We start from the raw sequence: 57,671 nt of genomic DNA on the forward strand, positions 1-57,671 counted from the left end.
GAATGGTCGTGCACCCGGCGCCGGGTCATCCATCCGGAACCCTTGTAAACGCGCTCATGGCCCACACCAAAGGTTTGTCGAGTATCGGCGGCACCGACCGTCCCGGCATAGTCCACCGTCTTGATAAAGACACCTCGGGTTTGATAATCGCCGCCAAGACGGACGCCGCCCATCAGGGTTTGTCAGAAGCGCTAAAAAAGCGGGAGATCAAAAAAACCTACCTGGCTTTGGTAAAAGGCGGATTTAGAGACGACGAGGGCGTTATCGGAGAACCTGTCGGCCGCCACGCGCGAGATCGCAAGCGAATGGCCACGGGGGGCGCTAAAGGCAGAGAAGCCTTTACGCGATGGCGGGTTAAGGAACGGTTCAAGCGCTACACGCTGCTCGAAGTCAGACCGGAAACGGGCAGAACACACCAAATACGGGTACACCTCGCCCATATCGGCCATCCTATCGTCGGCGATCCGGTGTATGGTCCGGACTCAACGGTTGCCGCCAAACTTGGCTTAAAGAGGCAGTTCCTGCACGCGGCCGGCCTTGAATTCATTCATCCGGTTACCGGACGGGAGATTTCCTTAACCGACGGTTTGCCGCCGGACTTACAGGCGGCGTTGCTCGCGGCTGAGAAATGAAAGCAAAAAAGCGGGGTGTTTAAGCCCCGCTTTTTTGTCTGGCAACGACTTAAGAACCTCCCCAGAAACTTAAGTCGCGCACGAGCGTCGCACTCTATCTCTTTTTGCGCTCCCTCTCGTCAAGAAATGCCTCAATTTCTTCCGTAACCTCAGTGCCGATCTTGTCCCACTTCTGCTTAACCGGGCATGAGGTCGGATCATTTTTGTCGGGGCAGTCGGCGCAGCTGGGCGGCAGATCGGCGTGGCCGTAATTCATGACGAAGAAGGCCAACTCCTGATCGGTCGCTTTGCTGAGGCAATCCAGGCAGATGATTATGGATTCGCCCTCGCTGCACGCGATCTGTTTGTACACGTAGCCGAACGGATAAAGCAGCGGCACGCGCCGCTTACACTTATGGCACCGCAAGTGCGCGTTCTTATTGGACATGACGACTTCCAGATAGAGTTTGTCGCCTATCTTCTTTACCAGGCGCGAATAGCTCTGGTAACGCCCGTCAGGGAAGTCGGGATCTTTGCTGTCCTTGATCTCGACCTGCCCCTTCAGAAACTGAAGTTTTAGTTCGACAAATTCTTCTTTCATTTCCTTGCCGCCTGTCCTAGATTTGCGCCACTTGCGACGTGTTATTACATATGTCGGTTTAATCTCTTCAGGGGTTTAGGGGTTTTTGTTAGGAGTGGAGAGTATGCAGGACAGATAGACGAGCATGCAGCTCGCGGCCTACCATCGTTAGTGCTTTGGGGTCAGGCCCTTTCTTCTTATGCGATAGGGCCTGACCCCATGTTTCATTTGTGAAAAATAATCTTCGAGCGAAACCCCCGAATTGCTCTTCGAGCGAGCGTAGCGAGTCGAGAAGCCCCAGACAATAGATTCGCCTGTCCGCATGCTCGATCTTATTACTGCCTCTCCCCGACGGGGAGAGGATTGAGGTGAGGGGGCCAAGCACGCAGACAGTTCTTTTGTAAAAAATAATCTTCGAGCGAGGAGCGCAAGCGAGGAGTCGAGAAGTTTAACTAGTGTCATTGTTATAATTCCCCTATGGACAAGCAAAATTCCGAGCAATCAAAAAAAGATTTGTTGAGGGCTTACAAGAAGGCGCGTAAGCCTGTCGCGCCGCCGGAAAAGGTGATTCCGGATAAGCGCGAGAAAGAAAAAGAGAAGCGCGACGAGGAGGAAATCAAAAATGCCTGAATCGCGCGCGCATATCTTTGTATCGGGACATGTGCAAGGCGTCTTCTTCAGGGCGGCCGCGGCTGAGACTGCGGACGGTTTAGATCTATGTGGATGGGTCAGAAACTTGTCTGACGGCCGCGTGGAAATCGTCGCGGAGGGCAACAAGGAAGCCGCCAGGCGATTGATTGACTGGTGCTACGAAGGCCCGCCGGCCGCCCAAGTCGCCGGAGTCGAAATCCAATGGGAAACCCCCACCGGCGAGTTTACGACCTTCGAACAAAAGCATACGTTCTAGATAGACGAGCAGGCAGCTCGCGGCCTACCATCGTTGTGTCTTGGGGTCAGGCCCTTTCTTCTTATGCGATAGGGCCTGACCCCATGTTTCAAGTCGCAACGCCTTCGCAAACAATGCTCTCCGCTCGGTCGTGATTTGTCCACATGCTCGATTATAATATTCTTCGACTGAACGAAGTGAATGGAGAAGGTGAGGGTGCCAGGTCGGAGGCCAATGCAACCGTGGACTGGTCCGCGGAACTAAATAAAAAAGGAAACCCTTGTTCGATGTTCCCGCCCACAATAATAGACTCGCGGATTATGGTGCTCGATCTTATTATTTTCCTCTCCCCGACTGTGAGAGGATTGAGGCGAGGGGCCACGAGCAGAAACAGAAACCACTCTGATTGATTTGTTGTTACGCTAACGTGTCGATGCCGTCGACACGTATTAACAACGTGTCGATAAAGTGCAGAATCATCGAGAAGTCCATAATACATATCCACAGGATGGACATGTAGAAATTTCGTGTCCAACCTAGGTTATGGGATGTACATGTCGACATACGGTGATTACTGCGAGTAACTCTCTGTTGACTGTGGGCAAACAGAGAGTTTATACTAACAGTAGAATCAATAGGGAAAAGAACGCCGTGAGGGTTAGTCCTTACGGGGTTCTTTTTCATTTAGGAGTCAATTACGCCCAATCCTTCCATGGCAAACACTTGTTCGATACGATACAATTATTTAAACGATTTCTTACGTAGTATCTATTTATATACAGATGTTATAATCACAGCAACTATCCGCGGGAATGTGGAAGGATGGCAAATACGTGGCGGCACCTCAGGCAATCATCGAACTCATTGAGCGATATGAGCAGAACCGGGAGCAATACCGCGCCGGTGTCTATAGCGAAGCGGAAATCCGTACTGAATTCATCGACCCTTTATTTGAAGCGCTTGGTTGGGATATTGCCAACAAGAAAGCCCGCGCCGAGCAATACAAAGATGTTGTGCGCGAAGCGTCTGTCGATGTCGAGGGAAAGGCCAAAAAGCCGGACTATGAATTCCGCATAGGCGGCACCCGGAAGTTCTACGTTGAGGCCAAGAAGCCCTCGATCAACTTGAAAGAAGACATGGGCGTCGCGTTCCAGATTAGGCGCTACGCCTGGTCAGCCAAACTTCCATTGGGAATAATCACAGACTTTGAAGAGTTCGCCGTCTACGATTGTCGTACAAAGCCTAACGTCACTGACAAAGCCGGCGTCGGCCGGCTCAACTATTACACCTATAAAGATTATGCAGACAAATGGGATGAGATAGCCGGCATATTTTCTCAGGATGCCATCCTAAAGGGCGCTTTCGATAAATACGCAATCTCTGACAAGAAGCGGGGGACGCAAACCGTTGACGAAGCGTTTCTAAAAGAAATCGAGTCTTGGCGTGAGGAACTGGCGAAGAACATCGCCATCCGTAACAAACACCTGACCGTCGAGCAACTTAATTATTCAGTTCAGCAAACCATTGATCGGATCATCTTTCTCCGCATCTGTGAGGATCGAGGCGTTGAAAGCTACGGGGACCTACAGAAAATAGCCTCAGGTAAAGAAGTATATAAGGCACTTCTGAAACACTTCTTATACGCAGACGAGCGATACAACTCCGGTTTATTCCACTTTAAAAAAGAGAAAGACATTGCTGAAGACCCGGATGATCTGACGCCGAGTCTGACCATCGACGACAAAACAATAAAAGAAATTATCAAACGGATTTACTATCCGAATTGTCCATATGAGTTCTCGGTCATATCGGCGGATATCCTCGGTCAGGTATACGAGCGATTCCTAGGTAAGGTGATTCGTCTCACCGAAGGTCATCAAGCTAAGGTCGAAGATAAACCTGAGGTTAAGAAAGCAGGCGGCGTTTATTATACCCCCACATATATCGTCGATTACATTGTAAAGAACACGGTTGGGAAGCTAGTTGAGGGAAAAACACCGAAGGATGTAGACAAGCTAAATATTCTTGATCCAGCGTGCGGCTCCGGATCTTTCCTTATCGGAGCTTATCAGTTCCTGCTCGACTGGTATCTTGAATATTACCGGAATCACGAACCAGCCAAACTACTTAAAGGAAAGTCACCGAAGCTATATGAATCCAGCAGCGGTTATCGGCTGACATTGCCGGAACGCCGGCGGATTCTGATTAATAACATTCACGGTGTCGATATCGACAGCCAAGCTGTCGAAGTCACTAAATTATCGTTGCTCCTTAAAGTACTAGAAGACGAGACTCAAAGAACACTATTTGATAAGCGCGTTCTGCCTGACCTCAGCGCAAACATCAAATGCGGGAATTCCTTGATTGGCACGGATTACTTCGCCGAGAAGCTTATCATCGAGCCGGAAGAATTGGCCCGAATAAACCCGATGGATTGGGAACAGGCGTTTCCAGAGGTATTCGGAACGCCAAAATACTCTTCGAGTGACCCCGACGGTTCTGCTCGTCGGGGGAATCGAGAAGCAGGCGGGTTTGACGCCGTTATTGGCAATCCGCCGTATGTTCGACAAGAAATCCTGGGAGATGCGTTCAAGGCATATGCGAAAGCGCATTTCAAAACATACGCTGGAACAGCGGACCTGTATACCTATTTCATTGAAAAGGGTGTGGGTCTACTAAAGAAAGGCGGACATTTCGGCATTATTGTCGCCAACAAGTGGATGCGCGCCAATTACGGCGAGCCGCTGCGGAAATGGCTTAAAGAACAGCATATCGAAGGCATCATCGACTTCGGCGATTTACCTGTTTTCCAGACCGCTACTACGTACCCGTGCATATTGACCATTGGCAAGGATGGCACAACAAGGACCTTCCAAGCAGCAAAGATAGATTCACTAGACTTCGATGATTTGGCTCTCTATGTAAAAGAGCGCGAATACACAGTCAATCAGACTTCGTTAGATGACAAGGGTTGGCCATTAGCCAACGAGGTTGTTCAGGCGCTTTTGGACAAACTAAAAAGCAAAGGCGTGCCGCTTGGCGAGTATGTGGGCGGAAAGATTTATCGTGGGTTTCTAACCGGCTTTAACGATGCATTTGTTGTTGATAAGGCAACTCGAGACCGATTGATTGACGAGGATCCGAAGAGTCACGATTTAGTTATGCCGTGGCTTCGTGGAAGAGATATTAAGCGATGGAAGGTTGATTATCCAGACCTATTCGTTCTATATATTCCCTGGGATCTAGACATCGGCACCTATCCCGCAGTAGAAGCGCACTTGAAGAGCTTTAGAAAAGAACTTGAGGATAGGCCGGAGGCCAAAGCTGGTAGATTTCCCTGGTTTGCCTTAAGCCGATACGCGTCTGAATATTTTGAGGATTTCAAAGAGCCAAAGATTGTTTACCCGAACATATGCAGGAAGCCAGAGTTTGCATTTGATAATAAGGGTGTCTTGGCTAACCAGAAATGTTACATAATACCCCTTGAAGACAAATATCTGTTAGGAGTACTGAACAGCAAGCTTAATAATTTCTTGTTTCAGCATATGTTACCGAAGCTTCGGGGTGGCTTCTATGAGCCTAGCTCAGTATTCTTTGTTCAGTTTCCCATAAAGGTTCCAGACGACTCAATTCAATCTGAAAAAAATATGAAGGCAGACATAATAAGGTTATCTGACAACATGCTTCGCCTGATGAATAAGATACCTCAGGCAAAAACACCGACAGAACGGGAATCGTTGCAGCGTCAAATCGACGCCACCGACCGCCAAATCAACCAGCTCGTTTATGAACTTTACGACCTTACCCCCGAAGAAATCAAGATCGTGGAGGGATCAATTATCTAGGAGTCAATATGCCAATATTTAGCAAAAGTAAAAACAGTCTGAAGCTAATACGCGAAAAAAAGATTGACCTGGAGCGCGATATTCAGAAGCTGACGGAAGCGAATCTTGAGGAAGTCTTTGGGCTTCAGTTTATCTGTGGGGCTACCAACAAAGAGTTTCAGCTTCAGAATTTGCGAGTAGACACTATTGCATATAACGCAGAGGCAAAATCTTTCGTCCTAATCGAGTATAAGCGCGATAAGAATTATAGTGTTATCGATCAGGGGTTTAGCTATTTGCAGTTACTTCTAAATAATCAAGCTGACTTTGTGTTAGAGCTAAATGAGCGAGCGGGCAGTAATCTCAAAAAGAGCGATATTGATTGGAGTCAATCAAGGGTGGTATTTATTGCACCATCATTTACTGCCTACCAACTTGGGGCGCTGGGATTCAATGATCTTCCGATTGAGCTTTGGGAAGTTAAAGTATATGAAAACAATACAATCCTATACAACCGGCTCGAAGTTTCGGGATCAACAGCTTCAATCAACAGCCTGTCGGGCAGAGTTCCAGCAATAAGGCAGGTTAGTGACCAGGTCAAAGTATATTCAGAAGATGACCTAATGGAAGGTGTGTCAGAAAAAGCAGTAGACCTTTATATAACATTAAAAGCACAAATACTTGCCCTAGGATCGGACGTCGCGCTTAAAGCAACAAAGAATTATATTAGTTTCAGCGCTAGTAGAAAATTTGTTGATATACATATTTATAAGAACAGACTGCGGTTGTATGTGACAATCGAGAAGCCAAACGACCCCTTAAAAATACTGAGGCCAGTTCCTGCGTCCTACAACTGGGGCGAAAATTTATATGACTTCAATGTTAGCGATGAGACCGAGATACCGGCGGCGATGCAACTAATTAGACAATCATATTTAGGGGCAGTGCCGACTCTTCCCGCCGGACTGTTTACCGTACCTAAATCCTGAACAAAAACCTGACTTAGCTGTCAATCGACCAGCTCGTTTATGAGCTTTACGGCCTAACCGCCGAAGAAATCAAGATTGTGGAGGAATTATGACAAAACCACTACCTGCGGAGATAGCTTCGTTAATTCATCATATTGAACTCAACAAAACAAACTGGTGGGAAAAAGTTATTCAACAATTCATAGTGGCGACGCTATGGGCAGCATCGGACCCACTTTCAACAGAGGAAATTCTAGTTTCGCTTCAAAAGGAGTTTAGTATTGAAATAGACAATATACGTATGGAGCGACAGCTTATTGGTCTTTTAAAAGAATCAAAAATCGTGCAGCTACCGGATGGAAAATACAAAATATCAGAAGATGGCCTAAGAGAATTGAATTTGGCAATAGAAGATAGCGAGAAGAATGAAGAAACTGTCAAATCATTATTCACTGATGCCGTAAAGAAATGCTGCCCAAAATTAGATCTGGAAGATACCTGGAGACATTTCTCAGAAGATATGCTTATACCTTTAGTTCAAGAAATGGGAGCCCATATCTATGACCTGATAGCAGACGTCGGCGCTGGTATTGAAGATAAAGTTGGGCGTTTGATGACGTTTCAAGGATTTCTAAATAGATTTGACGCAGAAACAAGACCTCAACTTAGAAACGCCATCATTTCATTCTTGGATCCAAAAAACTCTTCTATAAGAGTTTATTTGTTACGTTTGCTAAATGCATATTTCTTTCTAGAATCAACGAACCTAAAGTCTAGCGCGTTAGATGAACTTCAGCGACTTGAGACACAGTCGCCGAAGTTTATTTTATTCCTAGATACTAATTTTATTTTCTCTGCTCTTGGAATTCATGAGAATCCATCCAATGAAGCTGCTCGTTTGCTAATGGATTTAGTGTCTAAATTATCTGGCAAGGTAGATATCCAGCTACGAGTATTGCCACCAACTCTTGATGAAACACGTGGGGTGCTGACATCATATAGTGATTATCTTGGCGGACTAAGAATGACCGGGAGTCTTGCGAATGCAGCATCCTCAGGAAACCTTAGTGGGCTAGCTTTAAAGTATGTAGAAGAAGCAAAAAAAGCTAAAAGTGGCTTCGACGCTCAAAGCTATTTTAACCCTTACATTAAGGGGCTTCAAAAGATACTCTCCGACAAAGGAATCGAGTTATACAATGCAGATTTGAGCAAATACGGAACCGATCAAACCGTAGTTGATGACATCATGAGGGCTCTTGAAGAGCAAGACGAGAAAGGGACCCCCAGAAAGAAAACATATGAGCAATTTGCTCATGATTTCACATTATGGCATTTTGTGAAAGACATCCGACCGGCAAGAACGGAGTCACCAATAGATGCTGAGTTTTGGATAGTCACTGTAGACTATCGCTTTATTAACTACGATAAAAAACGTCAACTGAGTCAATCTGGAAACATGCCTATATGCCTTAGCCCAGTATCACTTATGCAGATGCTGCAATTCTGGATTCCAAGGACGCCTGAATTTGAGGAAGCAATTGTTAGTAGCCTGAGATTGCCGTTTCTGTTCCATGGTTTTGACACTGACGCAGAAAGAGCGACAATACGTATTTTGAAGACGTTGTCTAGATACGAGAACATCGATGGCCTATCTGAGACTACATTATCCGGAATACTAATGAATGAAGCTCTGCAAGGAAAAATGCTGAAGTCAGGAGATGACGAAGAGAAACAAGCACAACTAGTACATGCGGCTATTATAGATGAGAATAAAGCAGCGCAGAAAGCGCTTGAAATAGAAAAGCAAAAAGCAAAAAGTGTGGCTCTTAAAAGCGCTAAGAAAGATCAACAAATTAAGGATCTTATATCAGTGATCGAGGAGAAAGATCGTGCAATGCAGGTGACTTCATCTAATGCAACAGCTGGCGTAAGAGCAATAGAGAAGCTTGAGGAAGAAATTAAGACACTTGGAGATGAATTAGCTCGCGTAAGAGAGCAAGAAGCCATTAAGAACTTCATTGTCGCGTGGGTGTTTAAGGCAGTTCTGGGATCTGTTGTCCCCGCTTTGCTTGGAGCCTATATGGTGGTCATGCGGACACATAAATGGGCTTTCTTCTTACCTTCGTTGCTTAGCTTTGCATTTGTTATATCGATAGCGATAGTTAGCAAAGTGGAAAAATCAGGGTCTCGCGACGAAATTCTAAAAGACACAAGTCTCATGGCTTCGTTCAGAGAGAAGAAGAAAACAATATTTATTCCCTTAGTCGTTGGGACCATAGCAAGTATAGGTGCTTGGATAGTTATTGCTCTTTTTACGAAGGCTTCAAATGGATAAGACCCTGTCTCTTAAATAAGACCCTGTCTCTTAATAAAGCGGGTCATCGATTGAAAAGAGGTCAAGCAAGGCCGGCAAGACATAAAGCTCGCTCATAAGCTTTACGGATTAGCCGAAGAAATCAAGATTGAGGAAAATGCCATTGAGCGATATAGCAAAGCCTGAAGATGAAAGAGGACAGGCTCTCTGGTCACAGGCCATGGCTTTGTGGGTTCAGCCTGAAATTGAGCGGAGACAAAAGCAAGGACTAGTGGATAGACCTTTTGTTCTTAAAAAGTGGCAGGTTGTGTTTTTCCCCGACCGACTAAAGCCAGAAGTTAGACTAAACGATGAGACGAGGATTATTGCAACCTTTACGAAGAATGATACAGCATCATTCAAACAAGGGGACCAGATATTTTTATCTGATGTGGAAGATATTCTACCGGACACAATAAGACTGACCGACGACGAAATAGATGCCGGACACATCAGCGCCTTCCAGTTCAATAGATTGTGGTATTTGAAATTTGACGCAAGGTATAACAGGGGAAAGGTAAAAAGTCATCTCATAGCTGCACAGGAGTTTGTAGAGCTATCAAAGTATGCTCTTAAGAAAGGATTGTTTATTGCTTTTGCCGACAACTGTTTCTCGGCAGCTGAGCTTCTTGCGAAGGCAGAGTTGCTTCTTATACAACAGCCCAAAAAAGATAGCCATAAGGCAATTCAGATAGGTTATAACCGATACGTTAAACTTGGAAATGCGCCTGACAAGTTTCGCGATAGCCTTAATTCACTTAGCGGCTTTAGGATAGAAGGACGTTATCAAAAATCAACGCGGAAGCTTGACTTTGATAGAGCAAATGAAATTCTGGAGATTGTGATCGAAATGAAGAAACATGTAGAGACTAGGCTTTAAGTCAACCAGCTTGCTTATGAGCTTGCCCAAGAATGTTCCGCGTCATTGACAGATTAAGGGGTCACGTCTTGTATCTTAACATCGGGCGGTTGTGCGCCAAATAGACCAGCTCGTTTATGAGCTTTACGGATTAAATCCAGAAGAAATCAAGATTGTGAAAAAGGGGTAAGGTCGTGCTTTTTAACCTTTTTAGTTTTTGTTCCTGATCCACCATGCACGAGATTAGTTGGTAAAGTAAGTGGCGCGTCAGGTCCCTCGTCGGTCGCCTTCGCCGACCTCCTTAGGATGACTGTTCCTTGATTGGTTCCTGTCTTCTGATTCTCCGGTTCTCCGGTTAACCAGAGAACTCGTTGTAGACGGGGTAAGGTCGTGCTTTTTAACCTTTTTAGTTTCTGATTCACCAAGGACGATTTTTCCTGGATTTTGTTTCTGCTTTTGTTCTTGATTCACCATGCACGAGAATTAATCTTTGTTCATGTTTCTGACCTACAGGGCACGATTTTACCTGGAGAGTAAGCAGCGTCTCAGTTCCTGCGCTCGTATAAAACGCGAGCCCAGGATGACTGTTCTATGATAGGTTCGTGTTATCTCAGAGGTTGCCGCGTTGTACGCTCCCCGCAATGACGGAATCACCCGATTCAAGTTTAAGGTTTTGTTTTAAGAAATAAGTGCAATAATGGTTCTATTGCCAGCCGGAAGGGGGATGATTGTTGTGGAGCAAGAACAGGGAGGCACAAGCCAGGCAAAGAAGAAAGGCATCAATAAGTGGTGGATTATCGGTGGGATAGGTTGCGCCGCGGTCTTGCTGCTTGCTTGCGTCATCATTGTCGTTATTGCCTTCGTGATGGGCAGTGCCGTCATAAATACGACCAACAAAGCGGACCGCGCGGCCGCTATGTCCGTTTTGCGTAATTCGGCTATGGATGCGGAGCAATTCGCGGCCGAGAATGACGGCACTTTTGACGGTATGGCGGCGAGCGACCTGGCGGACATCGACTCCTCGATTAACTGGGTTGACGGTGATCCCGGAACCGGTAAGGTAGGCGTCATAGAGGCCGGACAGGACACATTTACATTCAAGTATAAAGATGACGCGGGAGCGGCGTATAAAGTCGTCCGAAAAAGCGATGGGACTTTTAAATATACTGACGACTCAGGAAATTCGTTATAGGGAAAATGTAAGGATGCCTCTTAAGACCTTTTGAGCAGGCGTCCGGTCATCTGGGGAGACGACCGGCATGAGGCGGCTTAAGAAGACATCCCTACTGTAGTGGTATGACAGCGAACACTTGTTCGCCTTTATTAAATTGTAAACCTGAACATATCAGAAGTCAATGAGTTATTCTTACTTCTCGATTCGCTACGCTCACTAGAAGAATAAAGCTATCGTACTTGTGATCCTCGTACTCTTCGTATTCTTTCAAACAAACAGACTAAGGTACCAGTTTAAGATGGTGTCGCCGGCAAAATATGTGATCAAGGCGGCGACGCAAAGGCAGGGCCCGAAGGCGAAATGCTCCTGCCATTTTAATTTCTTTGAGGCGATCATTATCGCTCCGTAAAAGGTGCCTATAATGGAAGCCAGGAAGAGCGTCAGAACGACCGGCGCCCCCAGGTAAACGCCGAGAACCGCGCCCAGCTTAACGTCGCCGAAACCCATGCCCTGTTTCTTGAAAACAAGCGGAGCCAACAAAAATATTATAAAAAGCAAACCGGCGCCAAGCGCCACGCCGACAAGCATGGTAAGCCAAGCTGACGGATCGCGGCCGGCGACGCCCAGCAGAACCGCGGCGATAACGAAGGCGGGATAGACGATCCTGTTGGGGATGATGTGGAAGTCGGCGTCGATATAGGAGACCGCGACCATAACGGCGGCAAAATACAGATAAGCGACTAACATTACTAGGTCCGGCCAACGGAGGATATCTGTGGTGCCCGAGTACTGCTTAAAGAAAACGGCCAAGAAAAGAAGGCCCGTTAGCAATTCAACTATAGGATATCTGGAGCTGATCTTGGCGCCGCAATCGCGGCAACGTCCTCGAAGAATCAGATAGCTTAACAACGGGATGTTGTCGTAACCTCGTATCGGCCGGCCGCATTCCGGGCAATGGCTGCGTCCTTTGGAAATCGACGCGCCCCTGGGCACGCGATAGATGACAACGTTTAAGAAACTGCCGATGACCAGACCTATCAGGAAGATATAAACGGCGAGAAGAACCTCAACGGTATTCATGGTGTCCAATATAGCATAAAAAAAGAGGGGCCCCTGAGGGCCCCTCTTTAATCGCAAGGCAAGTTATTCTTTGATTGTTACGTTCGCGGCTTGCTTGCCCTTGTCTCCGTCAACAATCTCGAACTCGACTGCCTGGCCCTCGGTTAGGCTTTTGTAGCCGTCCCCGCCGATAGCGGTGTAGTGGACGAAAACGTCCTCGCCGCCCTCACGCGCCAGAAAACCGTAGCCCTTCTTGTTGTCGAACCACTTTACTGTTCCGCTTTCCAAGACGTACCTCCGTTTCTTGCTCCCTACCGTATTGCTCGCTTGAAACGCTTTTTGAAAAGGGCTTCAAACGCGAACAAAAAAATCATACGGTATTAAAAGTGTCTAGTCAAGCAGATAGTCGCTGGTGATAAGGCGGGGCATCACGCGACAACCAGGATACTGCTAGAATAATGATATTGTTTCAAGCGAAAAGGGAGTCCGGATTTGCCGGAGAACAACAAACTAAAAGTTAAAGTCGCCAGGCAGGTCGGTTACTGTTACGGGGTTAAAAGGGCGCTGGATATGGCCAGGTCGGCTGCCGGACCAGGTTGTGAACCGATCAACACCCTAGGTCCGCTTATTCATAATCCGCAGGTCGTCGAATTGCTTAGGCGCGAGGGAGTCGGGGTGGCCGGCAGTCTGGAAGACATCGACTGCGGAACGGTTATTATCCGGTCACACGGCGTAGCGCCGGAAACGATTGAAGAAGCGCGCGCCAAAGGCGTGAATGTCCTGGACGCGACCTGCCCGTTCGTAAAAAAGGCTCAGCAGAAAGCGGCGGAATTAGCCGCGGCCGGATACTATGTGGTAATCCTGGGAGAGAAGGACCATCCGGAGGTTCTGGGGATCATGGGTCACGCCGGCGGTCGAGCTTTGGTTATCGAGCGGACGGAAGACCTGGCGTTGGTGCCGAAAAAGGAACGAAAAGTCGGCCTGGTGGTCCAGACGACACAGTCGGCCGAGAAGCTCCAAGAAATCGCCGGTATGCTGGCGTCAACCGTGGCCGAGCTCAAAGTATATAATACGATCTGCAATGCGACCTCGCGACGCCAGGAAGACGCTTTGATGTTAACGGATTCGGTTGACGTCATGCTGGTGCTCGGGGGCAAGAACAGCGCGAATACGTCGCGGCTGGCGGAGATGTGTAAGGAAACCGGCACTCCGACGTATCATGTGGAGACAGCCGAAGAGATCGATCCGGGATGGTTTAAACCGGGAGATAGTGTCGGCGTAACGACAGGCGCTTCGACTTCAACCGATATCCTTGAAGAAGTCGTAGCGGCGCTCGAGAAAATGCCTTAAGCGCGGGGCGGTAAAAATATAATGGCGCTTGTGGCAGTCGTAGGCCGGCCAAATGTCGGCAAATCAACCCTTATAAACCGGATTATCGGCCGGCGTGAAGCTATCGTCCAGGCTGAACCGGGCGTTACGCGCGACCGTAAATATCTGAAAGCCGATTGGAACGGGCGTACTTTCACTCTTGTCGATACCGGCGGACTGGAATTCGACGAAACCGCGGGCTTAACCAAGAAAATCAGAGATCAAGCCCTGTTCGCGATTCGCGAGGCGGACGCCATCCTATTCATAGTTGACGCCAAGGACGGCCTTTTGGGACAGGATGAAGACGTGGCCGATATCCTAAGGCGGACGGAGAAACCCGTCATTCTTGTCGTCAACAAATGGGACGATCCCGGGCAGCCGCCGCACGAGACGATATTCTATAAACTTGGCTTGGGCGATCCGTTCCCGGTCAGCGCGGCTCACGGTATTGGGATCGGCGATTTGCTGGACGTTGTCACATCTCTTCTGCCTGACGAAAAACCGGAAGATAAGCCGGCGGCGCGCCTGGCGATCGTCGGCCGGCCGAATGTTGGCAAGTCAAGCATCCTCAACCGCTTGCTGGAACAGGAGCGGGCGATTGTCAGCGAGATGGCCGGGACGACGCGCGACTCCATCGACTCGAAGATCGTCAAGGGCGGCAAGACGTATCTTGTCGTCGACACAGCCGGTTTGCGTAAGAAATCGAAGGTAACCGACGACGTGGAGTATTACAGTTCGCTCAGGGTGATCGAAGCGCTGGAGAGGTCCGAGGTCGCTCTTCTGGTAATAGATGCCGGCGAAGGCGTTACCGAGCAGGACCAGCATATAGCGGCGGACATCGCCAAAAGAGGCCGGGCCTGTATAATCCTCATTAATAAATGGGACCTGATAAAAGGCGAGTCGGCCGAGGAAGTCCTGAAAGACATGAAAGAGCGACTACACTTCGTCTCGTACGCGCCGGTCGTTACGGTCTCGGCCTTATCCGGCAGAAGCCTGGGCAAGATATTCGATCTGGTCGATGAGGTGATCGACGCCTATCGCGATCGCATTCCGACGTCGGATCTTAACAAATTCGTTGAGGACAACAAAAGGTCGCTCGAGGGCAGCGACCGGGGCAAAAGCTGGCGCGTCCTTTACGGCACACAGGCGACTATAGAGCCGCCGACGATCGTGTTCTTCTTAAGCGCGCGGCGGACGGCTGGCCTGGTCAGTAAAAGATTCAGGCGAACCGTCGAGAACCGCCTCCGGGAAAGTTTTGATTTTACCGGAAGTCCGATTAGATTACGTTTTAGAGCCAAGGAAAGAAAGACTAAATAGCTAAGGGCCGCGAGCTAAGAGCATGAGGATGATTAATTGGACGCAAGAGTCATATTAGAAACAATAGCCGTAGTGGGGGCAGCCTATTTTATAGGGGCGATTCCTTTCGGATACGTTATTGTGCGGATCGCCAAGGGAGTCGATATAAGAAAGTATGGCAGCGGCAGCACAGGCACCACAAACGTGTTAAGGACGGCCGGCAAACTGGCGGCGGCCTTGACCGTAGCCGGGGATTTCTTGAAAGGCGTTTTTGTGGTGGTCGCCGCGCGGTTGCTGAAGCTGCCGGACATATCAATCGTTCTGGCCGGTTTTGCCGTCGTCGGCGGGCACAACTGGCCGGTGTTTCTCAAGTTCAAGGGCGGCCGGGGCGTGGCCACGGGTTTCGGCGTCAGCCTTGGTTTGACGTGGCAGATATCGACCGCTTTATTCATATTTTGGGGAATATTGATCGCGGCTACGGGTTATGTGTCGCTAGCCAGTGTCATTATCATGATTATGTACCCGCTTATGGTAATCTACTTTCATGAGCCTTGGCCGGTCATCTTGTTCGCGATAGTCGGTGCCGGCATGGTTATTTTTACGCACAGGAAAAACGTGGTCCGGCTCTTCAAAGGCGAAGAGACGAAGATAGGGCATAAGGTGAAATTGGACAAATGAGGATAGCGGTAATAGGCGCGGGCAGCTGGGGCACGGCCACGGCCGGATTGCTGGCCAAGAAGGGCCACGATGTAAGGCTATGGGCGCTTGAGAAGGAAGTCGCCGCCGGGATAAACGAGAAACATCGCAACCCGATGTACCTGTCGGATATGCCCCTGCCTAAGGACCTTAACGCCACGAACGACATGGCCGAAGCCTTGGCGGACGCCGACGCGGCCGTTATGGTCGTAGTCTCACACGCCATGCGCGAGGTGATCGAGAAGGCAAAACCGCATATGGGGCGGGAGACGATAATCGTCAGCCAAACCAAAGGTGTCGAAAACGTCAGCTTCATGAGGATGACCGAGGTTATAGAAGACGTGCTCGGATCGGCCGCGCGCCGCCGCCTGGCGGTTTTATCGGGGCCGAACCACGCCGAGGAGGTCGGTAAGGAGGTTCCCAGCGCGACGGTGATCGCCGCCTATGACAGGGAGGTCGCAAAGACGCTTCAGGAAGCCTATATGACGCCGTATTTCCGCGTATACACTAATCCTGACCTTATAGGTGTGGAAATAGCAGGAGCGACCAAGAACGTCGTCGCCCTGGCAACCGGTATGTCGGACGGACTGGGATTCGGGGATAACTCCAAAGCCTCGCTACTTACCAGGGGTTTGGCGGAAATGACGCGTTTGGGTACGGCCTTGGGCGCCCACCCATTGACATTCAGCGGCCTGGCGGGCGTCGGCGACCTGGTTGTAACATGTTTCAGTCAACACAGCCGCAACCGATTGGTCGGGGAACGGCTTGCCAAAGGACAGACCATTGACGAGATCTACGCGGATATTCACATGATCGCCGAAGGCGTGCAAACCAGCCGGGCGGTCCGGGGACTGGCCGAAAAATACGGCGTGAGCATGCCGATTGCTGAACATGTCTATGAGGTTCTTTATGAGAAACGCCTTCCGCTCGACTGTCTGAAGGATTTAATGAGCCGCGCCGCCCGAGAAGAAAGCGAAGAACTGGCGACCCCTGTTACGTAATATTAAGTTTTGCTTAACAAGTGCCGATGTATCTGATATACTGACTTCGTAACATAAGGTACAAAGGAGGCACTCGCAATGCGAAATAAAGTCGCTCTGCTTGCAGGTATTTCCATCCTTGCCATAGCCGCGTTGATCGCAGGTTGCGCCAGTTCGGACGGCGCCAGCGTTAAAAGTTTCCAAGTAAAAGACGAGGTCGCCGTAGGTAAATCAGTTTGGAAAGTCCTGGCGGTCGAGCACATGAAGGTAACGCCGTCGGGCTCCAAGGCCACTGGACAATTTGTTTTCGTCCAGGCGCAGCTTAAGAACACTAGTAACGACGCTGTTAATTTGACGGGCGTCGAACTGGAGATCGTCAGCGGCGAAAACAAGATATACAATTTCGACGCGCAGGAGAACAACACCTTTCTGACTTCGATGGGTAAGGACGGGCTGATGGGCGGACGCGTGGAGCCTGGAGAAACGGTCACAGGTTGGGTCGCGTTTGATGTCGAGGAAGCGGCGAAAGACCTTAAATTACGGGTTCGCGACCCGGATGTAACTTCAAGTAAAAGCGCCTTGGTCTCTTTAGGGTTCTAATAACGCGCTCTCTATAATAAAGACAAAATCATGAAGACCGGCTTGCGGACAGCGTCCGCGGGCCGGTCTTTTGTTTCTTGACTAAAATTTCACATGTGATAAAGTTACTAAAGTTACAGTCTTGGCAAGACGATAACGCCTTTGTACCTGTTGAATGGATTGAATAAAGGGTGGTGGCGGAGTGAAGAAATACAAGGTGTTCGGTATAGCGGCGATTAGTGTCTTAGTGCTGCTTGTTGGCGCGGTCGCATGCGGCGGCGGAGGCGGCGGCGGAACAAAAACCTACAATCTGAAAGAGGACGCGCCTGTTGGCAAGGGCGTCTGGAAAATACTGAGCGCCGAGAAGTCGATGGAACTAAACAGGACCGACGCGGCCGGCAAATTTAAAGCTGAAGGGCAGTTCGTTCTGCTGCAGGTCAGCCTGAAGAACAATAGCGGAGAAGCCGCCAACCTGACCGGCGAGGAAATCGAGATAATGGACGGCAATCGCAATTCCTACACCTTCGACTCGAAGAACAATAACATATATCTCGCCGCGATCGGGAAAGAGAGCCTGACAAAGAATCCTGTGCCGGCCGGGCAAACGGGAACCGGTTATCTGATCTACGACATTAGCAAGGACGCGAAAGACCTGAAGGCGAAGGTTAAGGACGTCAGCATAACCGGACGGACGTTCGCTTATGTCGATTTGAATATGTAACAAATCGGGGAAACAGAACAAAAACAAGACTTACTGGGGGCGGGGGAACCCGCCCTCTTTTCTTTTTAACAAACGCTTGCCATAATGGCTTACGAGGAGGCGTGACTTTGCCATACGAAGACCTTCATGAGATAAGAAAAATGACCCGCCGCGGCTACCAGGAGTCTATCCGCGAAGAAGAAGCGCGGGCCGCGTCTATTAGAGAGAGCGAGGGCGACGCCCTCCAAGCGTTATTGGGGGCGGCGGCCGAGCTAGGATACGGACCCGATGAAATAGCTCTGTTGCCGGAAGGCATAGATGTTTTAGACGGCTGCGGGAATCCGTTGGCTGTTTCGGACATAAAACCGGGTTCGGCGGTGATGGTGGCCGGCTGCCGGACCGGCGCCGATTGTTTCATCGCCGGTATGTCGGCGGGGAAGAAAGGGCTTGTCGTCGGCATCGAGGAGGCGCCCGAAGACGTCACCAAAGCCAGGGGGGCGGCGCGATCTTTCAAATCTGGAACCGTGGAGATAAGGCCGGGAGAATGCGAGAATCTACCGGCGGCGGATAAATCGTTCGACGTTGTCATTACCAATTGCGCGGTTACTTTTTCTTACGATAAGGCTCGAGTGCTTAAGGAACTCGGCCGGGTATTGAAATCAGGCGGTCGTCTAATTCTATGCGAACCGGCGATTACGAAGGAAGCCGCCGCGTCGAAGAAGCGGGCTGCCGTAGCCGCGGCGGAATTCCTGGAGAACGCGTTCAAAAAAGAAGACATCAGGAAGGCGATAAAAAAGGCCGGTTTTAAGAAAATCTCGATTGTTGACGAGACGGCGATGCCGGCGGCGCGTATTCTAAGAGACAAACGAGTTCAAGCAGCCTTGGTTTCCGGCGAAATGAGCCAGGAGGCCGCTGCCGATTTGGCTTCAACGATAGTAAGCGTTAAGATAATAGCTACCCGACCATAACAAGGCCAGGAGGTGACGCGAGTGAAGAATTCTACTACCAGGGCAAAAAATGCCAAGGAGAAGGAGAGGATCTTCTTTCGCAACCTAAAGAAAGCCTTCGAGACGAAGTCGAAGAAGGCTACCTGCCGTAACTGAGAGAACTGAAAGAGTTCTTAGGCCGCGGTCGGCGGTCTCGGCACAAAAAGAAACTATGGCGCAGCCCTACGGGTACTTTATCCAGTGGCATCTGACCGACAGGTGCAATCTGGCCTGCCGGCATTGTTATCAGAAAGGCGTTAGCCATTCTGAGCTGACGGCTGACCGGATTGCTTTTTTAATTTGTGAAATACGGGAAATGCTTGACGGTTGGGCGGAAGAATACGAACTGGATATCTCAAGTTCACTCCAATTCACCGGCGGCGAGCCCCTGCTAAGAAATGACCTTTTCAACATCCTGGACGTTTCCCGCGAAATGCGATTTACAACGTTTCTGATGACCAACGGCACCCTGATAGATAAATCCGCGGCCGAGAAAATCAGGGCAGCGGACGTTTGCGCGGTCCAGGTATCGCTGGAAGGATTGCCGGAAACGCACGACTCAATCCGTGGTCCTGGCAGTTTCCGCCAAGCCGCCGACGGTATCAAGAACCTCAGAGCAGCCGGTGTGGACGTTACGGCGAGCGTTACCTTGACAAACCTCAACGCCGGCGATATAGCGGCGGTCGCCGAGCAAGCCGCGGATTTGGGCGCTTCGAGAATCGGATTTGCCCGGCTCGTTCCGGAGGGGAGGGGCGGCGCCTTAGCCGAGGCGATGTTGTCCCCGGCCGAACTGAAAGAAGCTTTCCTGACGATTAAGAATCTAAAAGTGCCGGGTCTAACCGCAATGACGAGGGACCCCGTAAACTGTCTGATAGACATCGACGGCGAAGCGGCCTCGTGCGGGGGGATAGCGGTCGGAGGATGCGCGGCGGGCTTAACCGGTGTTACCATAATGCCGGACGGTACGGTCATGCCCTGCCGCCGGATGAATATGGGCATAGGCAATATCACCGAGACACCCTTAAGGGACATCTGGGCGGACTCCCACGTTCTCAATAATCTTAGGGACAAGGCTCTGTATCACGACAGATGCGGCGAGTGCACTAAATGGGATGTGTGCCGCGGCTGCCGGGCGGTCGCGTTGGCGGTCAGCAAGGCTGATGGCGTCCCGGATTACCTGGCGGACGACCCCCAATGCTTCAAGGAATGAATGATACAATTAGAAAGTTATGATCGCCTAAGTTTGAACAGTAGACTAGATGTCTAGGGAGCTGACAATGGCAGACGAAGAAGCGAAAATCCGCATCTACCCGTTATCAAGAGCGGCCTTTCCCGGCTCGGAAAGCAAATTCGAGGTCGAAGTGGAAGGCGCGGAAGCAACCACGATCGAGGTAAGACCGTGCGACGAAGCGGCCGGGTACGAGGTGGCGATCGACCGGAAAGGCGGCGGTTCGTCTTTTATTACAATCAAGGCGCCGCCGGTGGCGGACAACGCCTGTATGGATTTTTTTGTCGAGGCCAAAGACGCGACCGGTAAGGTTGTCGCGACCGAACACGCGGAAGTTGTCATTGGACAGAAAAGCATACCGCCGACGTTCGCGATGACGACGATTATCGGCGTCGGACTCATAGCGGTCGGATTGGTATTCAGCTCATCAGTCGCCAGAGACATCTTGATCGTCCTGGGCCTGGGCGTTGTTTTGGCGGCCATCCTGGCCAGCCTCTTCGGTATATACGGCAAGAACATCGGCTACCCCTGGCACTTTACCAGAGAAAAATGAGAAGAACGATATTGGCCGTGTTTGCGCTGTTGGCGATAGCAACGGCCGGCTGCGGCACGGCTCAGACGGTAGTAGACAATAAAGAAGCTTCGGACGTTTTGCAGATAGCCGTGACCACCGCGGTCGCCTATGGCGTAACGCATAACGGCTCATATAGCGGCATGGATGCGGCCGGCTTGGCGATGATAAACGGACAACTGAAGTGGACGGACGCCGAGCCGGAGCCCGGCCAGGTTCAGATCGCTTCGGCCGACGACGACAACTATGCCATCATCTATAAGAACCCAAGGGGCACCGTCTACACCGCTACCCGGCTAAACGGCGAAGTGACATTCGCGGACTCCAAGGGCACCAAGCTGTGATCAAGGGGTACTATGGGGGCGCTTGACGGTAAGGTCGTCGTTGTTACGGGGTCGACGCGCGGCATCGGCCGGGCTATCGCCGAAGCGTGCGCAGCGGCCGGCGCGGCGGTTGTCGTATCTTCCAGGACGAGTCTCGCGGTAGAAGAGACCGTCGCGGCGTTTGCGGCCAGGGATTGGCGCGTCGCCGGGGTTACTTGCGACGTCAGAAAGGCTGAGGACGTCGAGCGCCTTCTAAACGAGTCAATCGACATATTCGGCGGCCTGGACGTCTGGGTCAACAACGCCGGTATCCCGCAAGGGATGATTCCGTTGGACGAGATGACTGAGGACGAGGCTAACGAGATCATAGAGGTAAATGTGATCGGGACGCTCAACGGTTGCCGCGCGGTCTTGCCTTACCTGAAAAAAAATGGCGGCGTTTTGATCAACATTACCGGCAAGGGCGGAGACGGCAAGGCCAGCGCTTACATGTCCGTTTACGCCGCTTCCAAAGCCGCGATAAGCGGCTTAACCAAGAGCCTGGCCGCAGAGAACAAAGACTACCCGGTCTCCATTCACCTTCTAAGTCCCGGCATGGTGCCGACAGATTTCTATAAAGACCTGCGCGTCGGGAAGAATCTGGAATCAAAAGCGGCCGGCGTGCCCTACGTTCTGGAAGCGATCGGAGTACCGCTGGAGGAAGCCGGCCGGCTGGCCGCGCGGATCGCCGCGCAGAAGCCGGGTGAAAAAACCGGTCTGACTTATAACGCTTTCAGCGGGGGAAGAAAGGCGCGGGGATTGTTACGGCTGATTAAGATGCGACTGTCCGGAAAAATACAGGCATGAGGATCGCCGTTGTTCACGGCTACTTTCTGGGCGATTCGGGCAGCGCGGTTTATGTCAGGGAGCTAAGCCGTCAATTCGCGCGGGACGGACACGAGGTAACACTCGTCTGTCAGGAGCGGGCGCCGGAAACCTACGATTTTATCGACACATTCTTCAAACTGCGGCCAGGCAACCTGGAAATGGATGAGATCTTCTCGCGCTCCCGGCCTTATTCAGGCGCATGCCGTTTGGTCAGGCCGGACATAAGAGATAATCTGCTGACGTACGTCGCTTCATCGGACACAAGATTTAGGAACACAACGTTTCAAGAGGCTTCGGTGACGCTGATTAATGAATATCTAGAGGACAACATCACCGCGCTTAAGACTGTTTGGCAGACCTGGCCGCAAGATTTTGTTCAAGCCAACCATGCCATTATGCAGCCTTACGAAACCGCAGCCTCACTGAACGGGTCGGCGCCGTTTTGCGCGACCATCCACGGGAGCGCTTTGAATTTCTCGGTCAAAACGGACTTGAGGCTGGTGCCTTATTTTACGGAAGGCGTCAAGAAGGCGGCCGCGGTGGTCGCCCTGAGCGAGGACAGCGCCCGCGACGTAATTTCGTACGCGGCGGGTTTGGACCTGGATATAAGCGGGAAGACTGAGGTTATATCGCCGGGGGTCGATACGGACCGATTTAATCCGGATGCCGGGACTGCGCCGGCGGAGGATCGGATCATGATGGTCGGAAGGCTCTTGTGGACCAAGGGGACTCACTACGCCGTGGCTGCTGTCCCCTTGATCAGCCAGTCAGGCCGCGATGTAAAACTTACCCTGGCAGGCGACGGCCCGATGCGGAAACCGCTTGAGGAGTTTGTCGGCTTGCTGAATGAAGGCCGCCTCGCTGACGCCAGGCAATTAATTAAAGAGGAACCTGAGCTTAAGGCTTCCGCCGAGCATGGCCCTGTTATTCCGGATTTCGGTTGGGAGGAAGAGGAGTTATACGCCAAAGCGGCCGCGGGCAATATGAAGAATAGGATCCGGTTTGCCGGGCATCTGACTCACGAGCAACTGGCGCCCCTTATGGCGGGTTCGGATATCTCCATGATGCCAAGCGTGTTTCCGGAAGCCTACGGATTGGCGGCGGTCGAAGGATTAAGCGCCGGCGCGGTCCCGGTAGCCAGCTATCATTCGGGTTTGAAAGCTCCTCTTGACGTGGTGGACGCCGAATTAAAAGACCCGGTCTTAAAATCGCTTATTCCGGGCATTCCTCTGACCAGAGCATTGGCCGACTGCGTAGTACACGTTCTGGATCGCTATCCAACAAAAGACACCGTTTTCCGAAAAAAACTGCACGCGTTGGCTGAGAAGCGGTTTTCGTGGGCGAAAACATCTGAAACGTATATAATGCTGTTCAAGGAGTGATGCTTCATGATGATAATTATGCGGGAGGGCGCGACCGACCGCGAAATAGAACACCTTATTGAAAAGGTTAAAGAGCAAGGCGTCGATGTACACGTCAGCAAGGGCGCGTTCGCCACGGTAATCGGTTTGGTCGGCGACACGGCCAGGGCCAGGGAACTGCCGCTGGCAACCTTCCCCGGCGTTGAGCGGGTCGTGCCGATTCTTAAACCGTTCAAGCTTGTAAACAGGGAATTCCATCAGGCAGATACGATCGTAGATGTCGGGGGCGTTAAGGTTGGGGGCACTAATTTTGTCGTCATCGCCGGACCATGTTCGGTGGAGGGGCGCGACGAATACCTAAACATCGCCCGCTTCGTAAAACAAACGGGCGCCCAGATGTTGCGCGGGGGCGCCTTTAAACCAAGAAGCTCTCCCTATGCTTTCCAGGGCTTGGGTGAAGAAGGATTAAAGATATTGGCGGAAGCCAGGGAGGAAACGGGTCTGCCGGTCGTTACGGAGGTCATGGACGCGCGCGACGTGGACGTAGTCGTCAAATACGCAGATGTTCTGCAGATCGGCGCCAGGAACATGCAGAATTTTACCCTCTTGAAGGCTGTCGGCCAGGCCACCAAGCCGGTTATGATCAAGCGGGGCTTGTCAGCAACCATTGAGGAGTTTCTAATGGCGGCGGAATATGTCGTCAGCGGCGGCAACAAGAACGTCATTTTGTGCGAGCGCGGCATCCGGACTTTTGAGACGTACACGCGCAATACACTTGACCTTAGCTGCGTACCGCTGGTTAAGAAACTATCGCATTTGCCGATCATCGTCGATCCGTCGCATGGCGCGGGCCGGTGGGATATCGTCGAACCGCTTAGCGTCGCCTCGGTGGCCGTTGGAGCGCACGGACTTATGATCGAGGTTCACCCGAATCCGGAAGAGGCTTTCAGTGATGGTTACGAGTCGCTGAAGTTCGACAATTTCGAGAACCTGATGAAAAATGTTAAGCAAGCGGCCCGGGTCTTCGGCAAAGGCATGTAGCCATGCCAAAAATCCGCTCCGCCGCTATTGTCGGGACCGGATTGATCGGAGGCTCACTGGGACTGGCGCTTAAGAACACTCGTGCCGTGTCTTTTGTGTCGGGCTGTGCCGGCCATCCGACGACGGCCATAGAAGCCGTCCGCATGGGAGCCATCGACCGGGCTTTCAACACAACCGAGGAGACCGTCAAAGACGCTGATATCGTCTTTCTGGCGACCCCGGTTAAAGCTGTGCAAAAGGAAGCCGAAAAAGCCCTGAGCGCTATGAAACCGGGCGCGATTCTCACAGATACGGCCAGCGTGAAAGCCGGTATCGTCGCGGCCCTGGACAAAGCAGCCGCGAAAGCCCGCGTCAGATTCATCGGAGGGCATCCGATGGCGGGGAGCGAGCTTTCTGGTATAGGGGCGGCCAACAAAGACCTTTTCAGGAACGCCGCCTATATATTGACGCCGACCGAACAGACCGATCCGGACGCCTTACAGGAAACACATAATCTTCTGCAGACTTTAGGCGCACGCGTGTTCACGCTTAATCCGGATGTTCACGACCGGGTGGTCGCGGCTATCAGCCATCTGCCTCACGTTTTATCAGCGACTTTAGTCAATGTGGCCAGCGCGGAGCAGAGCGAGTTCGCTAATATATTCAAGCTGGCCGCGGGCGGATTTTACGACATGACGCGGATTGCCGGGTCGTCTCCCGATTTGTGGGTGGAAATAGTCATGGAGAACCGGAGCGCCATAAAGGAACTTATATATCAATATCAAGCAGAGCTTGAGACAATCGCCGAGTTGCTGTTAGCGGACGACGAAGAGGGTCTGCGTTTGAAACTAGAAAACGCCCGCCGGACGCGTCAGGATCTGCCGCGCCTGAAGCCGGAAGAACTTCCGCTTGTATTTGAGCTGACGGTAGCCGTACCCAACCATCCGAAGGTGCTTAGCGACATTACGATGAGCGTGGCGAATCTTGGGGTTAATATCGAGGATATCCAGATAGTTCATTCGACCGAGGCTGATAGCGGGATTCTGAAACTGGCCATCCTTGGAGAAACGGAATCTAAACGGGTCGCCGAAATTCTGGAAGCCAAAGGTTATCAGGTCAGCGTGGAAAGGCGGCTTAAATGACGCTAACGGTCCAGGCGGCTGACGGTCTAAAAGGCGAGCTTAACCTGCCGGGCGATAAATCAATATCTCACCGCGCGGTTATTCTGGGCGCGGTCGCCGACGGAGACACGACGGTTAAAAATTTCCTGAACACAGGAGACTGCTTAAGCACGGTCCGATGCCTGACCGATTTGGGCGTGGCGGTCGACGGAGTCGGCGGACAGGTTGTTACCATACGCGGCCGGGGACTTACGTCGTTAAGTGAGCCGCGGGACGTGCTGGACGCCGGCAACTCAGCGACGACCGCGCGCCTGCTAACCGGGCTGCTGTCCGGGCAAGACTTTTTTTCCTGCCTAAGCGGTGACGACAGCTTAAGGGAACGGCCGATGGGCCGGGTGACGGAGCCTCTAGGCGCCATGGGAGCGCATATCTCAGGACGGGAAGGCGGACAAAAGTTGCCGCTGGCCATCAAGGGCGGGCCGCTTGAGGCGATAGAATATAAAACGCCCGTAGCCAGCGCCCAGATAAAATCCGCCCTTCTGTTAGCTGGATTATACGCGGACGGCGTAACGACCGTGATCGAGCCGCACCCGTCTCGCGACCATACGGAGCGGCTTATGGAGGTCATGGGCGCGGCCGTAAAAACCGGCGAGAATACCGTCAGCATAACCGGCGGCAGAGCCTTAAAAGGTGTAACCGTAGAGGTGCCGGCAGACATGAGTTCGGCCGCCTTCTTTATAGTCGCCGCGTTAATAACCCGCAATTCCTCGTTTAAGCTAAAACAAGTCGGCACCAACACAACAAGAATCGGGCTGTTGGACACGCTTAAAAACATGGGGGCGGTCATAACCTATGACGCGATGTCCATGAAACAGCGCGAGCCGAGAGCCGACATAATAATTGAATCCTCACAATTGATCGGAACCAGGGTAGGGCCAGAGCTTGTGCCCAGGCTGATTGACGAATTGCCCGTCCTGGCGGTCGCGGCCACGCAAGCCGAGGGAGAAACCGTTATAAAGGGAGCCGCGGAGCTGCGAGTAAAGGAAACCGATCGTATCAGCGCGATTGTTGAAAATCTAAAGAAAATGGGCGCCGATATCGTTGCCACCAAAGACGGGATGGTTATCAAGGGGCCCGTCAAACTCAAGGGCGCGGTGGTAGACTCGTACGGCGACCACCGCATCGCGATGGCTATGGCTGTAGCCGGACTTGTTGCCGCCGGAAAGACGGTAATCGAAGACGACGCATGCATTGACATATCTTTCCCCGGCTTCGAGAAGGTGTTGAATAGTGTCCTTAGCTGATTGCGGAGGGCTGGAAAAGACGGTCGTAGCCATTGACGGACCGGCCGGATCCGGCAAGAGCACGGTCGCCAGACAGTCCGCGCGGGCGCTAGGATTCGACTATGTCGACACGGGCGCGATGTATCGGGCTATAACCCTGTCCGCTCTCAGGCAAGGTATCGATCCGGGCGACGCCTCAGCCCTAGCCAAAATCGCGAAGGAATCAATCGTCGCGTTCAAACAAACCGCGGATGGTTCGTTAAGAGTCACGTTGAACGACAAGGATATTACCGACGGTATCAGAATGCCGGACGTAACGGCTAATGTGTCAGCCGTCTCGGCGCATGCCGGCGTTAGGGAAGCCCTGGTGGACCGTCAGCGGGAGATGGCCGCCATGGCTTTAAGAGGCGTCGTCATCGAAGGACGGGACGTCGGGACGGTCGTTTTCCCGCAGGCGATGCTAAAAATATATCTGCACGCGTCTATCGAGGAGAGGGCGCGCCGGCGGCAAAAGGACCTGGCGCAAGCAGGCGTCTCAGTTGACGATGGTGAACTCGTCAAGCTCTTAAAGACAAGGGACAGGCTGGATTCGTCGAGAGACCTTTCGCCTCTAGCCAAAGCTGGAGACGCGATGGTAGTGGATACCACGAAAATGACGATTGCTGAAGCCGTGGGGCTGATAACCCGGCTGACCCAAGAGAAAAGGGGAGCCGTCTAGAGTGTTTTTCTGGATTTTTAGATCCATAGTCGTGCCGCTGACGCGTTTGTTTTTCCGGACGTCGGTAAGGGGGTCCGAAAACGTCCCTTTGACGGGTCCGGTCATGCTAGTCGCCAACCACCAAAGCAACCTGGACCCGGTATTTCTGGCGACCGGCAATCCGAGGCGGCTTTTCGCTATGGGCAAAGCGGAACTTTTTGTCAACCCTGTCTCGAGATTGTTTTATATGGGCCTCGGGGCGAGGCCGATCAAGCGGGGCGAGCCGGATCGGACAGGGCTGAAGACGATCCTGGATCTTTTCTATACCGGGAACGTGGTTATCTTGTTCCCTGAAGGCGGCCGCAATCACGAGCCTGGCCTCGGTCCTTTAGAACCCGGGGTAATTTTTATCGGCGATCTAACCGGTGTGCCGATTCTGCCGGCCGGCATATCGGGCAGCGGGAAGATCTGGCCGAAAGGTAATAAAGTGCCCAGGCTGCCAAAGGTACGGGTTATGTTCGGCCGGCCTTTCTACCTAAAAGACGCCGTCCCGCCGGCTTCGTCTCAGGCGGAGAAGAAAAAAAGAAACGAGACCGCCCTGAAATTCATCGGCGACCAGATCAAGGCGCTTACGCCGGACGCTTTCTGATATTGACAGGGTAAGGCTCTCTTGTTAGGATAATTCAAGACCTTTAAGTCCGGTCCCGCGAGGCCGGCAAGGAGAAACGAAACTCATACGGAAACAACGGTATGCCTTCTTGCGCTCGCCTGGGCCAGGGAGGCTTTTTTAATGCCGCTAGGGGGTGGCCGATGGGTTTCAAAGTAAGGGCGAAGATTCTGGCCGCGGACGATATGGACCGCGCGCTTACCAGGATCGCCCACGAGATCATTGAAAAGAACAAAGGCGCCAAGAATCTGGGAATAGTCGGACTGCGCACGCGGGGCATCCATATCGCCAAGAGGCTGCACGATAAAATCGCCGGAATCGAGTCTCTGGAAACGCCGATAGGCGCCCTTGACATAACATTTTACCGGGACGACATCGGCCAACGAATAAAGCCGGAAGCTTTTCAAACGGACATCCCGTTTGACGTTAACGACAAGCGAATCGTACTGGTAGACGATGTTCTTTACACTGGCCGAACGGTCAGGGCGGCGATGGACGCGATTATGGATTTTGGCCGGCCGGCGGTCATCCAGCTAGCCGTGATGATCGACCGGGGCCATCGGGAGATGCCTATACGAGCCGACTTCGTCGGCAAGAATATCCCGACGGCCGGCAAGGAAGAAGTCCGCGTGCGCCTAGTTGAATCCGACGGCGCCGATGAGGTCGTGGTGGGTGAGCCCGATGCTGACTAGTACCAAGGATCTGCTTGGTATCAGGGAGCTTTCAAAAGACGACGTGGAACTTATTTTGGATACCGCCGCGTCGCTAAAGGAAGTCTCTGGACGGGAGATAAAGAAGGTGCCGGCTCTGCGCGGACGGACGGTTGTCAATCTGTTTCTTGAGCCCAGTACGAGGACGCGGACAAGCTTTGAGCTTGCCGCCAAACGGTTGAGCGCGGACGTAATCAATTTCAGCGCCAAAACATCCAGCATTGTGAAAGGCGAGAGCCTAAAGGATACGGCTGAAACGCTGGAAGCGATGAACGCCGACCTGGTTGTCATCCGGCATTCGGCTGCGGGAGCGGCCCACTTTCTAACGCGCGTCAGCCGGTTAGGCGTCATTAATGCGGGTGACGGAGCGCACGAACATCCGACGCAAGCGTTGCTAGACCTATATACGATAAGGGAAACCCTAGGCCGGATCGAAGGCCTCAAAATTACGATTGTCGGCGACATCGCGCATAGCCGCGTGGCCCGATCGAATATTCTGGGTTTTACGAAAATGGGCGCCGAGGTGACCGTCGTCGGCCCGCCGACACTTATACCGGCCGAGATCGAAGGCCTGGGGTGCCGGGTTAGCTACGATTTGGATCCGGTTCTGCCGGATACGGATGTTATTTACCTGCTTAGGTTGCAGAGAGAGCGAATGGCCGAAAGCCTTCTGCCCAGTTTGCGCGAATACGCGGGACGATACGGGCTGTCGGACAGGAGGTTGGGGCTGTCTAAGAAAGACGTCGTCATAATGCACCCGGGACCCATGAACCGGGGCATTGAAATCATCAGCGACATCGCGGACCTGCCGCAGGCTGTTATAACCGAACAGGTTGCCAACGGCGTAGCCGTTCGAATGGCCGTGCTTTTTCTGATGCTGGGAGGCGCCGCGAATGTCTAACTTGCTGATAAAAAACGGCCGGGTTGTCGACCCGTCGCAGAAACTTGATAAAAAGGCGGACATTTTGATAAAGGACGGGCTGGTCGCGGAGATCGGCGCGAACCTGACCGCCGGCGCCAGGGACAAAATCTATGACGCGAAGGACAAGGTGGTCACGCCGGGTCTGATCGACATGCACGCGCATCTGCGGGAACCCGGCCGGGAAGATGAGGAAACGGTCGCGACCGGAACACGGGCCGCGGCGGCGGGGGGATTCACCAGCGTTAATTGTATGCCGAACACCGAGCCCGTTGTGGATAACGCGTCTGTCGTCCGAATGCTTAGGGATCGGGCGGAAGATACCGGTCTGGTAAATGTTTTTGTTACCGGCGCGATCACCAAGGGTTTGGAAGGCCGGGAAATCTCGGATATGGGCGACATGGTCAAATTCGGGGCGGTCGCGTTCAGCGACGACGGCCATTGCGTGATGGACGCCGAAGTCATGAGGCGTGCCATGGAATACGTCAAGATGCTGGGGGTGCCCCTGATCGTCCACGCAGAAGACATGAATCTGTCGCGCGGCGGCCAGATGCATGAAGGTTACTATTCGACTCTGCTCGGGTTATCTCCGATACCGCCGCAGGCCGAGGAGGTAATTGTGGCACGCGATATCAGGCTGGCCGCGCTGACCGGCAGCCGCGTACACTTGACGCACATATCTACCAAGGGCAGCGTGGAGATGGTTAAGATCGCCAAGCTGCACCACATCCCGGTTACCTGCGACGTTACACCGCACCACCTTACCCTAACCGACAAGTCGGTCATCGGCTATGACACCAATTTCAAGATCAATCCGCCGCTGCGGAGCGAAGCCGACGTCAAAGCCTGCGTTAAGGGCTTAGCCGAAGGGACAGTCGACGCAATCGCGACCGACCATGCGCCCCATGCCGTTCAAGAGAAGGAGTGCGAGTGGGAATACGCCGCCAACGGCGCGATCGGGCTGGAAACCACCCTCGCCGTTCTGCTGACAAAACTAGTCGATACGGAGAAGTTATCGCTTAAAGATCTAGTCGCTAAGTTGAGCTGCAATCCGGCCGTGATCCTGGGATTGGACAAAACCGGCCGGGGGACCTTGAAGCCGGGCGCCGCCGCCGACATTACAATTATCGACACCAGGAAAGTATGGACGTTAGACTCCATGAAGCTCAAGTCGAAGTCGAGGAATACAACCTACAACGGCTGGGAGCTTAAAGGGCGGGCTGAAGACGTTATAGTGGGAGGCAAGATTGTTAAAATCTAAAGCGGCCGTCCTGTTACTGGAAGACGGCAAGCTTTTTGCGGGCGAAGCCCTCGGCACTGCCGGCGAGTCGTTCGGAGAAATCGTTTTTAACACCAGCATGACTGGTTACCAGGAGATTTTAACCGATCCGTCATACGCCGGCCAGTTGGTAGCCATGACTTATCCTCATATCGGAAACTACGGCATAAACGAAGAAGACATGGAATCGCGCCATCCGTTTCTGGCTGGATTTATCGTCAGAGAACAAGCCAGGATGTACAGTAACTGGCGCGGCCGCCGGACGCTTGGCGAGTACCTAAAAGACAGCGGCCTGACCGGCATCCAGGGCATCGACACCCGGGCTTTGACCAAACACATCCGTACGGCCGGCGCCATGAAAGCGGTGGTTTCCGCGGAGGATACCGACCTGGAGTCCCTAAAAGGGCGGCTGGACGCTTTTCCTTCGATCGTCGGGTTGGATCTGGTCAAAGGCGTAACCATAAAAGAACCTTATGTGTGGCCGGGAAGCGAGGGCGGCGATATTAACGTAACCGTACTCGATTACGGCGCCAAAACAAATATTATGTGTGAGTTGGCCAGCCGGGGAGCGAAAGCAACTGTCGTGCCCGCCGCGACTACGGCTGACGAGATAATGAAGGGCAAGCCGCACGGTGTAATGCTGACTAACGGGCCGGGCGACCCGGCCGCCGTGACTTACGCGATAGAGACGGTTCGAGGGCTGCTGGGGCGCGTCCCGTTGTTCGGCATATGCCTGGGCCATCAGTTGTTAGGTCTGGCCCTGGGCGGATCGACCTTTAAACTTAAATTCGGCCACCGCGGCGCCAACCACCCCGTTATGGATCTGAGGACGCGCCAAGTCGAGATAACCACTCAGAATCACGGGTTCGCGGTCGATGCTGATTCGTTTCCGGGTAAGAGCGCTTACGGCGAGACTGGAGTAGAAATCACCCACGTTAATCTGAACGACCAAACTGTGGAGGGCATTCGCTGCACGGATATCCCGGCGTTCTCGGTTCAGTATCACCCGGAGGCGTCGCCCGGACCGTGCGACAGCAAGTATTTGTTCGACGAATTCTTTGAACTTATGACGTGATGGAAGCGGGGGAGACCTAAGTGCCAAAGAGGACGGACATCAAGAAAATATTGATTATCGGGAGTGGGCCGATCGTTATCGGACAGGCCTGCGAGTTCGACTATTCAGGTACCCAGGCCTGCAAGGTGTTGAGGCGTGAGGGTTACGAGGTCGTTTTAGTGAACTCCAATCCGGCGACGATCATGACCGATCCTGAGTTTGCCGACAAGACCTATATCGAACCCATCACACCGGAATTTGTGCGTAAAGTGATCGAGAAGGAGCGTCCGGACGCCATGCTGCCGACGTTGGGCGGACAGACCGGTTTGAATACGGCGGTCGCCCTGGCCGAATCGGGCGATCTGGACAGACTGGGCGTCGAGCTGATCGGGGCCAAGCTGGCCTCGATAAAAAAAGCGGAAGACCGGGACTTATTCGATCAAGCCATGCGCAGCATCGGCCTGGAGCTGCCGAGGGGCGGTTTCGCGTACTCGATCGAGGACGCCAGGATTATTGCCAAGGATATCGGCTATCCGGTCATAATCCGGCCGAGCTTTACCTTGGGAGGGGCCGGCGGCGGCGTCGCTCGCGACAACGACGAGTTTGAGAAAATCGCCCAAAACGGTTTACGCCTCTCCATGATAAGCGAGATATTAGTCGAGGAATCGGTCATCGGGTGGAAGGAATACGAGCTCGAGGTGATGCGCGACCTAAAGGATAACGTTGTCATCGTGTGCCCGATCGAGAACTTCGACGCCATGGGCGTTCACACCGGAGATTCCGTGACTGTCGCGCCGGCCCAGACGCTGACCGACAAGGAGTATCAGCGACTGCGCGACGCTTCGATCGACATAATCCGGGAAATCGGCGTGGAGACCGGCGGCAGCAACATCCAGTTTGCCGTCCATCCGGACAACGGCCGTTTGCTCGTGATTGAGATGAATCCCCGCGTGTCCAGGTCCTCGGCGTTGGCCTCCAAAGCGACCGGGTTCCCGATCGCTAAAATCGCGGCCCTTCTGGCCGTCGGCTATACGCTTGACGAGATTCCCAACGACATAACGCGTCAAACTCCGGCCTGTTTCGAGCCTACCATCGATTATGTGGTCGTCAAGATACCCCGCTGGGCGTTTGAAAAGTTTCCCGAAACGGACGCGACGCTGACAACGAAAATGAAATCGGTCGGCGAAGCCATGAGCATCGGCCGGACATTCAAAGAAGCCCTGCAGAAAGGGATCCGTTCTCTGGAGACAGGCCGCTTCGGTTTGGGCGCCGACGGTTTTGACGAGGTCGATGATGACGCGTTGACGGAAAAGCTGTCCGTGCCCAATCAAGACCGGCTATTTTATATCAAACGGGCGCTGGAAAAAGGGATGTCTCTAGAGGAGATAAACAAGCTGACCGGCGTCGATCCGTGGTTCTTAGACCAGATGATGGAGCTGACGGAGTTTGAGCAAGAATTTAAAGCGGGCCAAGCCAGTGAGGCCGGGCTCGCCAAAGCCAAAAAACTGGGCTATTCCGATGTTCAAATCGCCCACATGACAGGCTCTACAGAAACAGAAGTGCGAGCCGCCAGACTTAAACAAGGACTCAAACCGACATATAAACTCGTCGATACCTGCGCGGCGGAGTTCGAGGCATACACGCCTTATTACTACTCAACGTACGAGAGCGAAACGGAGATCAGGCCGAGCGATAAGAAGAAAGTCATGATTCTGGGCAGTGGTCCAAACCGGATCGGTCAAGGTATAGAGTTCGACTACTGTTGCGTCCACGCGGCCTTCGCGTTAAAGGAAGAAGGTTACGAGACGATTATGGTCAATTGCAATCCCGAAACGGTTTCGACAGATTACGACACGTCTGATAAATTGTTTTTTGAACCGCTTACGTTCGAGGATGTCATGAACATCGTTGAGGCTGAGAAACCTGCCGGAGCGGTCGTGCAGTTCGGCGGCCAGACGCCTTTGAAACTAGCCGGGCGGTTGGAAGCGGCCGGAGTTCCGATAATGGGTACCTCGCCCGATAGTATCGACTTAGCCGAGGACAGAAAAAGATTTGGCGCTCTCGTCAAGAAGCTCGGCGTCAACCAGCCGGCTAACGGAACGGCGACATCGTACGCCGAAGCCTTAAAGGTAGCGCGTAAGGTCGGTTATCCCTTGCTCGTCAGACCGTCGTACGTTTTGGGCGGCCGGGCGATGGAAATCGTCTACTCTGAAGATATGCTAGAGGGTTATATCAAGTCGGCGGTGAAGGCGTCACCGGAACACCCGGTGCTGATAGACAAGTTCCTTGAGGGCGCGATAGAGATCGACGTAGACGCGGTCTGCGACGGCCAAGACATTTTCATCGGCGCGGTCATGGAGCATATCGAGGAAGCGGGCATACATTCGGGCGACTCCGCCTGCGTAATCCCTCCGTATACGGTGACCGGAAAGATATTGCGAGAAATAGAGCGGTACACCCGGCAGCTGGCCATGGCGTTAAAGGTCGTCGGGTTGATAAACATTCAGTTCGCCGTAAAAGACGAGACCGTCTATGTGCTCGAGGTCAACCCGCGGGCCAGCCGGACCGTGCCTTTTGTCAGTAAAACGATCGGGGTGCCGCTCGCCAAGTTGGCGGCTAGGGTCATGGCCGGCCGGAAACTGAAAGACCTTCAGCCTGCCCCGGCTTCTTACGAAGAATATGTTTCAATAAAGGAAGCCGTCTTGCCTTTCGGCCGGTTCCCGGAAGCGGACACGGTGTTAGGGCCCGAGATGAAGTCGACCGGTGAGGTTATGGGAATAGACAAGACGTTCGGCAAGGCCTTCGCGAAAGCGGAAATGGCGGCCGGTCAGGGCTTGCCGGTTGAGGGCAACGTGTTTATAAGCGTCAACAACAGGGAGAAACGGAACATTATCGGGCTGGTAAAAAATCTGTCGGACATGGGGTTCAAACTATTCGCTACGGAAGGGACGGGACAAGCGCTAAGACGGTCCGGACTCGACGTGACCGAGCTAAAAAAGGTGCACGAAGGAAGCCCGAATGTTGTCGATATGATGAAGCGGGAAGAAGTCGACTTGATGATCAACACGCCGTGGGGCAAGGGTCCGAGAACTGACGGGTATTACATCCGCACGGCCGCCTCGTATTACGGCGTGCCTTTGATAACAACGCTGTCGGCGGCTCAGGCGGCTGTGCAGGGAATAGAAGCCTTGAAAAAAGAAGACATCACAGTTAGAGCTATTCAAGATTATCACAAGAAGTAGAGAGCATAGGGAGAAGGTTTTATATGAGAGGTTGCTTCGTCGGGTGAAAATGACACCATCCTCGCCTGCCTACCGCAGGCAGGCAATGACAGAATCACACGATTATTGTTTTAAATATTCTTCGAGTGAGCGGAGCGAGTCGAGAAGCAACAAGAGGAGTACAGGAACGAGTGATACAGGAACAAGTTGAGATTGTATCCAATAAGGTAGTGGGCGAGGGCTATTACCGGATGGCGTTGAGAAGCCGCCGGCTAGTTAAAGATGCGCGGCCCGGCCAGTTCGTCCACATCCGAGTCGGTTCCGGCTACGAGCCGTTGTTGCGCCGTCCGATATCAATCCATAGCCTTGACGACAAAGAGATATTTTCTATCCTCTACGAGGTTGTCGGATCCGGAACCGAAACGTTGGCGCGGAAAAAAGCCGGCAATATGATTGACGTCTTAGGGCCGGCCGGGAAAGGATTCGAATTCCTTGAGGGCAAGAAGCGGTTGATACTTGTAGGCGGCGGCATTGGCGTGGCGCCGCTCCTGTTCGCGGCCCAGGAAGGCTTGAGACGCCAAATGGAAATCATAATGTTGATAGGGGCCAGAAACCGCGACCGCTTGTTGTGCGTCGCCGATTTCAAAACTATCGGCTGTGCCGTGGAAAATAGCACGGAAGACGGCAGCGCGGGGAGGCAAGGATACGTGACCGACCTTCTGGAAGAGGCCATCGTCGGCCGGGGGCCGGGGCCGGCTTCTGTTTTTGCCTGCGGGCCGAAGCCGATGATGCGGCGGGCGGCCGTTACCGCGGGCCTCTACGAAGTTCCTTGCCAGCTTTCGATGGAGGAATCAATGGCCTGCGGCATCGGGATGTGCCTGGGGTGCGCCGTAAAAACGACCGAGGGATTTAAGAGGGTTTGCGCCGACGGACCCGTGTTTGGGGCCGGGGAGATAGCATGGGGCGACTGAAGCTGGGCCGGATAGCCATAGATTACAAATATCTTTACATAGCTGCCGGATTGGCCGGAGCGGTCATACTGGGGCTGTTTGTCTGGTTTGTAAATCAGGAAAGACTGCCGGGATATAACACAGACCCCACGCTGAAACTTAGTTATGTCGAGCCGGGCGGCGAGACGTCGGAATATATAACCGGACTGATCACGATGCTGGAGATAAGCATAAAAGGTCCGAAAATGACGGTCAAGATGGACGTCAACCAGAGCGACAGGACGTTTTATGTGCCGTCAGACGCGCCGGTCTGGCTTGGCCTGACAATCGGCGCCAAAGACATAACCGGACGGGAGCGCATCGCTTTTACCGACTTAAAAAAGGGATGGCGGGTGGCGGCTTTTATCGGCCCGCAGAATAAGGCCAGAAGGCTCAACGTGTTGAAGAGAGTGAACAGTGAACAGTGAAAAGTGAAGTGACGGAAATGAAGACCGAAGTGATCTTCACTAGTATCACTAAAAGGATTCGCTATTGCTAAAAACTGATATCGCGGGCATACAAATGAAAAATCCCGTCATGGCGGCGTCGGGTACGTTCGGCCTTGAATACGCGGCCTTAACAGACTTAACGCGGCTGGGCGCGATTATTCCCAAGACGATCACCTTTGAGGCTAAAACCGGCAATCCAGCCCCCAGGACCTGTGAGACGTCCGCAGGAATGCTGAACTCGATCGGTCTGGAAAACAAGGGCGTCGAGTGGTTCATCAGCGAGGACTTGCCGGAATACGTGAAATCAGGCGCGACTGTTATTGTGTCAATCGGCGGGGAAACGGTCGACGAGTACGTTCAAGCCGCCGAGGCGCTAAACGAAGCCGAGGGTGTCGCGGGGATTGAAGTTAACATTTCTTGCCCGAACGTCGATAAGGGCGGGCTTCAGTTCGGCTGTCAACGCAGGCAGGCGGCTATAGTCACAGAGTCCGTCAAGGCCGTTTCCAGGTATCCGGTAATCGTTAAACTTACACCGAACGTAACGAGCGTTACCGAAATAGCCAAGGCTTGCGAAAGCGCCGGTGCCGACGCGATCTCCCTGATTAACACCTTGCTCGGAATGGCCATCGACATAGAGTCGGGCCGTCCGAAACTGGGCCGGGCATACGGCGGGTTGTCGGGACCGGCCATTAAGCCCGTCGCGGTGCGCATGGTCTACGACACGGCCGCGGCCATCGGCATACCGGTGATCGGCGTGGGTGGAATAATGAACGTCGGGGACGCGTTGGAGTTCCTTATGGCCGGCGCGGTGGCCGTGCAAATCGGAACGGCTAGTTTCGTAGATCCGGGAACCGCTGTCAGAATAATTGACGGTCTGGAGGCCTTTCTAAAAGACCAGGAATACGATAACGTCGGACAGATAATCGGAAAGGCAAACCAATGAAACCGGAAGAAAAGCTCATAATTGCTATAGATTCCGCCGACATCGCCGAGATAATGGGGACAGTCGAAAGGCTTGGCGAATACGCGGAAACCTTCAAGATTGGCTCAACCGCTTTTAACACGCTCGGACCGACGATTGTCAAGGCGATCGGCAAACTGGGCAAGAATGTCTTCATAGACTTGAAACTTTTTGACATTCCGGAGCAAGTTGCCGGTGCGGCAAGGGCGTTGACCGATATGGGGGCGTCGATGATAACGGTTCACGCGCTTGGCGGCCCCAAGATGATGGCAGCGGCCAAGAAAGCGTCTTTGGACGCCGCCGGCAAGATTGGAACAAAACCGCCGCTGATTTTTGGTGTGACTATATTGACCAGCCTTGATGACTCTTGGTTGGCGCGTTTGAAGATTCCCGGCATGGACGAGACGGTGCCGGCGCTCGCGCTGGCGGCCGAAGAGGCCGGCTTAGACGGCGTAGTCGCGGCGGCGCGAGAAGTGGCTGAGATCAAGAACGCCTGCGGCGGAGGTTTCATAGCCGTAACGCCCGGTATTAGGCTTCCCGACAATGCCGCGAATGACCAGGTAAGAATAGCCTCGCCTGATGCGGCCATTAGAAACGGGGCGGATTATCTGGTCGTCGGCAGGTCTGTAACGGGCGCGCCCGACCCCGGTAAAGCCGCTCGGGAGATACTGGAGAAGATGAGATGAAAGACAACGAAATACTCAAGTTGCTAAAGGAAACGGGAGCCGTAAAGTCAGGTCATTTCAAGCTGTCGAGCGGGCTGCATGCCGGACGTTATTTTCAGTGCGCGCTGGCTCTGGCGGACCCGGCTGCGACGGAGAAGATCGGCCGGGCGATTGCGGAGAAATACAACCGCGACAGCATCGATGTGGTTGTCAGCCCGGCGATCGGCGGTCTTGTTCTGGGCTTTGCCGTGGCGCTGGCGATGGGCAAGAAATTCATATGGGCTGAACGCGCTAAGGGAGAAATGGTCTTCAGGCGGGGTTTTGCTTTAGATTCAGGCGAACGGGTTCTGATTGTGGAAGATGTTGTGACGACGGGGGGTTCGGTCGCAGAGGTAATGAGACTGGCGGAAACGGCCGGCGCGAAGATTATCGGTGTGGCCTGCCTGATTAATCGGGGCGGAAAGGACGAGATCGCGGGCGTAAAGCTAAAAGCTCTGGTCACAGAGGTAACGGAAGCGTACGAACCGGAAAACTGCCCGCTTTGCCGTGCTGGAAAATCCATAGAAATCCCTGGTAGCAGGTGCGTTTAAAAAATTTAAAAAACTTGTTGCTAAAGAATTAGCAGGTGGGTATAATTGTCCACGTCAATCGGATTTGTAGCACACGCTAAGGAGGGAGTAGTATGGCATTACCACAACTGTCAACTGCAGAAAGGCAAGCGGCGCTCCAGAAGGCGCTAGAAGTGCGGCGTCAGAGGGCTGAGGTACGCGCCAAGCTTAAGAACGGGTCCATGACCCTGAAGCAAGTCTTAGATAAGGCCGACGATAAAATCGTCGGACGCATGAAAGTAAGCGCCGTTCTCGAGTCGCTGCCGGGGATCGGCAAGGTTCGCGCCAGCGCGATCCTTGACGAACTGGGAATCAGCAAGACGAGGCGCGTACAAGGCCTGGGCGTCCGCCAGAGCGAAGGCCTTTTGAAAAAGGTTGCCAAGTAATCAGGCTTGAGTGCCTAAACTAGGCAAGCTTTTTGTAATTTCAGGCCCGTCGGGGGTCGGCAAGGACACTTTGGCAACCGAGGTTATCAAGGCGGTGCCGGAAGTGGAAAGGGTAGTCACAACGACAACCCGCGAACCCAGACCGGGTGAGATAGACGGAACACATTACCGGTTCATAAGCGCCGGGGAATTTGACAAGCGGATAAGGGAAGACGGTTTTCTAGAATGGGCGACAGTGCACGGTAACCGGTACGGATCGCCGAGACAAAGCGTCGCGGACGCTCTGGAAAAGGGAAAGTCGCTTATCTTGGCTGTTGACGTTCAAGGCGCTAAACAAATAAGAGAAAAGATGAGGGAGGCCGTGACGATCTTTATCGCGCCTCCCTCACTTAAAGAACTTGCTAACAGGCTAACAGGCCGGAGCACGGAAGACGCCGTCGAGATCACCAGAAGACTTGAGACGGCGCGCGAGGAGCTCGAGCACGTCGACGATTATGACTTCGTTGTGGTAAACACGAAGCTTGGGAAAGCGGCCGGCGAGCTCATTGAGATCATCAAGTCACAGCTCTTAAAGGCCGTCGGAGGAACTGGATGACCGAGACAAGGATAGACGAGCTGCTTGATAAGGCGGACAGCAAATTCGCGCTGGTGATCGGCGCCGCGAAAAGAACCCGGCAGATTACCGATTTCCTGAACGCGAAAAGCCCAGGCGACGTCATAAGCGAAAAAAGCGCGCCTCCGCCGGTCACTGAGCTTATGACCAAAAAACCTCTAATGATTGCGATAGACGAGATCGCCGACGGCAAAATAAACATTGATTACATTGAACCTTCGGAAGAAGAAGTTGCCGGCGCCGATGTGGACGAACCGGTTGAAACATTGGACGAGGACCCCATTTTAGAGAAAAAATCTCCTGAAGAAACCATGGAAGAGGGCGAGCCGCAGGAGCAGGTTGACGACGCCCTTAACGAGCGCTCCGAAGAATAGACTTGAAAAACAAAACCATCCTCTTGGGTATCACAGGCGGTATTGCCGCTTATAAAGCCGTCGGGCTGGCCAGACGGCTGACCGCCGACGGCGCCATCGTGCGAACTATCATGACAGAAGCCGCGACTGAATTTGTGGGCCCGGTTTCGTTTAGCGCTGTCACCGGGCAACCAGTCGCCGTGGCGATGTTCGATGATTTGGCCGACGCGCTATTTCACGTCACGGCCTCAGGTGAGGCCGACCTAATCCTGGTAGCACCGGCGACCGCGGATTTTATCGCCAAGACCGCGGCCGGACTCGCGCCTGACCTTTTGTCATCCATTGTTTTGGCCGCCGGTTGTCCCGTTTTATTCGCGCCGGCCATGAACACGCGGATGCTCAATAATCCGGCGACTCGGGAAAACATAAGGATTATTCGGGAGCGGGGCATTAAGACCGTCGGGCCGGTCGAGGGCAAGCTGGCGAAAGGATACGGACAAGGCCGGATGGCGGATGAGAACGATATCACGGCCGCGGCGGCGGCCTGCCTTAAGGGAAGACAAACGCTCAGGGGCAAGAGGGTAATCGTAACCGCCGGAGGCACCCAGGAAGCTATCGATGCCGTCAGATATCTTGGCAACAGAAGTTCGGGAAAAATGGGTTTTGCCTTAGCCGAGGCGGCCGCGGCCAGAGGCGCCAAAGTGACCTTGATATCGGCGCCAGCCGACCTGGTGAAACCGTTCGGCGTTGAATTCGTGAAAGCGGCGAGCGCCGCAGAAATGCGCCAAGCAGTTATCAAACGCTTTGCCAAAACGGATATTGTGATTATGGCGGCCGCCGTCGCGGACCTGCGGGCCGAGACGCCGGCTCAAGACAAGATCAAGAAAGCCGATTTGACGGAGTTAAGGCTTGAACCGACCGAAGACATTTTGAAAGAACTTGGCGCCAGGAAGACGAAGCAGATTCTGATAGGTTTTAGCGCCGAAACATCAGACCTGATAAGGAACGCGCAGAAAAAACTGGAACAAAAGAATCTCGACATAATCGTCGCGAACGATATCAGCCGTCCGGACATCGGGTTGGGATCTGATTTCAACCAGGCGACGATACTGACCAAAGACGGTCAGATTCTCGACACGCCGCGCTTGCCCAAGACGGAATTGGCGGCGTTGATAATAGACAAGTTTGTCGCGACATAGATAAGGAACGAAGACATTGGCTGAGAAGTACGACGAGAATTCACGCCGTCCAGAAGACGTTAAAAGACTTTTTAACAACATTGCGCCGAGTTACGACCGTCTGAACAGGATAGTCAGCTTCGGCTTGGATAAAGGGTGGCGCCGGGAAGTCGCTCACGAGACTTGGGAAGTGGAATGCGAGAATATCCTGGACGTCTGCGCGGGATCGGGAGATCTTTCCCTGGAACTCCACCGCTTCTGGAAAGGGCAGGCGCATATTGACGCCCTGGATTTCTCCAAAGAGCTGATTGAGGCCGGCCGCCGGAAGGTTGAAGAGGCCGGCGTGGCGGAACATATCAGTTTTATCGAGGGCGACGCTCTGGCGATGCCGTTCGATGACGAATCATATGACGCATTGACAATAGGCTTCGGCTTCCGTAATCTGCAAGACAGAAAGAAAGCTCTGGCCGAGTTTTTAAGGGTGTTGCAGCCCGGCGGATTGCTGGTGGTCCTGGAAGTAACCCAGCCGAGGCGCTTCTTAAGACCGTTATATTACCTGTATATGCTAAGGATCGTACCGTTCATAGCGGCCGTTATGCGGGCTGACAAAGAAGCTTACAAGTACTTGGGCAGAACGATCAGGGCCTTTCCAGACGCGCCGGAGTTCGCGGAAATGATTAAGGAAGCCGGGTTTCAAGAGGTAAAGTTCAGACGACTCGGCTTGGGAACGGTCGCGATACATACGGGATATAAACAGGCGTAAAGAGACAAGTGTAGAAAGCGGAGTGCAGAGAGAGAGAGAGAGAGAGAGAGAGAGAGGAGAAACGATATGCATGGGCAATGTTCTCTTCGAGTGAGCGTAGCAAATCGAGAAGTAAATGATTGATAAACGAATCTACGCATCAACCTTAATCTTAACGGCCCTATATGCGGGTATCTTTTTGGTCTCCGGATGCGCTTCGAGGCCATTGGCGGAATCGATTGCCAAAGGCAAAGAACTGGCCTATAGCCGCTGTACGACCTGCCACGCCGCGTCTACCTTTGAACATCACCGCTATTCTCGCGCCGGGTGGCTGTCGGTTATCAAGCGGATGATGGAGCACGGCGCGCAATATACCCCGGAAGAAAAAGACCTCCTGGCCGACTTTTTAAGCACGAAGTTCGGCAAAGAATAAACTCATTGTGTTATCATAAATGAAAGCAAGTACTTGCTTTCATTTTGGAGGTCCTGTTGGCTAACAACAAGGAAAAGAACCATGAACACCACGACGAAGCGGCGCACGACCGGATCATCGAGGCGGCCATGGCCGTTTTTAGCGAGAAGGGTTACCGCACCGCGACGACGCGAGAAATAGCCGACCGAGCCGACGTCAACGAGGTTACCATCTTCCGGCATTTCAGCTCCAAGGAAGGTCTGTTTGAACAGACGGTTCAACATTATTCACCGCCGCCTGTTCTGTCGAAGGAACTGGAAAAGAAGATGACGGGCGATTTGACGAAGGACCTCACCGTACTGGCCGACAGATATCTGGACGCGGCGGTTGACAGCGCTCCGTATATCAAACTCTCGATCATGGAACTGCCCCGCAACCCGGACCTGATCAGAATCGTGTCGCTTATCCCGGTTGAGTTAAGCACGCACGTGGCTGAATATCTCCACGATAAACGCGACAAAGGCGAGATCCCGAAGGCGGATTTCGAGCTTTTGGCCCAGATGTTTTACGACATGCTGTTTCACTACATTATTTCGGCCAAAGTCTTCTCGGATCAGTCAGGCACATATAGCGTGGGCAGGAAAGCCTTTGTGTCCACGACAGTCAGCCTCTTTACAAGTCTGCTGACGAAGACGACCGGGTAGAGGGATTAGAGTACGATACGCCGCCAGCCGGTACGGTCAACCCACTTGGACTCACTTTCTCCGGCTACGTAGGTATCCACGTTGGTCATGACGTATTCCGTGTCTTTCAGATAATCGTCGGGTAGCTCTACCACAAGCCGCGTTTCGTTCAACCGAACGCGCGTCGAGTATTTGGGGTTCAGGCTGTTGTTGGCATATTTCTGGAAGGACGGAACGCCGTCAAGAACACGGAGATCAAGTCGCTCGATCTTGTCCTTCTTAAATATTCTCATATGGAAAGCATAGGTTACACCTTTGTGGATGCCCGCCTGGGTGTCGACCGTGAACCAGAGTTTACGCGTGTTATAAGCAAAACCGACGCTGCGAATGTCACCGAATGGAGCGAGGTCGTTTAAGAAAGTGTCAAGCGGAGGATCGATCATGACCCGCCCGTGAAGCGCCGGATGGGTAAAAAAGTCCGGCTCTTTTTTAAGCGGCTCGATCAATATATCAGGGTACACCGCGACAAGTTCGTTTCTTCTGATAAACGACTCCAAATAGCCGGCAGTCAATTTAAGCTGGCTTTTATAGCAGGCAACCGCCTTCATCTTATTGGATTCCTCGGCCGCCGTTAAGGGTATTTTGAACCAGTGCGCGTCGCTATCGGTTAACGCGAGCGGCGGCAGCAGATAATCTCTAGGCGAGAAATAGGTTGGCTGAGGCCAGGTTTTCCCCCTATGCACCAGATATGTAAAGGCCCGGCATCGGTATCTCATCATTGTTATCGTGTACTCGATGAACGCGTTTGCGGCCCAATGGTCGTGGTGGATATCCTCGGCGCCCGGAAAGACTATTGTCGTCGGTTTGAAGTCTGACAGGATGGATTGCAGGTTCTTGACGACGTTTTGTCCGCAATACTGCGCCTGCTTCTCATATGAGAAGGTGTAGGGCGCCGTATCACAGCCGTTTCTGCCCTCGCGAGCGCAACCGTAGTCCCAATTCCTAGTGAACATCGCCTCCAAACCGCCGTCAGGGTAGCACAGAAAATAGATGTCCTTGCGCGCCAGGCCAAGACGGCTCATCGCGGCAATGGTCTCGTTGTGACGCTCGCCGCCCAGTTTCTGAAAATCACCGGCCGTCGGATCGGGATCTTTAAGGTCGACAACAGCCGCCTTTTTGTAGCCGTCACCATTTGTCATTAGCACAACCTTGACTGGAATCTTAAGGTCGAGCGCCTTTTGTATCAAACCGGCCGAACTCAAAGCCTCGTCGTCCGGATGAGGCGCGACGATAAGCAGACGGTCGCGGCGCCCTAGCTTTAGGCCGGTGCGTATGGAAGCGGGGTCGTTAAGCACCGGCGAGGCGGCGCAGCCGGGCGCGGCGAAGGGTAAGGCGGTAAGGACTACGGCGAGGGCGACACAGAGAGCGCCCAGGCGCTTAAATCTTTTCATCAGTCTACGATGATAAGCCTGGAAGGGGTCGGATTACCGTTGACGGAGAACCAACCTGCGCCGTCCAGATAAAGGTCGAAAGAAAGATAGTAAATTCCGGCCTCCGGGGGATCGCTGATCGTAAACTCAAGTACGGCTGACTCCTCCGGCTTGACGCTGCTCTTAAGCGGAGCGGCCACTATGTAGCCGGCGCGGCCCGGCTGAAAACCGATTCTATAGGCGGCTTTAAGGCGCCCTCCGGCCGGCCAGACCATCTTTGAGGTGTTGGTGACCTTAAGCCTGACTGAAGTATAATGGCCGACCGTTACGCTTCCCGTTTCCGCCTCTTCGTAGGCGACGCGCAAGTCATAGCCGACCGATACGTTTTGTCTGAATACGGGCACCCCGAAATCAGAAAACCAGCCCTGGTCGCGATAACTAAGGTCGAGAGAAAGAGAATATGGACCGCCTGTAGGAGGCGGCGTCAGTTCGACAGGCAACGTCACCGACTCGCCCGGACGGACATCTTGGCTAAGACGTTCGGGCGCTGAATAACCTTCGTGGTCGCCTGAATCCGAGAAACTATACGATAGCTTAACCGCGCCGCCGGCCACCCAGGTCATCCTGGAAGCGTTCGTAACCGTTACATATATCGTCTTGGGCGTAGCGGCCAGCAGGGGCTCGATATCCCCGATAACGCGATAGGAGGCCCCATATTCGGGCGAGACGTCGACGATGGCGGAGTAACCGGGGCTGCCGTTGGATAGGAACCAGGTTGTGCCGCTATCTACCGGCGAGGCTTTGAACAGGTAACGGCCGGGCTTTTCCGGCGTTCTTATCTCCAAAGGAACCTGAACCGTTTGACCGGGGAAAACGCGGCCGGGAATCGTTCCGGCGGACGCGCTGGTTCCAGCCGCTTGACCCGTCGTCAAATCGATCCACTGATAGCCGAACGATGTCACTGAATCAGGCCAGGTCGACTCGCTCGTATTTGTGACCTCGACGGTGGGTTTAAACATCGTACCGGCGTATACGGTATCAGGAAGGGAAAGTCCGCGTACCTCGGCTTGATAATAGAGGCTTTTCGGTACGATTGTGAGACCGGAGGATAGCGGCGAGATGCCGGCCTGAGAGTAGAAAACAGCCCCGCCTCGGGACATGTCGAAACGCATCGTGTAGAGGCCGACCGCCGCGGGCGCGGAGACTGGTATCGAGATCAGCGCGGACTGCCCGGACTTAATCTCGACAGGTACGTCAACATAGAAGATCTGCGCGATTCGGCCGGCGAAATCAATCAGCTGGAACTGTAGCTTGAACTCGTCGCCAGGTTGCCAAGCGGCGTCGCCGCCGTTAGCGACCTTAATAATCGCCGTTTGGGAGGTTCCGGGCTGCATTACTGACGGAACGTCGACTCTAGAGTAAGCGGCGTCGTACTCGCGATAAGGAGGGGGATAACGATAGGCGGATACTCCGCCGGCAAACTCGTTCATTATCTCGGCGATGCTGTCGGCCCAAGTCTTGCTGGTGGCGTAGTGCACGTTCATTCCCCTGAGCGTCGGGCCGAAGGGGGTATAGTACTCGCCGGTCTGAGTAAGATACATGGCGCTGATATTGGCGGCGATGTCGTTGATGCCGGCATCGTATGAGCTGTACGCCCAGGCCATGCCTCCGGGGTCCCTGTCATAAGCGCCCCAGCCGTAAAGGTTATACTTGTTGTCGGAAATCCAGCTGAAACCCCAGCCGGATTCCAGAATGGCATGGGCCATAAGATAGACAGGGTCGATGTTGTACCTTGCTCCCGCGTTTATCCAAGCGCTTCCCAGTCCGACCAGAGGACTGGACGGGTAAACGCTCCTGACATAACCGTCAAGCTGGGCCGCGGAAACGCCCGGATTGTGGCGCAGGTTGCTGTTAACGGTATAGCCGTCAGCGGCGAAAGCCGTTCGAGGAATAATAATAAGACAGACCAATACCGTTGCTATGAAGAATATACGGCGCATATGCCAGTGAGAATCTATACAAAACACCTCGCTTGTAAATTAACCTTATCACACAGAAAACCGCATATCAAGTGCCATATTTGTTTATAAAAAGCTCTACTTAAGGTTGATAATCACGTGGGGCGTAAACTGTTTACAATAGTGCACGATGATGATAGTCTAATGCCATAATATTTATTTCTGAAAAGGAAAGGGCGGGTGAGCCTTATTGGCCAGTCAAACCCAGGCGATGCTTAACCTGAACGAAACCGCTTTGTTGGGACTGTTGGCGGACAAAGCGCGATATGGCTACGAACTGGACAAGATCATCAAGGAAAAATACATGAGGGAATGGACGGACATCGCGTTCTCCTCGATTTACGCCATCTTGAAAGCGCTTGAAGATAAGGGCTGCCTGGTCAGCTCGGCGGAAATCGCGGGAAACCGCGTCCGGCGGCACTATTCGATAACAAGACAAGGAAGAAAGATACTCAGGGGCTCGACAATGAACCTGCTCTCGGAGCCGTCAAAAACATCGGATTCCCTGATGGCGGGGCTGGCGAATATGAGCCTACTGTCAGATGAGGACATAAAGCAGGCCCTGGCTAGAAGGGCGGGAACCCTTAAGACGCAGCTAAGTTATATTGATGAGGTTGGAAAGGACAGGCGTGGAAAAGACAAAGCATATTTCGAGGCGCTGGTTGTCCGAACCAAAGGTCGCGTTGCCGGGGAGCTGAGTTTCGTGGAGGAATTTCTGGGAGCAGCGTCCGAGCGAAAGCCGTCCAAGGAAGCAACGGTCGAATCCGCGAAAGAAGCCGGGCCCGAAGTGTCACCGGTACCGCCATTGACAGAGACAATGACTGAAGCTAAATCCAAAGCCTCAATAAAAGTTGAAAAAGAGGATCGCAAAGAAACCCTTTTCTAATAAAATAGAGTACCCGACAGCCAATAGAACGAAAAGGAGGCCGTTATGACGAAGAGGGTTTTTACCACCGAACAAGCCAAGGCAGTCGGTGAGGAGTTAGGCGTCGACTGGAGCAAATGGGATATCGAGCAGTTTAGAATGGGCATGGATGTCGAGTTGGAACACGGCACAGTGGATCCCCGCACCAACATCACCGACGACGATCCGATCATGACCGGTAAAATCGCCCTGGCGCATCTAAACGAGTTCTCCGATTACTATACGAGGCTATACAAGATGGAAAAGGAAGCGGACGAGTTTTGGGGGATCGAAGATTAGCGCTGAGCTGACCGTTTTCGACGGCGCCGGCTGCATCGGCGGAAACAAAATATATCTAAGATCAGGGAAGACCGGAGTGTTCCTTGACTTTGGCATGAATTTTAAGACTCAGGGCCTGTTTTATGAAGAATTTCTAAAGCCACGAACCTCGACACATGGTCTGCATGATTTATTTTTTACCGGAATACTGCCAGAAATCGGTGGAATCTATCGCGAAGACCTTATCATCCGCGACGACCTTGCCAGGGCTAAAACCATCAACGCACAAGCAGTCTTCTTATCTCACGCACATGTTGATCATATCGGCATGGTTAGCAGTCTTGATGCGTCAATTCCATTGTATGCGTCTCGGATGACAGCCTGTGTGTCAAAAGCGCTTCAGGACTCGGGGCGGGGGCTATTGGAAGAAGAGTACGCATATGCGGCGCTGCGCCGCTATGATATGGCCAAAGGAATACTCTGTAAAGATAAGTCAGACCCATGCATATGCCGGGAGTATCGCCTTGTAGACGGTGACAACGGCAGGACGGGCGCCTTCCTGGCGACATCGTTCTCGGCAAAGAAAGAACTGGTTCCCGCAATAACGGAAAGTTCCTCAGGGTCGATTGGCGAGATAACGTTCGAGGCGATTCCGGTAGACCATTCTGTATACGGCGCAACAGCATATTCTTTTGATTTCAACGGCAATCGGCTAGTGTACACCGGGGATTTTCGTTTACACGGTTTAGACCATGGGTTGAGCAAAGCGTTCGTAGAGAGGCTCTCAGCATTGAAACCGGATTTCTTGGTCGTCGAAGGAACCAACGTAGCTAGTCAAAAAGTCAGTGCTGTCGGTGAATCCAATGTCACAGAGAGTATGGTTATGGACAACTGCCTGAAGGCCGTAAAAAATGCAGCGGGTGAACTTGTCGTGGCTGATTTCGGGCCAAGAAATATTGAGAGGCTAGAAATATTCTTAAGTATCGCGAATGAAACCAGAAGACGACTTGTTGTTACTGAAAAAGACATATTTACCCTGCACGCGATGGCGCAGGCTGATAGCCGCATAGACTCGCTTCTTGGAGATGCCTCGCTAGCCTTATATCATCGCGAGAAAGGCGGATATCCGAAAGGCTGGCAGAAAGCCGTCGCGGAATTATACAGTGCGATGAGAGTCGAACCGGAAGTAATTCGAAGGAATCAAGGCGACTTCATTCTGGCCTTCGGATTTTTTGACATATCAGAAATCATCGATATTGATCCGGTAGGAGGCATATATATTTATTCGACATGCGAAGCGTTTAACGAAGAAATGGCTATTGACGTAAGGCGGTTGTCTAATTGGATAAAAAGGTTCGGCCTTAAACCGATTGGTTTAGAGTTTCTCAACGGCGACAAGGGTCCCGAGATAGAAAATGTTCGCGGATATCACGCTTCGGGACATGTTTCTCAGAAAGAACTTACAGAATTGCTGGCTAATGTTAAGCCTGGTTGCGTCATTCCTGTTCACACAGAACATCCGGAGATGTTCGTTGATTTGGTTGCGGGATCGTCAAAGGTTGTTTTGCCAGAACATGGTAAGCCAATTTCATTGTCCTAGAAAACTAGGGAGTGATTTGTGGTGGTCGACAAGAAGGTTACGATAATTATTGTGGCTCTGGTGATGCTAGTCTTTCTGCTTCTTTGCGTCGTCGCCGGGGGAGCCTTTTGGTGGTATAAGACGGAAAGAGACAGGGAGATATCCGGGCTGGAAAAGCGGCTGAAGACAGCAGAGAACAACCTCGGTAAAACGGCCGGGGACGACCCCAAGAAAACGCCCGTCGACCAATACGACGGCTGGCTAACATACACGAACACCCAGCTCGGTTACACCCTGCGATATCCGCCGGACTGGAAAGCGGAAGAGCATACCGGGGTTGAGATCGACATGCCGTCAAATTACGTTACATTTGGAAGTCCCGACGGCAATTACAGTGTCACCTTTGGTATGAGACCAACCGGGGCGGATACTTTCATAAGCGGAAGGACAGGCCTGGGACAAGGAGAGCCAACGGAAAGCGGTACGATAACAATCCAGGGAAACACATATCCCAAGGTCTTACATCTCTTGGACGGCAAAGCAAAGGTCATCTGGTTCGGGGGCAGCAGTTACTGGACAGTGGACGGTAACGAAGCTTACGCGGAGCTGGGCGCGCCGGGTTTGGGCTATATGACGCTCGACCTTAAGGGCGTCCCGGAAGAAGTGACGGCGGAAAAGATAGTGTCTTCTTTAAAGCTGAAGTAGTCCGCGGCTCAAGTCTTCAAACAATCTTCATTAAAAGCGCCCTGATAATCGGTTATAATTAAGGAGTAGAGAAAGCCACGTAGATCACGGAGGTAATTCAAGTATGGCAAAAACACCCAAGAAAGCAGCGGTGAGCAGCGGAAAGACCACCGCGGGCAAGGAGAACGCGCAGCAGCCGGCCGCCGAAGGCGACCGCAAAATAAATCCATGGATACCGATCGCGGTCGTTTCTTTTATAATCGCGCTTATCGCCATAATGGCCGCGATGAGCAACAGCAGCACCAACACAACCGGAGATAACGGAACGACGGCCGCTTCGGGAACCACGCAATCAGGATCTGCCGAGACTGAAACCAAGGCGGTCGATACCAGTTGGATCACGCTGGAGACAACCGCGACTCAGGTAAGCGAACAGACCGGGATTCCGGCAAAGATGTTGCAGCAATTCCTGGGCATTAAAGAAGCCGATATGAACAAACCATTCAGTCAGCTAGGCGGACAGGAGGCGGTTGACAAGGCCGCGAGCCTGGTCGCCCAGTTCGGCGGCGGCGGCATGGGCGGTTCGACCGGCGGTACGGGCGGCACGACTTCGCCCTAAAAGGGAAGGCTACGGATGGCCGTTAACATAAAAAGAACATCAATGGCCGCGGCGGCTTTGGTCGCGGTCATTGTCATTATGATAGCCGCGCCGGCAGGATTGGCCTATTGGATCTCCGGCGGTATTCGCTCGGAGTTAGACTCTCTCAAAGAGAGGGTGGCGGTATTAGAGAAGCAATTATCAGCGGCCGGTGCTTCCAGCGCGGCCCCCTCGACCACAAACACACCTACCGGCTCGTCCGCGAATACGACTGATTACGAAGACTGGGCGACCTACGAAAATACCTCAATAGGCTATGCGATCAGATATCCGGACGGTTGGACGTACAACGAGGAATCGTACGAGGTGGACGGAAAACCGGTCGTGTATGTCGTTTTCGTAAGTCCTGACAAGCAGTATTATGTCTCAATCGGTTTAAAGAAAAAAGGCGCTGAGACAATATTGACGGGCCGCAGCGGCGTCGGAACCGGGGACATGAAAGCGGCCGGGACGATAACCGTCCTGGGTGTTAAGGTAAAGCGGACGGAACAAATTTACAAGAGCGAAGTCAAAGGATATTTCTATCCGGAAGTCGGAAAGGTTTTCGAGGCCGCCGGTTATCAGGGTTACGCCGAATTCGGTAAGATGACCGCGGCCAACACGGATAAATACAACCTCGAAGGTATCGGCCAAGCATCCACCGCCGAAAAAATCATTTCATCTCTAAGTGTGACACCCGGCCAGTAACGGCCAGCGCGCAACAACGAAGTATAAACGGACGTTGATATATCGAACCTCAATGGGTATAATCATATTAGAAAGATTGAATATGATAGCTAGGAGGTAAACAGATGGGCGTCATTCAAGGAGACCGCCGGGAGCACCTGGAAAAAATATTCGGCGACCGGGTCAACTTCGCCAGACTGGAAAGAAAACTATACAGCCACGACATCGCGGAAATACCCGGCTTGATCCGTCCGCTGATAGGCAACACCATCCCGGACGCAATCGTCCAGCCGGCAAACGAGAAAGAAGTTGTCGAACTGGTTAAATGGGCGCGCCAACACAACATCCCTTTGACGCCCAGAGGCAGGGCAACATCAGGATACGGCGGCGCGGTTCCGATCAGAAACGGATTAGTCGTGGACTTCTATCGAATGCGCGCTTTGAAAAGCGTCGACAAAAAGAATCTGACCGTAACCGTCGAACCGGGCATGGTTTGGGAGACCCTCGACAAGAAACTCGCTCCCCAGGGATTGACGCTTAGGCTCTATCCGACCAGCTATCCTTCTTCAAGCGTCGCCGGTTGGCTGGCGCAGGGCGGAGCGGGCATCGGCTCTTACGAGTCCGGCTGGTTTAGGGACAATGTTGTCCATGCGCGCGTCGTGTTGCCGGATGGCAGCATTAGGATATTCTCGGGCCCGGACCTGGACCTTATCTCCGACGCTGAAGGAACGACAGGACTCATCACAGAGGTCATGGTCAAGGTAATGCCCTTAGAAGAACAGACCGTCATGGCCGTAGCCATCAAAGAACCGAAGGACCTGCAAGCCTTCCTCGAGGATCTGATAACCTCAAAGCTTAAAATATGGTCGACCTTATTCATTAATCCCAAAATGGCCGCCCTGAAAAACAAATCGCCCTTGATGGTCCACTGGGACCACGCGGCTGAACAAAGAATCGAACTCCCTGAAGCTTATATCGTCATCATCACCAGTCGGGAAAGGGACGAGGCTTCGGTAAGAAAAGGCGTCGAAGGTCTTGTCAAGAAGCATGAAGGCAAGTTTCTGCCGCAAGAGATGGCGGATCACGAATGGGCGAACCGGTTTAAGACGATGACCGTTAAACGTTTGGGGCCCAGTCTGGTGCCGGCCGAAGTAATTGTGCCGCTGGATAATCTTGCTTTCGGTATCGATGAGATCGCTCGATTCGTCGACCAGCCCTTGGTTAAAGAGGGCGTGGTTGTCAAGGAAGGTAAAAGCGGCCGACCTGAGGTCGTTTTGCTTGGTTTTATTCCGGCCGACCAAAGGAAGTTTAAATACAATTTCGTTTTCGCTTTATCGTTGTCAATTATGAAAGTGGCCAAGAAGGCGGGCGGCCGGGGTTACGCGACCGGTTTGTTTTTTGCCCGGGAAGCACCCTCCATACTGGGCGAAAACAGGTATCAGAACCTGATCGAATTCAAACAGGAAGTCGATCCGACAGGATTTATGAATCCCGGCAAGGTTACGGGAACCGGGTTGATAAATACAACGATGGGTTTGGCGTTCGCTATGGAGCCCATAGTCAGAAAGCTTGGCAACGCGGCTTCGACGGAGATAGGCGAGCGCCCGAGCAAACCGGTTCGGGATATTCCGGCGGATGTCGCATGGTACGCGTACGCCTGCTCCCAATGCGGGTATTGTGTTGAAGAATGCGACCAGTTTTACGGCCGCGGCTGGGAAAGCCAATCGCCGAGGGGCAAGTGGTACTGGCTTCGCGAATACATGGAAGGCCGTGAGGAATGGAGCAACGACGTCGTTCGAACGTTTACGGTCTGCACCACCTGTGAGATGTGCGACTTCAGGTGTTCGGAGAGCCTTCCCATCGAGCCGTCATGGATGAAATTGCGCGGCATTATGATAAACGACGAAAAACGATTAACGTTGCCGCCGTTCTATATGATGGGGGAAGCAACTTCAGCGGAAGGCGATATCTGGGCCGGCTACCGGAAAAACCGCTGGGACTGGTTTCCGAAGGACTTGGAGGAGAAACACGGCCCGGGCAAGAAATCAAAGAACGTCTACTTTGCGGGCTGTACGGCCAGTTATGTCGAGCATGACATTGCGCAGGCCAGCGTCAGATTACTGGACGAGGCCGGAGTAGATTTCTCAACCATCGGCGTCAACGAGAATTGCTGCGGCACGCCGATGCTCGTAGCCGGGAAGTGGGATATTTTCAAGAATACAATCGAAGAGAATATCGCCAATGTCAAAGCGTTGGGCGGAGATACCGTCATTGCCAGCTGTCCGGCTTGCGACATGATGTGGCGGCACGTGTATCCGGTCTGGGCCGGGAAATTCGGTATCGATTATGACATTAAGGTAAAGCATTATAGCGAGATTCTGGCCGAGCAAATAAGGAACGAAGAATTCAAGTTCCCGGAGAAAGAAGGCAAGGAGGTTACCGTAACGTGGCATGATTCCTGCCATATGGGCCGGGCGACGGGCGTCTACGACGAGCCGCGCGAACTGATAAAGGCGGTGCCGAACACTAAGCTTGTTGAGATGGAATACAACCGGGAAAAGGCGCACTGTTGCGCCAGCGTGCTGACGTTGATCGCCGACCCGCCGATTGCGGCGGAGATTGGAAAGGACCGACTGCAGGAAGCGATAGACGCGGGCGCCGAGAAGGTGTTGGCGTTGTGTCCGTGTTGCGAATTCCAGTTGCGCGTTGCCGCCGACAAGAAGGATATGCATATCGAGGTCCAGGACCTGGCGCGTTTTGCCGCCGCAAGTCTGGGCTATGACTTCCCCGATCCGCACCCCGAGGTTAAGGCGCAATGGGCGGTTTTTGAGGCGATGATTAACTTGATGACGCCGCAAGGTTTTGCCGATCTGATGGGAACGATGTGGCCAGAGTTGATCGATGCCATGCCGTTTAAGATGGGCCCGATGATGCGGGCGATGGGTAAGATCCCTGGCGCTTTAACGCTGATGAAACCGGTGTTCCCGATCCTGTTCCCGAGGCTGCTTCCGATGATGCTGCCGAAGGTTATGCCGACCATGTTGGACCGCGTGGCGGACAAGATACCGATGCCGGATTACATGAAAGAGCAGATGCCGGCCTTAATGCCGCCGGTCATGGACGATTTGATGCCGCACATGATAAACGACGTCGTGCCGCTGGTCACCCAACCCATGATCGACTACCTGCACGGGAAGTAGGGTCGTCCGACGTTTTTAAACAGACTCGCAGGCAGCTCGCGGCCTACCATCGTTAGTGCTTTGGGGTCAGGCCCTTTCTTCTTATGAGATAGGGCCTGACCCCATGTTGTTTCTTCTTATGAGATAGGGCCTGACCCCATGTTGTTTCTTCTTATGAGATAGGGCCTGACCCCATGTTGCGTTCGCCGACCAAACAATGCTCTCCGCTAGTTTGTTTTGTGTTCGTATTGCGCTCGACCACACTAGAAAAAGTCTTTTCTATCGCTGATTTACCATGTATGGCCGCATCATCTCATTGTCTTCATGTTCCAGAACATGACAATGCCAGACATACAAGCCGGCAAGGTCGAAGCGCGCGACGATACGCGTGATTTCGCCCGGATTGGCGACGACTGTGTCTTTCCAACCGACCTCCCAGGGCTGCGGACCGACAGCAGGTCCGGTCAGCAGCTCGCCTAGCGGAGTCCGGTCTTCCCCTTTTTGAAGGCTATCCTCCATGGAAGACTTATATTCATCCTTGTTCATAGGCTGCCTGTCGACAACCTGAAACATCACCTGGTGAAGGTGTATCGGGTGAGCGTCCGCCGTCAGGTTGACGATTTGCCAGATTTCCGTATCCCCGACCCGCGGTGTTTCAGTTATCTCACTAAAGAATTCCAGCGGCCCCCTGTCACCTGTGCCCAAATGGCTGCTGATCGGGATGTCTTCTTCGGGCGCCATCTCCTCGTTTATAATCAGCTCCCTGGCCGGCAAGTCTGTTGTTAGCCGTTCGATGGCCGGCAGCGCTGCCGGGACGATGCCCTTCGCGGAACTCTTCCTCCCGACGACCTTAAACTTCATGACCTGGCCGGTCGTCTTCGGATCTGCCGGATCAAGCGGTGTTGCAACGCCTTTGAACGGTTCGTCGGGGCCGGTGTTGAGCATAATAACCTCGTCGCCCTTTTTTAATTTGGAGAAATCAACAATGACGTCCGCGCGCTCGGCCGGAGCAACCAGCAGCTGGTCAATCTGAATCGGCGCGTTAGGCAACAGACCGCCTTCCGTTCCGATCTGTTTGAACGGCAATCCTGCCTGGTCGAATTTCAGGATTAAGAACCGCGAATTGCAGCCGTTAAGAATACGGAGGCGGTATAAAGCTGGCTCGACCTCCAAGTACGGCCAGGTCTGACCGTTGACAACGATTGCGTTGCCGAAGAATTCGGGATTCCAGATCGGCGGGACCGAGCTGTCAGGCTTGTATGGTCCCTTGTACTCGTCGAAGAACGCCCTGGTGTCAGGATAGAAAAGCGAACCGTCCGTGTTGAATGTCTTATCCTGGATGCCCAGAGGAATCTCGTGATAGACCTTACCCTTGGGGTCGTTCAGTTTCGGAGCCGGTCCGGGAAGGTTCAACGCGTCCTCCACGTCGTCCCTGATGAGCCAGAAACCAGCCATGCCGGAATAGACATTGTTACGCGTAATGCCTAAGGCATGATCGTGGTACCAGAGCGTCGAAGCCCGCTGCGTATTAGGGTATTCGAACCAGGCCGCACCGGCTTGCGGCGGTCTGGCAGTCGCGAATCGAGGTCCTTGTTTGGCGTAACTTGCCGGTATGTTTTTGGCATCAGGCAAATACCAGGCCGTCGGGTAACCGTCGCTCTGCGGCGACGTGTGCGCTCCATGTACATGGGTGATAATAGGCACTGGTCCTTTATAGGGTTTTGGATCTGCCTTTTGAATTTCAGCTGTCGCGCCGGCTACGGCCATGGCCGGATCGGCCCAATGGATTGTTTGATCGATGGCCGTCAGCGGAGGCAGAAAGTTCCCACTCTCGTTGACCAGGCGGTTTACCCAATTGACACGAACGGTCTGATTGGACCTGGTCTCGATGGTAAAGGCGGGATAGTTGAAGGTCGATTTCTTTCCTGGACCGGGCAAGGGATCGCCGTCGCGGCCATAGCCCCAGACGGTTGTTTTTGGCATACCGGGTGGCAATATCTGCTGATCGAACTGGCGCACCGCGATCTCATATTCGGTGACGTTGCCGTTTTTCTTCGAGTAAGGCATGACCGGCGGAATAACCAGCGCTTGACGGAATTTGGGGATATTATTCGCGTCAAGCATATTGAACGGACCGGATGGTTTTAATATCTTGATGGTTTTTGATGGGTAACATCCGGCCACAGCCGAGACACCCATGATCGTAGCAGTGGCTCCGCAGAGCCTAATAAAATCCCGGCGACTTAGCCCTTTGAAGGAATCAACCATTTCCTAACACCCCCTGATAATCCATCGAATATTAATAACCATAAGAGCATGTGTTCTTGTCTAAATAGTTGTGCATTATCAAAGGTAAGTCAAGCTTAACCTAGGCATGACCTGGCTAATTAACAATCAAGACTGGGTAAACACCTAGTGTGAACGGCCTCTAGCCTCGGCTTAAAGGAAAGCGTTTAAGACTAATAAACTAGGCCGCCCCTTCGCAGATTTGACCGGGAGCGAGTGAGCGTGATATTTTAAATAAAGCGAATACGCTATCCAGAGAGGCGGAGGGACCGAGCCCTGTGAAGCCTCGGCAACCTAGCTCGAAAACGAGCCAAGGTGCCAACTCTCGCCGGTCTATTCCGGGCAGATAGGGAATGAACTTATCTGAATGCCTGCGAGTAAACCTCGTGGGCATTTGCTTTTGGAAGATTGAGAGATTGGAGAAAGGGGAGACATGAGGGAGAAACATCTGTTTACATCGGAGTCGGTAACGGAAGGCCATCCGGACAAGATATGCGATCAGATATCCGACGCGATTCTTGACGCGGTTATCGCTGACGATCCGGCTGGCCGGGTGGCTTGCGAAACGTTGGTCACAACGGGCCTCGTGGTCGTGGCCGGCGAGATATCCACGGAGACGTATGTCGATATCCCGAAAGTCGTCAGACAGACGGTGAAAGATGTCGGCTACACAAGGGCGAAATACGGTTTTGATTATGAAACGTGCGGC

56 protein-coding genes and 1 riboswitch (2 of these 57 only partly in view) are annotated in these 57,671 nt (G+C 52.9%); of the genes, 50 read left to right on the plus strand and 6 right to left on the minus strand.

From position 1 onward, the window contains the following. On the plus strand, positions 1 to 632 hold the 3' portion of the coding sequence (locus WC891_06330) for an RluA family pseudouridine synthase (GenBank protein ID MFA5867556.1). The gene continues 301 nt to the left of window position 1, outside the view; only the last 632 of its 933 coding nucleotides appear in the window; its start codon lies off the left edge, out of view; the stop codon is at positions 630 to 632. Between the two features lie 94 nt (positions 633 to 726). Here the strand turns inward: WC891_06330 and WC891_06335 are convergent, their stop codons facing one another. Then, a complete protein-coding gene (locus tag WC891_06335) occupies positions 727 to 1,212 on the minus strand; it encodes a hypothetical protein (protein MFA5867557.1) in 486 nt (161 codons plus the stop codon). 456 nt (positions 1,213 to 1,668) lie between these two features. Between WC891_06335 and WC891_06340 the strand changes: the two genes are divergently transcribed. The 7 genes from WC891_06340 (at position 1,669) to WC891_06370 (ending at position 11,273) form a co-directional block, all read left to right on the plus strand. Then, the gene (locus WC891_06340; protein ID MFA5867558.1) at positions 1,669 to 1,821 is read left to right on the plus strand and encodes a hypothetical protein; all 153 of its coding nucleotides are present in this window, start codon (positions 1,669 to 1,671) and stop codon (positions 1,819 to 1,821) included. Beyond that, positions 1,814 to 2,098, plus strand: a complete 285-nt coding sequence (locus WC891_06345) for an acylphosphatase (GenBank protein MFA5867559.1) — start codon at positions 1,814 to 1,816, stop codon at positions 2,096 to 2,098. The genes WC891_06340 and WC891_06345 overlap by 8 nt, the downstream gene beginning before the upstream one ends. Before the next feature lie 812 nt (positions 2,099 to 2,910). After that, the gene (locus WC891_06350; GenBank protein MFA5867560.1) at positions 2,911 to 5,922 is read left to right on the plus strand and encodes a TaqI-like C-terminal specificity domain-containing protein; all 3,012 of its coding nucleotides are present in this window, start codon (positions 2,911 to 2,913) and stop codon (positions 5,920 to 5,922) included. 8 nt (positions 5,923 to 5,930) lie between these two features. Further along, complete coding sequence (locus WC891_06355; GenBank protein MFA5867561.1) at positions 5,931 to 6,890, plus strand: DUF5655 domain-containing protein; 960 nt, start codon at positions 5,931 to 5,933, stop codon at positions 6,888 to 6,890. 88 nt (positions 6,891 to 6,978) lie between these two features. Beyond that, positions 6,979 to 9,204 carry a hypothetical protein gene (locus WC891_06360; GenBank protein ID MFA5867562.1) on the plus strand — a complete coding sequence of 742 codons (2,226 nt, stop codon included), beginning with the start codon at positions 6,979 to 6,981 and terminating at the stop codon, positions 9,202 to 9,204. Between the two features lie 142 nt (positions 9,205 to 9,346). Further along, positions 9,347 to 10,102 carry a HEPN domain-containing protein gene (locus WC891_06365; GenBank protein ID MFA5867563.1) on the plus strand — a complete coding sequence of 252 codons (756 nt, stop codon included), beginning with the start codon at positions 9,347 to 9,349 and terminating at the stop codon, positions 10,100 to 10,102. 685 nt (positions 10,103 to 10,787) lie between these two features. Continuing rightward, a complete protein-coding gene (locus WC891_06370; protein ID MFA5867564.1) occupies positions 10,788 to 11,273 on the plus strand; it encodes a hypothetical protein in 486 nt (161 codons plus the stop codon). A gap of 249 nt (positions 11,274 to 11,522) precedes the next feature. Here the strand turns inward: WC891_06370 and WC891_06375 are convergent, their stop codons facing one another. Together WC891_06375 and WC891_06380 are read right to left on the minus strand one after the other, a co-directional pair. Further along, positions 11,523 to 12,335: a prepilin peptidase gene (locus WC891_06375; GenBank protein MFA5867565.1), complete on the minus strand. Its 813-nt coding sequence runs from the start codon at positions 12,333 to 12,335 to the stop codon at positions 11,523 to 11,525. A 63-nt stretch (positions 12,336 to 12,398) separates the two neighbouring features. After that, positions 12,399 to 12,602 (minus strand): cold shock domain-containing protein, encoded by a 204-nt coding sequence (locus WC891_06380; protein MFA5867566.1) that lies wholly within the window; start codon positions 12,600 to 12,602, stop codon positions 12,399 to 12,401. Between the two features lie 204 nt (positions 12,603 to 12,806). On the opposite strand from WC891_06380, the gene ispH reads away from it, so the two are divergent. The 34 genes from ispH (at position 12,807) to WC891_06550 (ending at position 43,300) form a co-directional block, all read left to right on the plus strand. Further along, the gene (gene ispH, locus WC891_06385) at positions 12,807 to 13,664 is read left to right on the plus strand and encodes a 4-hydroxy-3-methylbut-2-enyl diphosphate reductase (GenBank protein ID MFA5867567.1); all 858 of its coding nucleotides are present in this window, start codon (positions 12,807 to 12,809) and stop codon (positions 13,662 to 13,664) included. 21 nt (positions 13,665 to 13,685) lie between these two features. Continuing rightward, positions 13,686 to 14,999 (plus strand): ribosome biogenesis GTPase Der, encoded by a 1,314-nt coding sequence (gene der / locus WC891_06390; protein MFA5867568.1) that lies wholly within the window; start codon positions 13,686 to 13,688, stop codon positions 14,997 to 14,999. A 36-nt stretch (positions 15,000 to 15,035) separates the two neighbouring features. Beyond that, on the plus strand, positions 15,036 to 15,656 hold the full coding sequence (plsY, locus tag WC891_06395; protein ID MFA5867569.1) for a glycerol-3-phosphate 1-O-acyltransferase PlsY: 621 nt from the start codon (positions 15,036 to 15,038) through the stop codon (positions 15,654 to 15,656). After that, complete coding sequence (locus tag WC891_06400) at positions 15,653 to 16,675, plus strand: NAD(P)H-dependent glycerol-3-phosphate dehydrogenase (protein MFA5867570.1); 1,023 nt, start codon at positions 15,653 to 15,655, stop codon at positions 16,673 to 16,675. The genes plsY and WC891_06400 overlap by 4 nt, the downstream gene beginning before the upstream one ends. A 78-nt stretch (positions 16,676 to 16,753) precedes the next feature. After that, a complete protein-coding gene (locus tag WC891_06405) occupies positions 16,754 to 17,254 on the plus strand; it encodes a DUF4352 domain-containing protein (protein ID MFA5867571.1) in 501 nt (166 codons plus the stop codon). A 181-nt stretch (positions 17,255 to 17,435) separates the two neighbouring features. Beyond that, positions 17,436 to 17,954 (plus strand): DUF4352 domain-containing protein, encoded by a 519-nt coding sequence (locus WC891_06410; GenBank protein MFA5867572.1) that lies wholly within the window; start codon positions 17,436 to 17,438, stop codon positions 17,952 to 17,954. A gap of 107 nt (positions 17,955 to 18,061) precedes the next feature. After that, on the plus strand, positions 18,062 to 18,901 hold the full coding sequence (locus WC891_06415) for a methyltransferase domain-containing protein (GenBank protein ID MFA5867573.1): 840 nt from the start codon (positions 18,062 to 18,064) through the stop codon (positions 18,899 to 18,901). Positions 18,902 to 19,091: 190 nt separating this feature from the next. Beyond that, positions 19,092 to 20,129 carry a radical SAM protein gene (locus WC891_06420; protein MFA5867574.1) on the plus strand — a complete coding sequence of 346 codons (1,038 nt, stop codon included), beginning with the start codon at positions 19,092 to 19,094 and terminating at the stop codon, positions 20,127 to 20,129. 67 nt (positions 20,130 to 20,196) lie between these two features. Then, positions 20,197 to 20,700, plus strand: coding sequence for a hypothetical protein (locus tag WC891_06425; protein MFA5867575.1), 504 nt, complete (start codon positions 20,197 to 20,199; stop codon positions 20,698 to 20,700). Then, positions 20,697 to 21,062, plus strand: a complete 366-nt coding sequence (locus tag WC891_06430) for a hypothetical protein (GenBank protein ID MFA5867576.1) — start codon at positions 20,697 to 20,699, stop codon at positions 21,060 to 21,062. The genes WC891_06425 and WC891_06430 overlap by 4 nt, the downstream gene beginning before the upstream one ends. 12 nt (positions 21,063 to 21,074) lie before the next feature. After that, complete coding sequence (locus WC891_06435) at positions 21,075 to 21,887, plus strand: SDR family oxidoreductase (protein ID MFA5867577.1); 813 nt, start codon at positions 21,075 to 21,077, stop codon at positions 21,885 to 21,887. Then, positions 21,884 to 23,290: a glycosyltransferase family 4 protein gene (locus WC891_06440; protein ID MFA5867578.1), complete on the plus strand. Its 1,407-nt coding sequence runs from the start codon at positions 21,884 to 21,886 to the stop codon at positions 23,288 to 23,290. The genes WC891_06435 and WC891_06440 overlap by 4 nt, the downstream gene beginning before the upstream one ends. Positions 23,291 to 23,296: 6 nt before the next feature. Then, a complete protein-coding gene (gene aroF / locus WC891_06445; GenBank protein MFA5867579.1) occupies positions 23,297 to 24,310 on the plus strand; it encodes a 3-deoxy-7-phosphoheptulonate synthase in 1,014 nt (337 codons plus the stop codon). A gap of 2 nt (positions 24,311 to 24,312) precedes the next feature. After that, positions 24,313 to 25,431 (plus strand): prephenate dehydrogenase, encoded by a 1,119-nt coding sequence (locus tag WC891_06450; GenBank protein ID MFA5867580.1) that lies wholly within the window; start codon positions 24,313 to 24,315, stop codon positions 25,429 to 25,431. Then, a complete protein-coding gene (gene aroA, locus WC891_06455) occupies positions 25,428 to 26,714 on the plus strand; it encodes a 3-phosphoshikimate 1-carboxyvinyltransferase (GenBank protein MFA5867581.1) in 1,287 nt (428 codons plus the stop codon). Before WC891_06450 ends, aroA begins: the two co-directional genes overlap by 4 nt. Further along, a complete protein-coding gene (cmk, locus tag WC891_06460; GenBank protein ID MFA5867582.1) occupies positions 26,701 to 27,411 on the plus strand; it encodes a (d)CMP kinase in 711 nt (236 codons plus the stop codon). The genes aroA and cmk overlap by 14 nt, the downstream gene beginning before the upstream one ends. A 1-nt stretch (position 27,412) precedes the next feature. After that, on the plus strand, positions 27,413 to 28,039 hold the full coding sequence (locus WC891_06465) for a lysophospholipid acyltransferase family protein (protein ID MFA5867583.1): 627 nt from the start codon (positions 27,413 to 27,415) through the stop codon (positions 28,037 to 28,039). 161 nt (positions 28,040 to 28,200) lie between these two features. Next, positions 28,201 to 28,749 carry a bifunctional pyr operon transcriptional regulator/uracil phosphoribosyltransferase PyrR gene (pyrR, locus tag WC891_06470; GenBank protein MFA5867584.1) on the plus strand — a complete coding sequence of 183 codons (549 nt, stop codon included), beginning with the start codon at positions 28,201 to 28,203 and terminating at the stop codon, positions 28,747 to 28,749. Further along, positions 28,739 to 29,668 (plus strand): aspartate carbamoyltransferase catalytic subunit, encoded by a 930-nt coding sequence (locus WC891_06475; GenBank protein MFA5867585.1) that lies wholly within the window; start codon positions 28,739 to 28,741, stop codon positions 29,666 to 29,668. Before pyrR ends, WC891_06475 begins: the two co-directional genes overlap by 11 nt. Further along, the gene (locus tag WC891_06480; protein MFA5867586.1) at positions 29,661 to 30,947 is read left to right on the plus strand and encodes a dihydroorotase; all 1,287 of its coding nucleotides are present in this window, start codon (positions 29,661 to 29,663) and stop codon (positions 30,945 to 30,947) included. Before WC891_06475 ends, WC891_06480 begins: the two co-directional genes overlap by 8 nt. Continuing rightward, the gene (gene carA / locus WC891_06485; protein MFA5867587.1) at positions 30,934 to 32,040 is read left to right on the plus strand and encodes a glutamine-hydrolyzing carbamoyl-phosphate synthase small subunit; all 1,107 of its coding nucleotides are present in this window, start codon (positions 30,934 to 30,936) and stop codon (positions 32,038 to 32,040) included. Before WC891_06480 ends, carA begins: the two co-directional genes overlap by 14 nt. 20 nt (positions 32,041 to 32,060) lie before the next feature. After that, the gene (gene carB / locus WC891_06490; GenBank protein ID MFA5867588.1) at positions 32,061 to 35,261 is read left to right on the plus strand and encodes a carbamoyl-phosphate synthase large subunit; all 3,201 of its coding nucleotides are present in this window, start codon (positions 32,061 to 32,063) and stop codon (positions 35,259 to 35,261) included. A 170-nt stretch (positions 35,262 to 35,431) separates the two neighbouring features. Next, entirely contained in the window at positions 35,432 to 36,211 is a 780-nt protein-coding gene (locus WC891_06495; GenBank protein ID MFA5867589.1) for a dihydroorotate dehydrogenase electron transfer subunit, read from the plus strand. Next, on the plus strand, positions 36,199 to 36,657 hold the full coding sequence (locus tag WC891_06500) for a hypothetical protein (GenBank protein MFA5867590.1): 459 nt from the start codon (positions 36,199 to 36,201) through the stop codon (positions 36,655 to 36,657). Before WC891_06495 ends, WC891_06500 begins: the two co-directional genes overlap by 13 nt. 64 nt (positions 36,658 to 36,721) lie before the next feature. Beyond that, positions 36,722 to 37,621 carry a dihydroorotate dehydrogenase gene (locus tag WC891_06505; GenBank protein ID MFA5867591.1) on the plus strand — a complete coding sequence of 300 codons (900 nt, stop codon included), beginning with the start codon at positions 36,722 to 36,724 and terminating at the stop codon, positions 37,619 to 37,621. Continuing rightward, positions 37,618 to 38,325, plus strand: a complete 708-nt coding sequence (pyrF, locus tag WC891_06510; GenBank protein MFA5867592.1) for an orotidine-5'-phosphate decarboxylase — start codon at positions 37,618 to 37,620, stop codon at positions 38,323 to 38,325. Before WC891_06505 ends, pyrF begins: the two co-directional genes overlap by 4 nt. Continuing rightward, positions 38,322 to 38,894, plus strand: a complete 573-nt coding sequence (pyrE, locus tag WC891_06515; GenBank protein MFA5867593.1) for an orotate phosphoribosyltransferase — start codon at positions 38,322 to 38,324, stop codon at positions 38,892 to 38,894. The genes pyrF and pyrE overlap by 4 nt, the downstream gene beginning before the upstream one ends. Positions 38,895 to 38,986: 92 nt before the next feature. After that, positions 38,987 to 39,298: an integration host factor, actinobacterial type gene (gene mihF / locus WC891_06520; protein ID MFA5867594.1), complete on the plus strand. Its 312-nt coding sequence runs from the start codon at positions 38,987 to 38,989 to the stop codon at positions 39,296 to 39,298. Positions 39,299 to 39,308: 10 nt separating this feature from the next. After that, the gene (gene gmk, locus WC891_06525; protein MFA5867595.1) at positions 39,309 to 39,893 is read left to right on the plus strand and encodes a guanylate kinase; all 585 of its coding nucleotides are present in this window, start codon (positions 39,309 to 39,311) and stop codon (positions 39,891 to 39,893) included. Continuing rightward, on the plus strand, positions 39,890 to 40,285 hold the full coding sequence (gene rpoZ, locus WC891_06530; GenBank protein MFA5867596.1) for a DNA-directed RNA polymerase subunit omega: 396 nt from the start codon (positions 39,890 to 39,892) through the stop codon (positions 40,283 to 40,285). Before gmk ends, rpoZ begins: the two co-directional genes overlap by 4 nt. Before the next feature lie 2 nt (positions 40,286 to 40,287). After that, entirely contained in the window at positions 40,288 to 41,463 is a 1,176-nt protein-coding gene (coaBC, locus tag WC891_06535; protein ID MFA5867597.1) for a bifunctional phosphopantothenoylcysteine decarboxylase/phosphopantothenate--cysteine ligase CoaBC, read from the plus strand. 16 nt (positions 41,464 to 41,479) lie between these two features. Continuing rightward, the gene (gene ubiE / locus WC891_06540) at positions 41,480 to 42,205 is read left to right on the plus strand and encodes a bifunctional demethylmenaquinone methyltransferase/2-methoxy-6-polyprenyl-1,4-benzoquinol methylase UbiE (protein ID MFA5867598.1); all 726 of its coding nucleotides are present in this window, start codon (positions 41,480 to 41,482) and stop codon (positions 42,203 to 42,205) included. A 115-nt stretch (positions 42,206 to 42,320) separates the two neighbouring features. Then, positions 42,321 to 42,617, plus strand: a complete 297-nt coding sequence (locus WC891_06545) for a hypothetical protein (GenBank protein ID MFA5867599.1) — start codon at positions 42,321 to 42,323, stop codon at positions 42,615 to 42,617. 56 nt (positions 42,618 to 42,673) lie between these two features. Further along, positions 42,674 to 43,300, plus strand: a complete 627-nt coding sequence (locus WC891_06550; GenBank protein MFA5867600.1) for a helix-turn-helix domain-containing protein — start codon at positions 42,674 to 42,676, stop codon at positions 43,298 to 43,300. A 5-nt stretch (positions 43,301 to 43,305) separates the two neighbouring features. On the opposite strand, the gene WC891_06555 is transcribed toward WC891_06550, so the two are convergent. Both WC891_06555 and WC891_06560 read right to left on the minus strand, forming a co-directional pair. Continuing rightward, positions 43,306 to 44,730 (minus strand): PIG-L family deacetylase, encoded by a 1,425-nt coding sequence (locus tag WC891_06555; GenBank protein ID MFA5867601.1) that lies wholly within the window; start codon positions 44,728 to 44,730, stop codon positions 43,306 to 43,308. Further along, positions 44,730 to 46,679 carry a glucosaminidase domain-containing protein gene (locus tag WC891_06560; GenBank protein ID MFA5867602.1) on the minus strand — a complete coding sequence of 650 codons (1,950 nt, stop codon included), beginning with the start codon at positions 46,677 to 46,679 and terminating at the stop codon, positions 44,730 to 44,732. Before WC891_06560 ends, WC891_06555 begins: the two co-directional genes overlap by 1 nt. 238 nt (positions 46,680 to 46,917) lie before the next feature. Between WC891_06560 and WC891_06565 the strand changes: the two genes are divergently transcribed. The 7 genes from WC891_06565 to WC891_06595 all read left to right on the plus strand — a co-directional run bounded on the left by WC891_06565 (position 46,918) and on the right by WC891_06595 (position 54,697). Further along, positions 46,918 to 47,613, plus strand: a complete 696-nt coding sequence (locus tag WC891_06565) for a PadR family transcriptional regulator (protein MFA5867603.1) — start codon at positions 46,918 to 46,920, stop codon at positions 47,611 to 47,613. A 45-nt stretch (positions 47,614 to 47,658) separates the two neighbouring features. Then, positions 47,659 to 47,931, plus strand: a complete 273-nt coding sequence (locus WC891_06570; GenBank protein MFA5867604.1) for a DUF5661 family protein — start codon at positions 47,659 to 47,661, stop codon at positions 47,929 to 47,931. A gap of 94 nt (positions 47,932 to 48,025) precedes the next feature. After that, on the plus strand, positions 48,026 to 49,510 hold the full coding sequence (locus tag WC891_06575) for an MBL fold metallo-hydrolase RNA specificity domain-containing protein (GenBank protein MFA5867605.1): 1,485 nt from the start codon (positions 48,026 to 48,028) through the stop codon (positions 49,508 to 49,510). An 18-nt stretch (positions 49,511 to 49,528) separates the two neighbouring features. Then, positions 49,529 to 50,194: a hypothetical protein gene (locus tag WC891_06580; GenBank protein ID MFA5867606.1), complete on the plus strand. Its 666-nt coding sequence runs from the start codon at positions 49,529 to 49,531 to the stop codon at positions 50,192 to 50,194. Between the two features lie 103 nt (positions 50,195 to 50,297). Continuing rightward, positions 50,298 to 50,792 (plus strand): hypothetical protein, encoded by a 495-nt coding sequence (locus tag WC891_06585; protein ID MFA5867607.1) that lies wholly within the window; start codon positions 50,298 to 50,300, stop codon positions 50,790 to 50,792. 15 nt (positions 50,793 to 50,807) lie between these two features. Then, positions 50,808 to 51,518, plus strand: a complete 711-nt coding sequence (locus WC891_06590) for a hypothetical protein (GenBank protein ID MFA5867608.1) — start codon at positions 50,808 to 50,810, stop codon at positions 51,516 to 51,518. Positions 51,519 to 51,622: 104 nt separating this feature from the next. Further along, positions 51,623 to 54,697, plus strand: a complete 3,075-nt coding sequence (locus tag WC891_06595) for an FAD-binding and (Fe-S)-binding domain-containing protein (GenBank protein MFA5867609.1) — start codon at positions 51,623 to 51,625, stop codon at positions 54,695 to 54,697. 258 nt (positions 54,698 to 54,955) lie between these two features. Here WC891_06595 and WC891_06600 read toward each other — a convergent pair whose 3' ends face one another. Next, complete coding sequence (locus WC891_06600; protein MFA5867610.1) at positions 54,956 to 56,944, minus strand: multicopper oxidase; 1,989 nt, start codon at positions 56,942 to 56,944, stop codon at positions 54,956 to 54,958. A 263-nt stretch (positions 56,945 to 57,207) separates the two neighbouring features. After that, positions 57,208 to 57,315, plus strand: a riboswitch (SAM riboswitch). An 80-nt stretch (positions 57,316 to 57,395) separates the two neighbouring features. Here WC891_06600 and metK point away from each other — a divergent pair. After that, positions 57,396 to 57,671 carry the beginning of a methionine adenosyltransferase gene (gene metK / locus WC891_06605; GenBank protein ID MFA5867611.1) on the plus strand. The gene runs 921 nt beyond the window's last position, so only the first 276 of its 1,197 coding nucleotides appear in the window; it begins with the start codon at positions 57,396 to 57,398; its stop codon lies off the right edge, out of view.

It is taken from the genome of Actinomycetota bacterium (assembly GCA_041658625.1).
In the GTDB taxonomy this organism is placed as follows: Bacteria; Actinomycetota; JAHEXW01; order JAHEXW01; family JAHEXW01; genus JBAZZW01.

Bases quoted from the DNA above. Each gene is read 5' to 3' on its own strand.
- aroA (MFA5867581.1), top strand. From the start codon at position 25,428: ATGACGCTAACGGTCCAGGCGGCTGACGGTCTAAAAGGCGAGCTTAAC.
- WC891_06500 (MFA5867590.1), top strand. From the start codon at position 36,199: ATGGGGCGACTGAAGCTGGGCCGGATAGCCATAGATTACAAATATCTT.
- WC891_06440 (MFA5867578.1), top strand. From the start codon at position 21,884: ATGAGGATCGCCGTTGTTCACGGCTACTTTCTGGGCGATTCGGGCAGC.
- WC891_06400 (MFA5867570.1), top strand. From the start codon at position 15,653: ATGAGGATAGCGGTAATAGGCGCGGGCAGCTGGGGCACGGCCACGGCC.
- WC891_06555 (MFA5867601.1), bottom strand. From the start codon at position 44,730: ATGAAAAGATTTAAGCGCCTGGGCGCTCTCTGTGTCGCCCTCGCCGTA.
- WC891_06375 (MFA5867565.1), bottom strand. From the start codon at position 12,335: ATGAATACCGTTGAGGTTCTTCTCGCCGTTTATATCTTCCTGATAGGT.
- WC891_06585 (MFA5867607.1), top strand. From the start codon at position 50,298: ATGGCAAAAACACCCAAGAAAGCAGCGGTGAGCAGCGGAAAGACCACC.
- WC891_06480 (MFA5867586.1), top strand. From the start codon at position 29,661: ATGTCTAACTTGCTGATAAAAAACGGCCGGGTTGTCGACCCGTCGCAG.
- WC891_06340 (MFA5867558.1), top strand. From the start codon at position 1,669: ATGGACAAGCAAAATTCCGAGCAATCAAAAAAAGATTTGTTGAGGGCT.
- WC891_06450 (MFA5867580.1), top strand. From the start codon at position 24,313: ATGCCAAAAATCCGCTCCGCCGCTATTGTCGGGACCGGATTGATCGGA.
- WC891_06600 (MFA5867610.1), bottom strand. From the start codon at position 56,944: ATGGTTGATTCCTTCAAAGGGCTAAGTCGCCGGGATTTTATTAGGCTC.
- rpoZ (MFA5867596.1), top strand. From the start codon at position 39,890: ATGACCGAGACAAGGATAGACGAGCTGCTTGATAAGGCGGACAGCAAA.
- WC891_06335 (MFA5867557.1), bottom strand. From the start codon at position 1,212: ATGAAAGAAGAATTTGTCGAACTAAAACTTCAGTTTCTGAAGGGGCAG.
- pyrE (MFA5867593.1), top strand. From the start codon at position 38,322: ATGAAAGACAACGAAATACTCAAGTTGCTAAAGGAAACGGGAGCCGTA.
- WC891_06360 (MFA5867562.1), top strand. From the start codon at position 6,979: ATGACAAAACCACTACCTGCGGAGATAGCTTCGTTAATTCATCATATT.
- pyrF (MFA5867592.1), top strand. From the start codon at position 37,618: ATGAAACCGGAAGAAAAGCTCATAATTGCTATAGATTCCGCCGACATC.
- WC891_06475 (MFA5867585.1), top strand. From the start codon at position 28,739: ATGCTGACTAGTACCAAGGATCTGCTTGGTATCAGGGAGCTTTCAAAA.
- aroF (MFA5867579.1), top strand. From the start codon at position 23,297: ATGATGATAATTATGCGGGAGGGCGCGACCGACCGCGAAATAGAACAC.
- mihF (MFA5867594.1), top strand. From the start codon at position 38,987: ATGGCATTACCACAACTGTCAACTGCAGAAAGGCAAGCGGCGCTCCAG.
- WC891_06575 (MFA5867605.1), top strand. From the start codon at position 48,026: ATGAATTTTAAGACTCAGGGCCTGTTTTATGAAGAATTTCTAAAGCCA.
- WC891_06545 (MFA5867599.1), top strand. From the start codon at position 42,321: ATGATTGATAAACGAATCTACGCATCAACCTTAATCTTAACGGCCCTA.
- WC891_06595 (MFA5867609.1), top strand. From the start codon at position 51,623: ATGGGCGTCATTCAAGGAGACCGCCGGGAGCACCTGGAAAAAATATTC.
- WC891_06590 (MFA5867608.1), top strand. From the start codon at position 50,808: ATGGCCGTTAACATAAAAAGAACATCAATGGCCGCGGCGGCTTTGGTC.
- WC891_06430 (MFA5867576.1), top strand. From the start codon at position 20,697: ATGAGAAGAACGATATTGGCCGTGTTTGCGCTGTTGGCGATAGCAACG.
- WC891_06425 (MFA5867575.1), top strand. From the start codon at position 20,197: ATGGCAGACGAAGAAGCGAAAATCCGCATCTACCCGTTATCAAGAGCG.
- WC891_06345 (MFA5867559.1), top strand. From the start codon at position 1,814: ATGCCTGAATCGCGCGCGCATATCTTTGTATCGGGACATGTGCAAGGC.
- WC891_06435 (MFA5867577.1), top strand. From the start codon at position 21,075: ATGGGGGCGCTTGACGGTAAGGTCGTCGTTGTTACGGGGTCGACGCGC.
- WC891_06420 (MFA5867574.1), top strand. From the start codon at position 19,092: ATGGCGCAGCCCTACGGGTACTTTATCCAGTGGCATCTGACCGACAGG.
- pyrR (MFA5867584.1), top strand. From the start codon at position 28,201: ATGGGTTTCAAAGTAAGGGCGAAGATTCTGGCCGCGGACGATATGGAC.
- WC891_06570 (MFA5867604.1), top strand. From the start codon at position 47,659: ATGACGAAGAGGGTTTTTACCACCGAACAAGCCAAGGCAGTCGGTGAG.
- der (MFA5867568.1), top strand. From the start codon at position 13,686: ATGGCGCTTGTGGCAGTCGTAGGCCGGCCAAATGTCGGCAAATCAACC.
- WC891_06355 (MFA5867561.1), top strand. From the start codon at position 5,931: ATGCCAATATTTAGCAAAAGTAAAAACAGTCTGAAGCTAATACGCGAA.
- WC891_06405 (MFA5867571.1), top strand. From the start codon at position 16,754: ATGCGAAATAAAGTCGCTCTGCTTGCAGGTATTTCCATCCTTGCCATA.